The organism is Shouchella xiaoxiensis (genome assembly GCF_016907895.1).
GTDB classification, from domain to species: domain Bacteria; phylum Bacillota; class Bacilli; order Bacillales; family Bacillaceae_D; genus Shouchella; species Shouchella xiaoxiensis.
This window is the reverse complement of record NZ_JAFBCV010000013.1, coordinates 1-56,351: the sequence shown is the minus strand read 5'-3', so window position 1 is coordinate 56,351 and position 56,351 is coordinate 1. Positions and strand designations below refer to the sequence as shown.

Annotated in this window: 63 protein-coding genes, 2 tRNA genes and 1 riboswitch (1 of these 66 running past the window's edge); of the genes, 51 read left to right on the top strand and 14 right to left on the bottom strand. The window is 39.3% G+C overall.

What is annotated here, in order from left to right; genetic code table 11:
* Positions 1 to 519: the 5' portion of an MBL fold metallo-hydrolase gene (locus JOC54_RS17510; RefSeq protein WP_204467881.1), read on the bottom strand. It extends 114 nt beyond the left edge of the window; only the first 519 of its 633 coding nucleotides appear in the window; its start codon is at positions 517 to 519; the stop codon falls past the left edge of the window.
* Between the two features lie 125 nt (positions 520 to 644).
* On the opposite strand from JOC54_RS17510, the gene JOC54_RS17505 reads away from it, so the two are divergent.
* Positions 645 to 836 (top strand): DUF2759 family protein, encoded by a 192-nt coding sequence (locus tag JOC54_RS17505; protein ID WP_321174586.1) that lies wholly within the window; start codon positions 645 to 647, stop codon positions 834 to 836.
* Positions 837 to 866: 30 nt separating this feature from the next.
* Here the strand turns inward: JOC54_RS17505 and JOC54_RS17500 are convergent, their stop codons facing one another.
* Positions 867 to 1,667, bottom strand: a complete 801-nt coding sequence (locus JOC54_RS17500; RefSeq protein ID WP_204467879.1) for a YqhG family protein — start codon at positions 1,665 to 1,667, stop codon at positions 867 to 869.
* Positions 1,654 to 3,330: a DEAD/DEAH box helicase gene (locus tag JOC54_RS17495; protein WP_204467877.1), complete on the bottom strand. Its 1,677-nt coding sequence runs from the start codon at positions 3,328 to 3,330 to the stop codon at positions 1,654 to 1,656. The genes JOC54_RS17500 and JOC54_RS17495 overlap by 14 nt, the downstream gene beginning before the upstream one ends.
* 160 nt (positions 3,331 to 3,490) lie before the next feature.
* A riboswitch (glycine riboswitch) is annotated at positions 3,491 to 3,586 on the top strand.
* Between the two features lie 145 nt (positions 3,587 to 3,731).
* Here JOC54_RS17495 and gcvT point away from each other — a divergent pair.
* The 3 genes from gcvT to gcvPB are packed head-to-tail and all read left to right on the top strand — an operon-like array spanning position 3,732 to position 7,665.
* On the top strand, positions 3,732 to 4,823 hold the full coding sequence (gene gcvT / locus JOC54_RS17490) for a glycine cleavage system aminomethyltransferase GcvT (RefSeq protein ID WP_204467874.1): 1,092 nt from the start codon (positions 3,732 to 3,734) through the stop codon (positions 4,821 to 4,823).
* Positions 4,824 to 4,837: 14 nt separating this feature from the next.
* The gene (gcvPA, locus tag JOC54_RS17485) at positions 4,838 to 6,184 is read left to right on the top strand and encodes an aminomethyl-transferring glycine dehydrogenase subunit GcvPA (protein ID WP_035420105.1); all 1,347 of its coding nucleotides are present in this window, start codon (positions 4,838 to 4,840) and stop codon (positions 6,182 to 6,184) included.
* A complete protein-coding gene (gene gcvPB, locus JOC54_RS17480) occupies positions 6,181 to 7,665 on the top strand; it encodes an aminomethyl-transferring glycine dehydrogenase subunit GcvPB (protein WP_035440588.1) in 1,485 nt (494 codons plus the stop codon). The genes gcvPA and gcvPB overlap by 4 nt, the downstream gene beginning before the upstream one ends.
* A gap of 52 nt (positions 7,666 to 7,717) precedes the next feature.
* Here gcvPB and JOC54_RS17475 read toward each other — a convergent pair whose 3' ends face one another.
* Entirely contained in the window at positions 7,718 to 8,101 is a 384-nt protein-coding gene (locus JOC54_RS17475; protein ID WP_035420106.1) for a rhodanese-like domain-containing protein, read from the bottom strand.
* Positions 8,102 to 8,262: 161 nt separating this feature from the next.
* Here JOC54_RS17475 and JOC54_RS17470 point away from each other — a divergent pair, with 161 nt between their 5' ends.
* Both JOC54_RS17470 and helD read left to right on the top strand, forming a co-directional pair.
* A complete protein-coding gene (locus JOC54_RS17470) occupies positions 8,263 to 9,096 on the top strand; it encodes a lipoate--protein ligase family protein (protein WP_204467871.1) in 834 nt (277 codons plus the stop codon).
* Positions 9,097 to 9,174: 78 nt separating this feature from the next.
* Complete coding sequence (gene helD, locus JOC54_RS17465) at positions 9,175 to 11,475, top strand: RNA polymerase recycling motor HelD (RefSeq protein ID WP_204467868.1); 2,301 nt, start codon at positions 9,175 to 9,177, stop codon at positions 11,473 to 11,475.
* Here the strand turns inward: helD and dat are convergent.
* The gene (gene dat / locus JOC54_RS17460) at positions 11,472 to 12,326 is read right to left on the bottom strand and encodes a D-amino-acid transaminase (protein WP_204467865.1); all 855 of its coding nucleotides are present in this window, start codon (positions 12,324 to 12,326) and stop codon (positions 11,472 to 11,474) included. The two genes, helD and dat, sit on opposite strands and share 4 nt — an antisense overlap.
* A 136-nt stretch (positions 12,327 to 12,462) precedes the next feature.
* Here dat and splB point away from each other — a divergent pair, with 136 nt between their 5' ends.
* The 3 genes from splB (at position 12,463) to JOC54_RS17445 (ending at position 14,978) form a co-directional block, all read left to right on the top strand.
* Positions 12,463 to 13,488, top strand: a complete 1,026-nt coding sequence (gene splB, locus JOC54_RS17455) for a spore photoproduct lyase (RefSeq protein ID WP_204467862.1) — start codon at positions 12,463 to 12,465, stop codon at positions 13,486 to 13,488.
* A 76-nt stretch (positions 13,489 to 13,564) separates the two neighbouring features.
* Positions 13,565 to 13,996 (top strand): transcriptional regulator MntR, encoded by a 432-nt coding sequence (mntR, locus tag JOC54_RS17450; protein WP_204467859.1) that lies wholly within the window; start codon positions 13,565 to 13,567, stop codon positions 13,994 to 13,996.
* Between the two features lie 85 nt (positions 13,997 to 14,081).
* Positions 14,082 to 14,978: a patatin-like phospholipase family protein gene (locus JOC54_RS17445; protein ID WP_035420111.1), complete on the top strand. Its 897-nt coding sequence runs from the start codon at positions 14,082 to 14,084 to the stop codon at positions 14,976 to 14,978.
* 29 nt (positions 14,979 to 15,007) lie between these two features.
* Here the strand turns inward: JOC54_RS17445 and JOC54_RS17440 are convergent, their stop codons facing one another.
* A complete protein-coding gene (locus JOC54_RS17440; protein ID WP_035420114.1) occupies positions 15,008 to 15,415 on the bottom strand; it encodes a hypothetical protein in 408 nt (135 codons plus the stop codon).
* A gap of 197 nt (positions 15,416 to 15,612) precedes the next feature.
* Here JOC54_RS17440 and JOC54_RS17435 point away from each other — a divergent pair, with 197 nt between their 5' ends.
* The 3 genes from JOC54_RS17435 to efp all read left to right on the top strand — a co-directional run bounded on the left by JOC54_RS17435 (position 15,613) and on the right by efp (position 17,882).
* Positions 15,613 to 16,116, top strand: a complete 504-nt coding sequence (locus JOC54_RS17435) for a YqhR family membrane protein (RefSeq protein ID WP_239586806.1) — start codon at positions 15,613 to 15,615, stop codon at positions 16,114 to 16,116.
* 56 nt (positions 16,117 to 16,172) lie between these two features.
* Complete coding sequence (locus JOC54_RS17430) at positions 16,173 to 17,243, top strand: M24 family metallopeptidase (RefSeq protein ID WP_204467856.1); 1,071 nt, start codon at positions 16,173 to 16,175, stop codon at positions 17,241 to 17,243.
* A gap of 81 nt (positions 17,244 to 17,324) precedes the next feature.
* Entirely contained in the window at positions 17,325 to 17,882 is a 558-nt protein-coding gene (gene efp / locus JOC54_RS17425; RefSeq protein WP_035420117.1) for an elongation factor P, read from the top strand.
* Between the two features lie 49 nt (positions 17,883 to 17,931).
* Here efp and JOC54_RS17420 read toward each other — a convergent pair whose 3' ends face one another.
* Positions 17,932 to 18,480 (bottom strand): shikimate kinase, encoded by a 549-nt coding sequence (locus JOC54_RS17420; RefSeq protein WP_035420119.1) that lies wholly within the window; start codon positions 18,478 to 18,480, stop codon positions 17,932 to 17,934.
* Between the two features lie 174 nt (positions 18,481 to 18,654).
* On the opposite strand from JOC54_RS17420, the gene JOC54_RS17415 reads away from it, so the two are divergent.
* From JOC54_RS17415 to JOC54_RS17295, 25 genes are all read left to right on the top strand, one after another.
* The gene (locus tag JOC54_RS17415) at positions 18,655 to 19,107 is read left to right on the top strand and encodes a hypothetical protein (RefSeq protein WP_204467854.1); all 453 of its coding nucleotides are present in this window, start codon (positions 18,655 to 18,657) and stop codon (positions 19,105 to 19,107) included.
* Positions 19,108 to 19,393: 286 nt separating this feature from the next.
* Positions 19,394 to 20,302 carry a stage III sporulation protein AA gene (spoIIIAA, locus tag JOC54_RS17410; protein ID WP_204467851.1) on the top strand — a complete coding sequence of 303 codons (909 nt, stop codon included), beginning with the start codon at positions 19,394 to 19,396 and terminating at the stop codon, positions 20,300 to 20,302.
* Positions 20,299 to 20,811: a stage III sporulation protein SpoIIIAB gene (gene spoIIIAB, locus JOC54_RS17405; RefSeq protein WP_035420121.1), complete on the top strand. Its 513-nt coding sequence runs from the start codon at positions 20,299 to 20,301 to the stop codon at positions 20,809 to 20,811. Before spoIIIAA ends, spoIIIAB begins: the two co-directional genes overlap by 4 nt.
* A gap of 30 nt (positions 20,812 to 20,841) precedes the next feature.
* The gene (gene spoIIIAC / locus JOC54_RS17400) at positions 20,842 to 21,048 is read left to right on the top strand and encodes a stage III sporulation protein AC (RefSeq protein WP_035420124.1); all 207 of its coding nucleotides are present in this window, start codon (positions 20,842 to 20,844) and stop codon (positions 21,046 to 21,048) included.
* Between the two features lie 16 nt (positions 21,049 to 21,064).
* Positions 21,065 to 21,454: a stage III sporulation protein AD gene (gene spoIIIAD, locus JOC54_RS17395; protein ID WP_235194591.1), complete on the top strand. Its 390-nt coding sequence runs from the start codon at positions 21,065 to 21,067 to the stop codon at positions 21,452 to 21,454.
* A gap of 11 nt (positions 21,455 to 21,465) precedes the next feature.
* A complete protein-coding gene (gene spoIIIAE / locus JOC54_RS17390) occupies positions 21,466 to 22,653 on the top strand; it encodes a stage III sporulation protein AE (protein ID WP_204467849.1) in 1,188 nt (395 codons plus the stop codon).
* A gap of 18 nt (positions 22,654 to 22,671) precedes the next feature.
* Entirely contained in the window at positions 22,672 to 23,277 is a 606-nt protein-coding gene (gene spoIIIAF / locus JOC54_RS17385) for a stage III sporulation protein AF (RefSeq protein WP_204467846.1), read from the top strand.
* Positions 23,277 to 23,921, top strand: a complete 645-nt coding sequence (spoIIIAG, locus tag JOC54_RS17380) for a stage III sporulation protein AG (protein WP_204467843.1) — start codon at positions 23,277 to 23,279, stop codon at positions 23,919 to 23,921. The genes spoIIIAF and spoIIIAG overlap by 1 nt, the downstream gene beginning before the upstream one ends.
* Positions 23,922 to 23,924: 3 nt before the next feature.
* On the top strand, positions 23,925 to 24,476 hold the full coding sequence (locus JOC54_RS17375) for a SpoIIIAH-like family protein (protein ID WP_035420128.1): 552 nt from the start codon (positions 23,925 to 23,927) through the stop codon (positions 24,474 to 24,476).
* Between the two features lie 114 nt (positions 24,477 to 24,590).
* Positions 24,591 to 24,941, top strand: coding sequence for a hypothetical protein (locus tag JOC54_RS17370; RefSeq protein WP_035420129.1), 351 nt, complete (start codon positions 24,591 to 24,593; stop codon positions 24,939 to 24,941).
* 151 nt (positions 24,942 to 25,092) lie between these two features.
* Positions 25,093 to 25,566, top strand: coding sequence for an acetyl-CoA carboxylase biotin carboxyl carrier protein (gene accB / locus JOC54_RS17365; protein WP_035420132.1), 474 nt, complete (start codon positions 25,093 to 25,095; stop codon positions 25,564 to 25,566).
* A 16-nt stretch (positions 25,567 to 25,582) separates the two neighbouring features.
* The gene (gene accC / locus JOC54_RS17360) at positions 25,583 to 26,944 is read left to right on the top strand and encodes an acetyl-CoA carboxylase biotin carboxylase subunit (protein WP_054793091.1); all 1,362 of its coding nucleotides are present in this window, start codon (positions 25,583 to 25,585) and stop codon (positions 26,942 to 26,944) included.
* 16 nt (positions 26,945 to 26,960) lie between these two features.
* Positions 26,961 to 27,371 (top strand): Asp23/Gls24 family envelope stress response protein, encoded by a 411-nt coding sequence (locus JOC54_RS17355; protein ID WP_035420136.1) that lies wholly within the window; start codon positions 26,961 to 26,963, stop codon positions 27,369 to 27,371.
* Between the two features lie 108 nt (positions 27,372 to 27,479).
* Positions 27,480 to 27,887: a transcription antitermination factor NusB gene (gene nusB / locus JOC54_RS17350; RefSeq protein ID WP_035420138.1), complete on the top strand. Its 408-nt coding sequence runs from the start codon at positions 27,480 to 27,482 to the stop codon at positions 27,885 to 27,887.
* A gap of 40 nt (positions 27,888 to 27,927) precedes the next feature.
* Complete coding sequence (gene xseA, locus JOC54_RS17345) at positions 27,928 to 29,295, top strand: exodeoxyribonuclease VII large subunit (protein ID WP_204467841.1); 1,368 nt, start codon at positions 27,928 to 27,930, stop codon at positions 29,293 to 29,295.
* On the top strand, positions 29,279 to 29,530 hold the full coding sequence (xseB, locus tag JOC54_RS17340; protein ID WP_035420140.1) for an exodeoxyribonuclease VII small subunit: 252 nt from the start codon (positions 29,279 to 29,281) through the stop codon (positions 29,528 to 29,530). Before xseA ends, xseB begins: the two co-directional genes overlap by 17 nt.
* A complete protein-coding gene (locus JOC54_RS17335; protein WP_035420141.1) occupies positions 29,527 to 30,411 on the top strand; it encodes a polyprenyl synthetase family protein in 885 nt (294 codons plus the stop codon). The genes xseB and JOC54_RS17335 overlap by 4 nt, the downstream gene beginning before the upstream one ends.
* Before the next feature lie 165 nt (positions 30,412 to 30,576).
* Positions 30,577 to 32,463: a 1-deoxy-D-xylulose-5-phosphate synthase gene (gene dxs, locus JOC54_RS17330; RefSeq protein ID WP_204467838.1), complete on the top strand. Its 1,887-nt coding sequence runs from the start codon at positions 30,577 to 30,579 to the stop codon at positions 32,461 to 32,463.
* A gap of 4 nt (positions 32,464 to 32,467) precedes the next feature.
* Positions 32,468 to 33,280, top strand: coding sequence for a TlyA family RNA methyltransferase (locus JOC54_RS17325; RefSeq protein ID WP_204467836.1), 813 nt, complete (start codon positions 32,468 to 32,470; stop codon positions 33,278 to 33,280).
* A 128-nt stretch (positions 33,281 to 33,408) separates the two neighbouring features.
* Complete coding sequence (gene ahrC / locus JOC54_RS17320; protein WP_035440578.1) at positions 33,409 to 33,858, top strand: transcriptional regulator AhrC/ArgR; 450 nt, start codon at positions 33,409 to 33,411, stop codon at positions 33,856 to 33,858.
* Between the two features lie 16 nt (positions 33,859 to 33,874).
* Complete coding sequence (recN, locus tag JOC54_RS17315; protein WP_204467833.1) at positions 33,875 to 35,560, top strand: DNA repair protein RecN; 1,686 nt, start codon at positions 33,875 to 33,877, stop codon at positions 35,558 to 35,560.
* A gap of 120 nt (positions 35,561 to 35,680) precedes the next feature.
* Positions 35,681 to 36,970, top strand: coding sequence for a SpoIVB peptidase (gene spoIVB, locus JOC54_RS17310; RefSeq protein WP_035420143.1), 1,290 nt, complete (start codon positions 35,681 to 35,683; stop codon positions 36,968 to 36,970).
* A 251-nt stretch (positions 36,971 to 37,221) separates the two neighbouring features.
* Positions 37,222 to 38,010: a sporulation transcription factor Spo0A gene (gene spo0A / locus JOC54_RS17305; RefSeq protein ID WP_035420145.1), complete on the top strand. Its 789-nt coding sequence runs from the start codon at positions 37,222 to 37,224 to the stop codon at positions 38,008 to 38,010.
* Positions 38,011 to 38,113: 103 nt separating this feature from the next.
* Positions 38,114 to 38,542 (top strand): hypothetical protein, encoded by a 429-nt coding sequence (locus JOC54_RS17300; protein WP_204467831.1) that lies wholly within the window; start codon positions 38,114 to 38,116, stop codon positions 38,540 to 38,542.
* A complete protein-coding gene (locus JOC54_RS17295) occupies positions 38,530 to 39,291 on the top strand; it encodes a hypothetical protein (protein WP_204467828.1) in 762 nt (253 codons plus the stop codon). Before JOC54_RS17300 ends, JOC54_RS17295 begins: the two co-directional genes overlap by 13 nt.
* A 32-nt stretch (positions 39,292 to 39,323) precedes the next feature.
* Here JOC54_RS17295 and JOC54_RS17290 read toward each other — a convergent pair whose 3' ends face one another.
* Positions 39,324 to 39,566: a DUF2627 domain-containing protein gene (locus JOC54_RS17290; RefSeq protein WP_204467826.1), complete on the bottom strand. Its 243-nt coding sequence runs from the start codon at positions 39,564 to 39,566 to the stop codon at positions 39,324 to 39,326.
* Positions 39,567 to 39,723: 157 nt separating this feature from the next.
* Here JOC54_RS17290 and JOC54_RS17285 point away from each other — a divergent pair, with 157 nt between their 5' ends.
* The 9 genes from JOC54_RS17285 to JOC54_RS17245 all read left to right on the top strand — a co-directional run bounded on the left by JOC54_RS17285 (position 39,724) and on the right by JOC54_RS17245 (position 48,916).
* Positions 39,724 to 41,694, top strand: coding sequence for a sigma-54 interaction domain-containing protein (locus tag JOC54_RS17285; protein ID WP_239586805.1), 1,971 nt, complete (start codon positions 39,724 to 39,726; stop codon positions 41,692 to 41,694).
* 156 nt (positions 41,695 to 41,850) lie between these two features.
* Entirely contained in the window at positions 41,851 to 42,948 is a 1,098-nt protein-coding gene (locus JOC54_RS17280) for a Glu/Leu/Phe/Val family dehydrogenase (protein ID WP_204467823.1), read from the top strand.
* Between the two features lie 20 nt (positions 42,949 to 42,968).
* Positions 42,969 to 44,390, top strand: a complete 1,422-nt coding sequence (lpdA, locus tag JOC54_RS17275; RefSeq protein WP_204467820.1) for a dihydrolipoyl dehydrogenase — start codon at positions 42,969 to 42,971, stop codon at positions 44,388 to 44,390.
* 12 nt (positions 44,391 to 44,402) lie between these two features.
* On the top strand, positions 44,403 to 45,404 hold the full coding sequence (locus JOC54_RS17270) for a thiamine pyrophosphate-dependent dehydrogenase E1 component subunit alpha (protein ID WP_204467818.1): 1,002 nt from the start codon (positions 44,403 to 44,405) through the stop codon (positions 45,402 to 45,404).
* A complete protein-coding gene (locus tag JOC54_RS17265) occupies positions 45,405 to 46,388 on the top strand; it encodes an alpha-ketoacid dehydrogenase subunit beta (protein WP_204467816.1) in 984 nt (327 codons plus the stop codon).
* 14 nt (positions 46,389 to 46,402) lie between these two features.
* Positions 46,403 to 47,698, top strand: a complete 1,296-nt coding sequence (locus tag JOC54_RS17260; protein ID WP_204467813.1) for a dihydrolipoamide acetyltransferase family protein — start codon at positions 46,403 to 46,405, stop codon at positions 47,696 to 47,698.
* Positions 47,699 to 47,816: 118 nt separating this feature from the next.
* Positions 47,817 to 48,245, top strand: a complete 429-nt coding sequence (locus tag JOC54_RS17255) for a BrxA/BrxB family bacilliredoxin (protein WP_035422436.1) — start codon at positions 47,817 to 47,819, stop codon at positions 48,243 to 48,245.
* A 168-nt stretch (positions 48,246 to 48,413) separates the two neighbouring features.
* On the top strand, positions 48,414 to 48,779 hold the full coding sequence (locus tag JOC54_RS17250) for a hypothetical protein (protein ID WP_204467811.1): 366 nt from the start codon (positions 48,414 to 48,416) through the stop codon (positions 48,777 to 48,779).
* A 64-nt stretch (positions 48,780 to 48,843) separates the two neighbouring features.
* Positions 48,844 to 48,916 (top strand) — tRNA-Arg (locus JOC54_RS17245).
* 81 nt (positions 48,917 to 48,997) lie between these two features.
* On the opposite strand, the gene JOC54_RS17240 is transcribed toward JOC54_RS17245, so the two are convergent.
* The gene (locus JOC54_RS17240; protein WP_204467810.1) at positions 48,998 to 49,486 is read right to left on the bottom strand and encodes a hypothetical protein; all 489 of its coding nucleotides are present in this window, start codon (positions 49,484 to 49,486) and stop codon (positions 48,998 to 49,000) included.
* A 197-nt stretch (positions 49,487 to 49,683) separates the two neighbouring features.
* Entirely contained in the window at positions 49,684 to 50,463 is a 780-nt protein-coding gene (locus tag JOC54_RS17235) for a Cof-type HAD-IIB family hydrolase (protein WP_035440567.1), read from the bottom strand.
* A 159-nt stretch (positions 50,464 to 50,622) separates the two neighbouring features.
* Here JOC54_RS17235 and JOC54_RS17230 point away from each other — a divergent pair, with 159 nt between their 5' ends.
* From JOC54_RS17230 to copZ, 3 genes are all read left to right on the top strand, one after another.
* A complete protein-coding gene (locus JOC54_RS17230) occupies positions 50,623 to 50,817 on the top strand; it encodes a hypothetical protein (RefSeq protein WP_035421123.1) in 195 nt (64 codons plus the stop codon).
* A gap of 61 nt (positions 50,818 to 50,878) precedes the next feature.
* Positions 50,879 to 51,184, top strand: coding sequence for a metal-sensing transcriptional repressor (locus tag JOC54_RS17225; protein WP_437183570.1), 306 nt, complete (start codon positions 50,879 to 50,881; stop codon positions 51,182 to 51,184).
* Between the two features lie 84 nt (positions 51,185 to 51,268).
* Positions 51,269 to 51,478, top strand: coding sequence for a copper chaperone CopZ (gene copZ / locus JOC54_RS17220; RefSeq protein WP_035421122.1), 210 nt, complete (start codon positions 51,269 to 51,271; stop codon positions 51,476 to 51,478).
* A gap of 32 nt (positions 51,479 to 51,510) precedes the next feature.
* Here copZ and JOC54_RS17215 read toward each other — a convergent pair whose 3' ends face one another.
* Positions 51,511 to 52,050 (bottom strand): GNAT family N-acetyltransferase, encoded by a 540-nt coding sequence (locus JOC54_RS17215; RefSeq protein ID WP_035421121.1) that lies wholly within the window; start codon positions 52,048 to 52,050, stop codon positions 51,511 to 51,513.
* A gap of 155 nt (positions 52,051 to 52,205) precedes the next feature.
* Here JOC54_RS17215 and JOC54_RS17210 point away from each other — a divergent pair.
* A tRNA-Val gene (locus JOC54_RS17210) sits at positions 52,206 to 52,278 on the top strand.
* Positions 52,279 to 52,384: 106 nt separating this feature from the next.
* Here JOC54_RS17210 and JOC54_RS17205 read toward each other — a convergent pair.
* Positions 52,385 to 53,410: an NADH:flavin oxidoreductase/NADH oxidase gene (locus JOC54_RS17205; protein WP_204467809.1), complete on the bottom strand. Its 1,026-nt coding sequence runs from the start codon at positions 53,408 to 53,410 to the stop codon at positions 52,385 to 52,387.
* A 143-nt stretch (positions 53,411 to 53,553) separates the two neighbouring features.
* Here JOC54_RS17205 and JOC54_RS17200 point away from each other — a divergent pair, with 143 nt between their 5' ends.
* Entirely contained in the window at positions 53,554 to 54,201 is a 648-nt protein-coding gene (locus JOC54_RS17200) for an SDR family oxidoreductase (RefSeq protein ID WP_204467808.1), read from the top strand.
* Between the two features lie 53 nt (positions 54,202 to 54,254).
* Here the strand turns inward: JOC54_RS17200 and JOC54_RS17195 are convergent, their stop codons facing one another.
* Both JOC54_RS17195 and ytvI read right to left on the bottom strand, forming a co-directional pair.
* Positions 54,255 to 54,572, bottom strand: coding sequence for a hypothetical protein (locus tag JOC54_RS17195; protein WP_204467807.1), 318 nt, complete (start codon positions 54,570 to 54,572; stop codon positions 54,255 to 54,257).
* A 333-nt stretch (positions 54,573 to 54,905) separates the two neighbouring features.
* Positions 54,906 to 56,003, bottom strand: a complete 1,098-nt coding sequence (gene ytvI, locus JOC54_RS17190) for a sporulation integral membrane protein YtvI (RefSeq protein WP_204467806.1) — start codon at positions 56,001 to 56,003, stop codon at positions 54,906 to 54,908.
* Positions 56,004 to 56,351: the final 348 nt, after the last annotated feature.

Below are 56,351 nucleotides of genomic sequence, written 5' to 3'. Positions count from 1 at the left end.
GCTTTGGAGCAATACGTCTTGATTTCCACCGATTAAGTCTGTGCGACCAATTCCTTGTTGAAAGAGAACGTCGCCAGAAAAAATAACGTCTTCTTCCTTGTAGTAGTACGTTATGCTTCCGGGGGAATGCCCAGGTGTATGATAAAGAGAAAAAGTAAAATCTCCAAGCGTTAAGGTTTTTTGCTCACCTAACAAGTGGTCTGCTGCTCTTGCCGTCGTAAGCGTACGACCTGTTAGCCGGCTAGATCCATTTAATGCGGGATCTAGGAGCCATTCTGCTTCTTTTTCATGAAGGTATACTGGGCAATGAAAGGCATCTCTTACTTCATCAACTGCACCGATGTGATCAAAATGAGCATGGGTCAACAAGATCGCAATTGGTTTTAGTGTTTCTTTGTTTAGCCATTGAACAAGAGCTTGTCCTTCTGCACCTGGATCAAATACAATCGCTTCCTTCTTTTCGTTGTATAGCACATACGCATTCGTCTGTATTGGACCTAATGGGATTTGTTTAAACATGAATAGCCTCCTTATTCAGTACAATAAAAGTGTAGCATAGGTCCTCTGTTTCAGAAAGAAGGAAGCTCGACAAATGCAATGAAAACGAGTACAATAATAACAAATACATACTGGAGGAAATGCTCATGTTAGTTTTGCTCTTACCGATACTGTTTCTTCTTATTGCAATTGCTTCTTTGCTGGGAGGCATCTCAAGCTTAAAACAAAGAAACTTTTTTGCAGTAGGCTTTAGTGGTGTCTCAGTGTTGGTGTTTGGATTTTTCTCAATTGCAACGTTCTGGTCTTATTTCGTACATGACCAAGGAATTCCAATTTAAATAAAAGCAAGCTGCAGACGCAGCTTGCTTTTATTTTTGGAAAACTTGCTGATGTAGATAAAAAATTCCCCCGTTAACGAGTGATACGTCGACATGTGGTTCGTAAAGCTCCTTTAATGCTTGTTTCTCGGCAAGATAGCTCTCAGGTTTTTCTTCTACTTGCTCATAAAAAGACTCCAGTAACTCTTCATCGTACATCCAGCGCTTCATGGCGGCATCTGCCCAATCAGAAGGTTCTTTTTCAATAAAAGTTTGAATGACTTTTTGTAAACGTGTAATTCCAGATTCTACTTTAATCAGCGGTGAGAGTGTAAAACAGTAATCGGGAATTTTCGGTGTTAACGAAAGCGATTGAAGCCGTTCAAAGAAATGAGGCACAATCTGTCCGTGAATGAGATTTAAGCCAAGAGAGAGTAGAACATCTTTTTTTCGATCACATTGAAAAGAAACATTTGCGTTTAAAGCTAGCCATGGATGCAACGGATGCGAGCCAGGTGTGGCATTTTGTTTTAGTTCATACATGCGACTAAATGCACCTAGCTCTTTGGCAGAATGAAAGATTTGAGCGAGTCGCGGTGAGCCAAAATGAATCTGTTCTCCTTGTAAATCTTCAGGGCTGCGAAGGTGGTCGGTAATAAGTGTAAGTGTCATCGGGTTTGGTGTGCCGCCTGTTTTTTCTAGATAGTGCCAATAAAAAGGACGATTCATTAATTCTTTATCGAGTTTAACAGATAGTTGAACAGTTAAATGTGCGGGTGATTCTTCGATAATGGTGCTTTCATTAGCTGTAAAATATCTTCTTAAATACCGATGAATGTCAGGCTGTTTCATGATCACCCTCCTGTTCTTTCTCCATTTTTATTTCGTCCTGGGCCTCATTCATTAGAGCAACTAAATGATCAAACTTAATCTTCATCTCTCCATCTGAACCAGAAGATTCTATAATGGTTTTCACATGTTCTTCAATATCGGGTAGCTCCATTTTTGCAAGGATATCATCCAATTCGCCAATAACAGACTCAAACAAATGAATCTTTTCATAAAGGAGTTCCAATATTTTTTGCTCAATCGTTTCTTGCACGGCAAAGTTGTAGATTTGTACATCATGTTCTTGTCCTAAGCGGTGCAGCCGCCCAATTCGTTGCTCAATCCTCATCGGATTCCAAGGCAAATCATAGTTAATAATGTGATGACAGAACTGGAGGTTGATTCCTTCCCCGCCAGCTTCTGTTGCAATGAGCACTTGCGCATGGTTTTTAAAGAGTTCCCTCATCCAGTCTTTTTTTCCACGTTTAAACCCACCACGAAATGGAACTGAAGTGATATGATGTTGTTTTAAAAACCATTGTAAGTACATTTGTGTTGCTCGGTATTCTGTAAATATAATCACTTTTCCATCGATTTGTTGGATAAGCTCCAATGCTTTCTCAGCTTTCGCATGACCTTCGATTGTGGCCGCCTCATTCAATAGGCTAACGGCAAAGGATGGATCTCGCCCCTCTTTTTGCGCTTTTTCAATCGTATTCTTTAATGTCATGAAAACCGCTTCTCTACTGGAACATAGCTCTCTTTTTAAGGTGAGCAATGTAAAATGGTTTAAATCACCTCTAAGGGATTCAAGCTTTTCGTAGTAAAGGCGCTCGCTCTCGCTGAACTGAATGGGAATTGTTTGGACAACTCGTTTTGTCCATTCAATCCCCGTTTCTTCACGTCGGTTTCTTACCATTACCTTTTGAACTAAGGAACGCAGCTGCTCATCATTTTTTGCAGAGCGACCACCCGATTTGAATTCTTTATCGAATGACTCCATATTGCCTAAATGACCAGGTTTTAATAGAGAAACGAGGTTAAAAATTTCTTCTAATTTATTTTGTACTGGCGTTGCTGTTAACAATAAACAATATTTTTTCTTCAATAAGCGGATGAATTCATAGTTTTTGGTTTTAGGGTTCTTTAATTTATGTGCTTCATCAATAATGACCATATCGTAAGGTTGATTTAAAACAATATCACGATGTGGCGCTCGTTTTGCGGTATCAATTGAAGCAACAACGACATCGCATTGTTCCCAAACGTACGCTTTTTTTTGCGGAATGGCTGGGATGTAAAATTTACTCGTTAATTCAGATGCCCATTGAGAAACCAGGGAAGCTGGAACAAGAATTAATGCTTTTTTTACGAGTCCCCGAATCATGTATTCTTTTAGTACAAGTCCTGCTTCAATGGTTTTTCCTAGACCAACTTCATCAGCTAAGATCGCTTTACCATTCATTTGCTCAATGACCGTTTGTGCAGCTTCGAGCTGATGTTGAAAAGGTTTTAACGCAGGTAAATAACTTGGGGCAAGCAAGCCATGGAAGTCTGGAATTTGTAAATGTTTTTGTGCTTCGTAAGCCAGTTTAAAGGTTTCAAAGTCTGACCAAGGACCATCTTGAGCAAGTCTTTCTAAAAAACGAACATTCCAGTCGTTGTTGAAGTTAATGTTAATATCCAACGGATTCACATCCTTTTTTACACGTAATTTTATCTTGAAATCACAAAATTTCTGTTGCGCAATTTGCTGTCCGTTGGTAGGATAAGAAGTGTTAACAGACTTTTCTAGTATGGACCTTTTTAGTTGTTTTAAAACGAAATGAAATGAAGTGAATAGGCGGATGATGGTAAAGGGAGAGACTACGTTGTTTCGTAACGTAGCGCCGAAGGAGCAAACAATTGTGAATCTCTCAGGCAAAGCAGACTTTTACTTGACGCAACTCTGGAGAGCGCTTTTTATAAAAAGCCACCTACGAAGACAATTCGGGAAAACCGAGGGAAACTTTCTGGTTCAAGGACAGGGCAAACACATTGTGTGTTTGCCCTGTCTTTTTTTTCAGGTAAGCAAAAGGGAGGATAAAAATGACGTTAAAACGAACGCCGTTGTTTACTACATATGAAAAAACGGCTAAAACAGTAGATTTTGGTGGCTGGGAAATGCCTGTTTCATTTTCCAGTATAAAAGAAGAACATCATGCGGTCCGAGAACACGCAGGAATGTTCGATGTATCCCATATGGGTGAACTGAGAGTAGAAGGACCAGATGCGCTTTCAAATTTACAGAAATTATTGACCAATGATTTGTCTAAATTGGTCGATAATCAAGCGCAATATAATGCAATGTGTACAGAAGAAGGTGGAACAGTTGATGATTTAATTGTGTATCGTTGCTCAAGCACATCGTATCTTCTTGTTTTAAACGCTGCAAATATTGAATCTGATATTGCCTGGATCGAGCAACATTTAGTAGGCGATATTCAATTGACAAATGAATCAACTGAAACCGCATTGATTGCTGTACAAGGTCCACAAGCACTTCCAATCTTACAAACGATATCCGAAACAAGCTTAGAGGACATTCGACCGTTTCGTTTTAAAGAGAACGTGAGCATTGGATCAATACCAGTGTTTGCTTCCCGTACGGGTTATACCGGGGAAGATGGATTTGAGCTCTATGTGGAAGCGAGCAATGCGGCTAAGCTATGGGAGGCTATATTGGAAGCTGGTCGTCCATTTCATTTACTTCCATGTGGTTTAGGCGCTCGTGATACGCTCCGATTTGAGGCAAAGCTAGCCCTTTACGGCCAAGAATTAACACGTGAAATTACCCCAATTGAGGCAGGCATCGGTTTTGCTGTTAAGACTGATAAAGAATCAGCGTTTATTGGACAGGAAGTCTTAAAGAAGCAAAAAGAAGAAGGTGCGCCACGAAAACTTGTCGGCATCGAAATGATCGGTCGTGGGATTCCTCGTTCTGGTTATGCTGTGTTTCACGGAGATGAGAAAATCGGATTTGTGACTACAGGAACGCAGTCACCGACGCTAAAGAAAAATGTCGGATTAATTTTAATTGATAAAGCGTTTAGTGCACTTGGCACAGAATTAGAAGTTGATATTCGCGGGAAGCGTGTTTTAGCTAAAGTCGTAAAAACACCGTTTTATAAAAGGGCATAACTGGAGGGGAAAAGATGAACCAACACCGTTATTTACCAATGACAGAGGAAGATAAACAAGAAATGCTAGCGACTATCGGCGTGGCATCAATTGAAGAGCTACTAACGGATATTCCAGAAAAGACACGGTTTAATCGGACGCTCGCAATTGAAGAAGCTTTAAAAGAACCGGAACTCGTTTCGTTTTTTGAAGGATTAGCAAAAGAGAACCGTTCGATAAAGGACTACCCTTCTTATTTAGGCGCTGGTGTTTACGAACACTATATTCCATCAATTGTCGATCATGTTATTTCTAGATCTGAATTTTACACAGCCTATACACCGTATCAACCAGAGATTTCTCAAGGGGAGCTTCAGGCCATCTTTGAATTCCAAACGATGATTTGTGAACTTACAGGAATGGATTTAGCTAATTCATCGATGTATGATGGTCAAACATCGCTTGCTGAAGCGGCTATGCTTGCTGCAGGTCACACAAAAAAGAAAACCATTCTTGTATCGAAAGCGGTTCATCCAGAAGCACGCGCAGTTTTGCAAACAAATGCTTATGGTCAACATCTTGAAGTTATTGAAATTGAAACAAAAGATGGCGTAACAGATCTCGAACAGTTGAGAGCACATTACAGTGATGAAGTGGCATGTGTAATTGTTCAGCATCCTAACTTTTTCGGAAGTCTTGAGCCGCTTGCAGAGATCGAGCAGGTCACACATTCTGAAAAAGCGCAATTTATTGTTTCCAGTAATCCACTTGCTTTAGGTTTATTAAAGCCACCAGGTGCGTTTGGTGCAGATATTGTTGTTGGTGATGCTCAGCCTTTTGGTATTCCGACTCAATTTGGTGGGCCTCATTGTGGCTATTTTGCAGCAACTAAAAAGTTAATGCGCAAAGTCCCAGGCAGATTAGTAGGGCAAACCGTTGATGACCAAGGTCAAAGAGGATTTGTTTTAACACTTCAAGCACGTGAACAACATATTCGTCGTGATAAAGCGACATCTAACATTTGTTCAAATCAGGCCTTAAATGCCCTTGCTGCTTCTGTTGCGATGACTGCAATCGGTAAGCAAGGAATAAAAGAAATGGCGACGCAAAACGTTCAAAAAGCAAACTACTTAAAGAATCAATTAAAAAAAGCCGGAGTCACTCTCCTTTACCATGGAGCGACATTTAATGAATTTGTTGTTGATCTTGGTAAACCTGTTTCAGAAATTAATAAACAACTATTTGATAAAGGCATCATTGGTGGTTATGATCTTGCAGAAATGGATTCGTCACGTGCAGGACAGATGCTACTATGTGTAACAGAACTAAGAACAAAGCAAGAATTGGATGAGTTTGCGAAAGAACTGGGGGCGATCTTATGACAGCACAAAAAGATGTAGCACTCATTTTTGAAATGAGTAAAGAAGGTAGAGTTGGACATAGTTTACCTGCCTTAGATATCGAGGATCAAGACGTTTCTGCCTTTATTCCTGACGAATTTCTGCGGGAAGAAGCACCTGAGTTGCCGGAGGTGTCGGAACTACAGATTATGAGACACTATACGGGCCTTTCAAAGCGGAATCATGGTGTTGATTCAGGTTTTTATCCATTAGGTTCTTGTACTATGAAATACAATCCAAAAATCAATGAAGACATTGCCCGATTGCCTGGGCTCGCTCATGTGCATCCATATCAACCTGCTTATCAAGTTCAAGGCTCTATGAAAATGCTCTTTCACCTGCAGACTGCATTAGCTGAAATTACTGGAATGGACGAAGTGACACTTCAGCCAGCAGCAGGTGCCCACGGCGAATGGACGGGTCTTATGATGATTCGAGCCTATCATGAAGCAAGAGGCGACCATAAACGAACGAAAGTGATTGTACCTGACTCGGCCCATGGCACAAACCCCGCTTCGGCAACCGTAGCAGGATTCGATTCTGTAACGGTACGAACGAATGAGCATGGTCTTGTTGATTTAGATCATTTAAAAGAAGTTGTAAATGACGAGACGGCTGCACTTATGCTAACAAACCCAAATACGCTCGGGTTGTTTGAAGCGGATATCGTCGAGATGGCAGAAATTATTCACAATGCAGGTGGAAAACTTTATTACGATGGTGCCAACTCAAACGCAATTCTAGGTATAACTAGACCAGGGGACATGGGTTTTGATGTTGTTCATTTAAATTTACACAAAACATTTACAGGTCCTCATGGAGGTGGCGGACCAGGTTCTGGTCCAGTTGGTGTGAAGAAGGACTTAATTCCTTATTTGCCAAAACCACTGCTTGTTCAGGGAAATGACGGTCAATACATGTTTGACTATAACCGCCCTGATTCAATTGGTAGAGTGAAGCCATTTTACGGGAATTATGGCATTAATTTAAGAGCATATACGTACATTCGGACAATGGGACCAGAAGGTTTAAAACTTGTATCTGAATATGCGGTATTAAACGCGAACTATATGATGCGTAGGCTCGAACCTTATTTTGACCTTCCATACAAGCAGCATTGTAAACATGAATTTGTGCTGTCAGGAAGACGTCAAAAAAAATTAGGTGTTCGAACACTTGATATTGCCAAGCGTCTGCTTGACTTCGGTTATCATCCACCAACGATTTATTTTCCACTTAATGTTGAGGAATGTATGATGATTGAACCAACAGAAACAGAATCTAAAGAAACGCTCGATGAATTCATTGAAGCAATGATTCAAATTGCCAAAGAAACGGAAGAGACACCTGAAGTCGTTCAAGAAGCGCCTCATCACACGGTTATCGGACGCTTGGATGAAACACTTGCTGCTAGAAAACCTGTTCTACGATTCGAACAAGAAAAGAATCGTGTTCATGCTTAATGTTTATAAACAAAGAACCGCTTCGATTAGAAGCGGTTCTTTGTTACCTGATTTATTTTTTCTTTACTTTTCCAGTCCACTTACGAAAGCCACCTTTTAAGTGGGAAATATTCTCCACTCCACGTTTTTTTCGAAGGGTTTTAGCCGCTTGTCGGCTTCTTGCACCAGATTGACAGTACAAATAAACAGGTTGATCTTTTCGGATCTCGTTTTGGCGCTGTTTTAATTGTGACATTGGTATATTACGTGCACCTAATATATGTCCTCCATCAAATTCACGTGTTTCTCGAACATCAATTAGTTGTGCTTTGCGATACCCTTTAATAAACTCTTCTTGATTTAACGTTTTTAAGTATTTCGGCGTGTAGAGACGAGTAGCAATAAAAACGACAAGCAAGATGGTAAGGGCAATAAGAATAATAGTTTGTGCTTGCATAATTCGGACAGACTCCCCTTTAGTCATTCATCTGTTTATATTATATCGGTAGCTTGTCACTTTTTCAATCACAACCGTTCTGAAACGGGTGACAGTGTGATTTGCCTCCCTTATAATTAAAGAGTAAGAATGACATTTATGAATAGAAAGAAGCGATATGGATGACAGAAGTATGGCGTTTTATTGATTCTGGTAAGCAGAATCCAGCTTACAATATGGCACTGGATGAAGCTTTGTTAAATTGGCATAGTGAAGGGTTAATTCCCCCAACAATTCGCTTTTATGGATGGAACCCTGCTACCCTTTCAATCGGTTATTTTCAACAAGTTGAAAAAGAAATAAAGATGGAAATTGTCCGGGAAAAAGGCTTAGGCTTTGTACGTAGACCTACAGGGGGAAGAGGTGTCCTCCATGAACACGAACTAACGTATAGCGTTATTGTCTCCGAAGAGCACCCTAATATGCCTAGCTCTGTAACGGAAGCCTACAGACTCCTATCGAATGGTTTGCTAGAAGGTTTTAAGCAGCTAGGGTTAGACGCTTACTTTTCCATCCCTGAAACGGAAAAGGAACGTGAAGCATTAAAAAATCCACGGTCATCCGTTTGTTTTGATGCCCCGTCATGGTATGAATTGGTTGTAGAAGGCAGAAAAGTAGCGGGCAGTGCTCAAACGAGGCAAAAAGGAGTCATTCTACAACACGGCTCAATCTTATTGGATTTGGATGCTGACAAATTATTTGACCTTTTTCATTATCGATCCGACCGCTTGAAGCAGCGAATGCAGCAGCGGTTTGCCAATAAAGCTGTCGCAATTAACGAACTGCGTTCTGACTCTGTTTCCATGGGAGAGGCAAGTAGAGCATTTAAACTCGGTTTTGAGAAAGGGTTACATATTAAGCTAGAGGCGTATGAATTAACGCCACAGGAAGAAGAAGCTGTGCATAAAATTGCCCAATCAAGGTATGAAACGGATGAATGGAATTTTCGGCGTTAGTTTCTTGAATCGTCTTTTTTAAATATGGTACGATGTTTGATACTGATCAAACAGAGCATAGGGAAAGGACGTGAATTCTTGCAGTACGAATACGAACGAGCTGCTTATATTCATGCATTTATTCGCACTAAGCAAGCAATGCTTAAGGACCAACTTGAAGGTGTCAGTGGCGATGAAATGGAGTTGAAAGAAACGTTCTGGGAAAATGTAACGATGAACTTTTCAAATTCCGAAGATGCACAGGAAACCATTTCAAGTATTCGACAACAAGCAGAACTTTTAAATGAACGTGAACGCAGCGGCGAGCTCATGAAAAAACAAATGAGGACGCTGAGACGGTTAGCTCATTCACCTTATTTTGGACGGATTGATCTAAAGGAAGAAGGAGAAATACATTCTGAGCCACTGTATATTGGGCTAGCTTCTTTAATGAACGAAACAGAAAGTGAGTTTCTCATCTATGACTGGCGAGCTCCGATTTCAAGTGTTTACTACGATTGGGAAGTTGGCCCAATTTCATATGAGGCTCCCGCGGGTACAATAAAAGGCGAGTTAAATGGAAAGCGGCAGTATCTGTTCAAAAGAGGCGAGTTACAAGCGCTGTTTGACACCTCATTAGCAATTGGTGACGATCGGTTAAAAGAAGCGTTAAGTCATGAGGCTTCTACGCAAATGAAAACGATTGTTTCAACGATTCAGAAAGAGCAAAATCAAGCTATTCGCGATGAGAAAAACCGTTTTCTTGTCGTTCAAGGTGTGGCAGGTAGCGGGAAAACATCAGTGGCGATGCAGCGAGCCGCCTACCTCCTTTTTCGTCATAGGGATCAACTAGAAGCTAATCAACTCATTTTGTTTTCACCTAATCAATTATTCTCAAGTTACGTAGCGACTGTCCTACCAGAGCTTGGGGAAGAAAATATGACTCAGCTCACTTTCAGAGGTTATTTATATAAGCGACTAAGCAATCGTTATGAGGTAGAGGATGGTTTCCATCAATTAGAATACCTGTTAAGAGGGAAGAACGATCAACTTTATCGGACAAGAATGGTTAGTATTAAAACTAAATCGAGTCAGGTTTTTAAAGAAAGGCTAGATCAGTTTATTGCTGGACTTCAAGATAAAGGTATTCCTTTTAAAACGATTCGTTTTCGAGAACAAATCCTTCTAAAGCGTGAAGACATACAAACCTATTTCTATTGTTTAGATCATACTGTTTCTCTGCAGAATCGACTACGGCTCACAGCAGAATGGATACTCAAGGAGTTAGCAAAGCTTGAAGGAAAAGAACGCACAAGTGATTGGGTAGAGCAACAACGTGAATTAACTGATAAAGAAACTTTGCTTGAAATCCGAAAAATAATCGAAAAGAATCGAGAAAACGAAGATCTTTTTGAAGAAGAGGAACGGCAACAAGATTTATTATCAAGAAAAATTGTGCAAGAGGCATTTCAACCAGTAAAAAACCAAGTAAAGTCATTCTCATTTATTGATACAGAAAGCCTGTATGAACAATTTTTATTTGATGAAGTTCATCAGGTCGATAAAAGCTTTACTGCTGTTGCCCTATACACAATCAATGAGTTAAAAAATGGTCGTATGCCCTACGAAGATGCAACACCCTTCTTGTACTTGCAGGATCGCATTAAGGGAATAAAAGTAAACCGGTCAATAAAGCATGTCTTTATTGATGAAGCGCAAGATTACTCCTCTTTCCAACTTATTTATTTACAAATGCTCTATCCTGTTGCCAAATTTACAATAGTGGGCGATTATAGCCAGGCTCTTTATACACATTCATCTTCTAAGAATGTAATCGAAAAGGGCGTGTTACCCGATCAGGCAAAACAGATCATTTTTAGAAAAAGTTATCGTTCGACAAAACCAATTATGATGTTTGCACGTGAGCTATTACCTGATCCGGGAGCTGTTGAACCATTTGAGCGAGATGGTTTAAAGCCAACTGTTATTGAGGCAATGGATCGTTCGAGCACGATTGAACCGATGAAGAACCAAATTGAACAGATGTTGGATAAAGACCTTGCATCAATAGCCATTATTACAAAAACAGCTATAGAAGCGGCAGACGCTCATGCTCGTTTAAGTGAATGGATGAACATTCAGTTGGTTTCAGAGGACCATCATGAGTATAAAGAGGGTGTGGTAGTTTTGCCGGTGTATTTAGCCAAAGGAATTGAATTTGATTCGGTTATCGTTTACGATGCGTCCGACTCACAATATTCAACTGACCAAGAGCGGTACCATCTCTATACGGCCTGTACGAGGGCGATGCATGAACTGGTCTTGTTTTCGCAAGGGTCATTATCAAAGTGGTTAAAACCAATTCATACCCATTTATACAGCAAAGAAGCGCTCTCTTAAATAGAGGCGCTTCTTGTTTTTTGAACACGTTCTGTAAACGCTTGTTGCAATTTTTTCGTGAGTGGACCTACTTTCAAAGTGGCTTCCACATCTCCTTTGAAAGAGTGTACAGGCGTAATCTCGATTGAAGTGCTTGTAATAAAGGCTTCTTCTGCATGGGCAAGAACTTCTTTTGGAAACGGTTCTTCGACAACATCAATCCCTAATTCATGAGCAAGAGCAATGACCTCTCTTCGAGTAATACCGTTCAAAATATAGTTATCAGCCGGATGCGTATAAAGCGTTCCATTGTTAACTAAAAATAGATTCGAAGTGGACCCTTCAGTAACAGCTGTTTCGCGATACAAAATCGCCTCGCCACAATCGTGATCGGTTGCTTTGCGTTTTGCCATTACGTTACCGAGTAAGTTAATGCTCTTAATATCGCATCTTAGCCAGCGGACATCCGCAGTGACATAGGCAGCTATACCCACAGTAGAGGCATCAGTTGGTGGTCGGTCTGGAAGAACAAATCCTAACAGTACTGGCTCTTCTTCACGGGTATAAAGGTGATTTCGTTCAGCTTCTCCTCGTGTAATTTGGAGATAAATAGAGCCATTCTCAAGTTGCTCTTTAGTTTTGTACGCTTCTAAATTGGCTTTTAAATGTTCTTTTGAAAAAGGTAGAGACATGTCAATTTGGTTCGCGCTTTCATACAGACGATCAATATGTGGATCGAGTGTAAAAAATGCCCCTTCGTAAACGCGCACTACTTCATAAACACCATCGCCAAAATGATAGCCACGGTCTTTATATGAAATAGCAACATCTGATTCAGGGACGATCGAGTCATTCAATAATAGGTGGTTCATACGTGTGCCCCCGCTTCTTTTTCATTTTTTCAATACCATTTTCCGTAATCATTGCCTATTTGTCAATGGATAGGATGGATAATTCGATAAATAAAGATGCAGAATAAAGCCATATTCATAAGAAGGGACTGTCTAAATGAGACCGTTTTATCCACAATTAGTCTATATTGAACCGCGAGCGCTTGATTATCCGCTTGGAAAAAAATTATATGAGAAGTTTAAAGCTGAAGGAGTCGAGATTAGAGAAACCACTTCTCATAACCAAGTACGAAACATTCCTGGAAAAAACGACAATCAAAAGTACCGTAATGCTAAATCAACACTTGTTGTAGGCGTACGAAAAACGTTAAAGTTTGATACATCTAAGCCGTCAGCCGAATATGCAATTCCACTTGCTACGGGCTGTATGGGCCACTGTCATTATTGTTACTTACAAACAACACTTGGAGATAAACCATATATCCGCACATATGTAAACCTTGATGATATATATGAGTCTGCTGAAACGTATATGAAGGAGAGAGCACCTGAATTAACAAGATTTGAAGCGGCATGTACCTCTGACATTGTGGGAATTGATCATTTAACACATTCTTTAAAAGAGACAATTGAATTTATTGGGCAAAAAGACTATGGTCGCCTCCGATTTGTAACAAAATACCATCATGTCGATCATTTGCTTGATGCAAAGCATAATGGCAATACGCGCTTTCGTTTCAGTGTTAATGCTGCTCATGTTATTAAATATTTTGAACCAGGAACCTCAAGCTTTTTGGAACGAATAGAAGCTGCTGGAAAAGTAGCAAAAGCTGATTATCCTTTAGGATTTATCGTTGCTCCGATAATCTGGCATGAGGGTTGGGAAGAGGGCTATTTAGAGCTGTTTGAGCGCCTTGAGGCCATTTTACCACCTTACGCGAAAAAGGATCTTACATTTGAGATGATCCAACATCGATTTACTAAAACAGCCAAACGTATAATAGAAAAACGCTATCCTAAATCAAAGCTTGAAATGGAAGAAGAGGAAAGAAAATACAAGTGGGGCAGGTATGGACGCGGTAAGTATGTTTATCAAGATGATAAAGCAGGTGATCTTAAAAACACATTAACAGAATACATTGATCGCTTCTTTCCGCAAGCAAAAATCGAGTATTTTACTTAATACCGTGGTGATCCCCTTCAGTTTATAGTAAACTAAACAAGATGGTTGTTTTTTGTTTTTTGATTGGAGGGAGTCTATGCCTACACCAAGCATGGAGGATTATTTAGAACGGATTTATATGTTAATTGAAGAAAAAGGTTACGCACGTGTATCTGATATTGCTGAAGCGCTAGAAGTGCACCCTTCATCTGTTACAAAGATGGTACAAAAGCTTGATAAAAGTGAGTATCTTGTGTACGAGAGATATAGAGGACTTGTTTTAACTGCTAAAGGCAACAAAATTGGAAAACGCTTAGTCTATCGCCATGAACTACTTGAAGATTTTATGCAAATCATTGGGGTAGATGAATCACATATCTATCAAGACGTAGAGGGAATTGAGCATCACATAAGCTGGGATGCGATTGACCGAATTGGGGATCTCGTTCAATATTTTCAAGAAAAGAACGAGCGAATTTCAGATTTACGCGCTGTCCAGAAACGAAACGATGCGGATCAAGAAAAGTAGCTTCTTTACATAAGAAGCTGCTTTTTTATTATTCTCATAGAAAATCCTCTTCCCACATATATGTGGGAAGAGGAGGGCGATAGGAATGAAAGTCGATGGAGTCTTCGCTGGTGGTGGTGTAAAAGCATTTGCCTTTATTGGCGCAATTGAAACGACGGAGCGAAAAGGACTTGAGTTTGAGCGCATTGCAGGCACAAGTGCTGGGTCAATTGTCGGTGCTCTTTTAATGGCTGGTTATAAGGCGCATGAAATCAAACAATTGTTAGACGAATTAAATGTAGCTTCTTTAAAAGATGATCGAATGTCTCTGTTGCCATTTAAAGTAGCAAAATGGATTAACTTATACTTTAGAATGGGTCTTTATAAAGGGGATAAATTAGAGGCTTGGATTAAAACGTTCTTAAATCAGAAAGGAATAAATTCGTTTGGCGATCTTCCGCCAGGGGCACTTAAGGTTGTTGTATCCGACATTACTAAAGGTCAAATGGTTGTATTACCAGATGATTTGCCGAAGTACGGTATTAATCCAGAACGCTTTAGTGTGGCAAGAGCCATTCGGATGAGCTGCAGCATCCCGTTCTTTTTTGAGCCTGTCAAGCTTCATAATAAAGCGGTTGGAAGCCCTCCTTCATATATTGTCGATGGAGGCTTATTAAGTAATTTCCCGATGTGGCTTTTTAAAGATGGTCGAAATGGGACGTGGAAAAGGCCAGTGATTGGCTTTCAATTATCACCGCAAATTGATGAACGTCCAACTCATAAAGTAAAAAATGCTCTTGATTTATACAAAGCAATTTTTGAAACAATGATTAGTGCACACGATGTGCGCTATATTCGAGCGGAGCATGCAAAAAATATCGTATTTATACCAATGGAAGAAATTAAAGCAACGGATTTTTCGTTGACGGAAGCTGAAAAAGACCGAATGATTGCGCTTGGAGCAGCAAAAACAACTGAATTCTTAACTCAGTGGAGTGGATAAAGAGCACACCCATAAGGTGCGCTCGTTCTTTATGCTTTTTTCTTATTGGTTTTTGTTGTTGGTTTTCCGCCCTTGCCTTCAATTACTTTTAGATGAGGTGCAGATCGCCGCTTTGGTACTTTCTTTAATCCTCTTTGATTAAGTTCGGATTGGCGCTTATTCTTAGGGAAGTTTTGAGTCTTGCTCTTAGGAGCACTCTTGGCTGTGCTTGTGCGCTGCGCTTTTTTCATTTGCGCTCGTGATGGTCCATTTTTTGTTTTTGAAAACATAGGAACACGGTATCGTTTTGATAAATAGAATCGATAACCAAGGTAGAAAAGCAAGCCAATCGTAACGGTAATGCCGATAACGCTAAAGAACCCGCTTATGTTACTTAAAATGCCAATAACAGCAAGAATGAGAAAAAGCGGTAAGAGAATTTGAACCATCTTCCTCATAAGAAACGCCCCTTTCTAATTGACTTTATAAGTACTCGCCTCAGTTAAATTATAAATCTTTTCCAATGGAGCGAGCAAGTATAATAAAATATTTTCTTATTATTCATAGTATGCCATTTCAGTAGGATTCATATAAGCCAAATAGAATGTTCATTTATTTTTTTTAGCTGGGCATACTTGATACTGGAGGTGTTTTTATGGAAAGTCAAATGGATAAAAAAATTATTAAAGAAAAACAAATGGGATATACAATGAAAGTTGTTCTAATAGGGTTTTTTGGTGGCCTAATTTGGTCCGGAATTGGCTACTTCTCTTATTATTTTCATCTAACAGAAGTAGGCCCCTCATTTGTGTTGCTTCCTTGGGCACTAGGAGATTGGAAAACTGGACACTGGGGTCAGGTAATTGGAATAGCTGTAATCGCTTTTCTATCAGTTGGTATAGCATTTATTTACAAGTGGTGCTTACAAAAAGTAAATAGCATGTGGCCGGGGATTGGATTTGGTGCCTTGCTATGGGTTCTAACTTTTTATTTTTTAAATCCTTTCATTGATCAGCTTAAACCGATTCAAAGCTATACATTTAATACAATTATTACAACGCTTTGTCTGTTTTTACTTTACGGATTGTTTATTGGCTATTCCATTGCGTATGAGTATTCTGAACAAAACTATGCAGCTAACAATGAGAAGTCCGTTTAAAGAGCTGCTGAATTGTGCTACAATTTCCTTATCACATAGAGGGATGAGGGATTTTTATGTCAATTGTTCAATCGTTACAAGGTATGCTAGCAAAAAATGAAATTGACGGGCTGTTAATTTCTAGTGGGATAAACAGACGTTACGTAACTGGTTTTACTGGTACTGCTGGTGCCGTGCTTCTAACTGAGAAGGAAGCTTTATTTATTACAGATTTCCGCTATACAGATCAGGCGGAAGAGCAAGTCAAAGCTTGCGAAATCGTTAAACAGTCAGGCACATTAGCACAAGAAATTGCAAATCAGGCAAAACGATTAAACATTAAACGATTAGGTTTTGAAAAGAACAAATTAACCTATGGAGAATTTGAGCAGTTCAATAGTTTATTGTCAGACTGTACGTTAATACCGGTTGCTCAACTTGTTGAGTCTCTTCGATTGATTAAATCAGAAGAAGAGCTATCAATAATGAAATCAGCAGCGAAAATAGCTGACGATGCGTTTACATATATTCAAGGTGTTATTAAACCTGGTATAACAGAACTTGATGTTTCAAATGAACTTGAATTTTTTATGAGAAAACAAGGAGCCATTTCATCGTCTTTTGATATTATTGTTGCGTCTGGATACCGTTCAGCCTTGCCACATGGTGTAGCATCAGCTAAAAAAATTGAGTCGGGTGAACTCGTTACCCTTGACTACGGTGCTTATTTCAACGGGTATTGCTCGGACTTAACCAGAACATTAGCTGTCGGAGAGATATCTGATGAGCTTAAAACGATTTATGAAACGGTGCGGGTAGCGCAACAGTTAGGAATGGAAGGCATTAAGCCTGGCTTAACAGGAAGAGAAGCAGATGCTCTTACGCGTGATTATATTGAGGCAAAAGGTTATGGGGAGAATTTTGGACACTCCACAGGGCATGGGCTTGGCATGGAAGTCCATGAAGGTCCAGGGCTTGCTAAAACTTCTGAAGTTATTTTACAACCGGGTATGGTTGTGACGGTTGAACCGGGAATTTATGTACCTGGTGTAGGTGGTACACGAATTGAGGATGATATTGTTATTACAAAAGACGGGAACCAGACGCTCACCTATTCATCCAAAGAATTAATCTATGTCGGTAACTAATATTCTATAGGAATATAAGACAGTTGTAGAAAGCTATGGTATAGTTAATACGGCAAAAAGAGTGTAGATGGAGGAATAAATATGATTTCAGTTAACGATTTAAAAACGGGATTAACAATTGAAGTGGAAAATGGCATCTGGCAAGTTATGGATTTTCAACATGTTAAACCAGGTAAAGGTGCAGCGTTTGTCCGGACGAAGTTGCGCAATCTTCGAACAGGTGCAATTCAAGAAAAAACGTTTCGTGCAGGAGAGAAAGTAGGCAAGGCTCATATTGAGAATAGACGCATGCAGTATTTATATGCGAGTGGTGACACACATACGTTTATGGACAACGAGTCTTATGAGCAACTTGAGCTCCAAGCCAATCAAATTGAATACGAATTGAAATTTTTAAAAGAAAATATGGAAGTTCATATCATAACGTATCAAAGTGAAACGCTTGGTGTTGAAGTGCCAAATACGGTTACGCTTGAAGTTGTTGAAACAGAGCCTGGTATTAAAGGCGATACAGCTTCTGGTGGAACAAAGCCGGCGACTGTTGAAACAGGCTTAACCGTTCAAGTGCCTTTCTTTGTTAACCAAGGAGATAAATTAATTATCGATACAAGAAATGCTTCTTACGTTTCAAGAGGCTAAACCGAACATAAAAACCACGCTTAGTCTATTAACTAAGCGTGGTTTTTTACTATGTTTCCATTTCGTAAGCAAGCTGGAGTGATTCTTTTAAATAGTCGGCAGCATCATCGACACTAAATGAGTCGGTTAAAAAACGAGAGTGATGACGTGCATAGGCATCTTTTCTTTCATAATAAAGATGCTCAAGTTCATTTATTGTTTTTCCTTGTAAGATAGGGCGGCTATCCACGAGTAGATGGACTCGGTCTTTCCACGATTGAAACCCTATATCCAAATAGATAACAAGACCGTCAGCTAGGCAGCGGTTTTTAATCGACTCCTGTGTAAACGCACCACCACCAAGAGAAATGATCTTTAGTTTTTGTTCACAGGTAGATAGCACAATCTCTTCTTCGAGCTTTCGAAAATAATGCTCTCCTTTCGTTTTGAATATATCAGAAATAGACATCTTTTCTTGGTCTTCGATCTCTTGATCCACATCTACAAAATCGCGATACATCTTCTGGGCCAACTTCTTACCAATGCTTGTTTTTCCAACGCCCATAAAACCTACTAAAATGATGTTTCGCTCAATTAAAGGTCGCTCTTGTTTAGTCACAATAGACACTCACTTTACCTAAGTTATTTTGTACAGTATAGCAATAATTCGTTAGGTGTGTGTTGATTTTTCTTATTCTTATTGAAAAAGCTGTTGCAGAAAGCTAAAACTTACAGTAAACTAATTTTAATTCCGATAATAATTATGTGTTTTGTAGGAGAGGTGAGAAGAGTAATGAAAACGGTTTTAATTGTGGGTGATTCAAAGCAAGCTTTTGGCGTTGCAAAAGCAATTAAACGCCATATTTCAACAACCTACGCGGAAATAAATGTGGAGGATTACACAAGCTTTAAGACGATTCAATCGGCTAAGACACTTATATTTGTTCTTCCTGCATATAAAGAGCCATACCAGCATTTTAGAAAATTGGTATTAAATTTAAAAGAGCAAGGATTAAATCATAAAGAAATTGTTTTTATTAGCACGAACGGTTCTGCAGTACACCATGGCATTATGCAAATGTGGGTACGAGAAATTGGATGCTTACGAGCAAGTGCTTCGTTTCCAGATAATAATTTATGTTTAAAACCAAATGGTGAACTACTTATGACTGAAAAAATTCGCAAAAAATTGTTACCTGTTGTGCATCAGCTGCAAAAGAATAACCAAGCAAAAATTATTTCTTAGTTAGTGAATAAGTATAAGAAAGAACGCTATACAAGGACGATTAAGAACAAGTGAAACAAAGGGATTTACTCTTAAAATGATATCCTTTAGTTGATTAATAACAGCCACTTCCAATTGGAGGTGGCTTATTTGCGTATGAAACACGGTTCTGAACTTGTCTTACCTAACATAAGGTGTACAAAGTTACTTTTTATGATTTGTGACGAATTGGACTGAGAAATACAAGTATAAAAACGAGCAATGGTTTGAATTTCCTGGAACTTATTAAAACAGGAGGCTGTTTGACATGCTTAACTCAATTACTGAACTTTTACCGCCACATGTTTCTGACTTTGTTCAAACGTTTCCTACCGTAGACATAGAAAAACTAGAGGAAGTACGGATGAGAATTGGACAACCGATTGAATGTCTTTTTTCATCAAAGCCAATTTATTCAAGTGCACTCTTCTCTGAAGAAGACTCTGTGTATTTTTTAAATCAGTTAAGCCAGTATTCCATGTATGCCTTTGAGGAAGAACTTCAAAAAGGATATATCACAATCCAAGGTGGGCATCGTGTAGGTCTAGCCGGGAAAACCATTCTAGAAAATGGAGTGGTTAAGACGATAAGACCTGTTAGTTCATTTAATATTCGCGTTGCCCGCCAGAAAATCGGTGTTGGTGAAAAACTTGCGACTGAACTCTATGATCAACGAATGGGTTGGAGAAATGCCCTCCTAATAGGACCGCCTCAAACTGGAAAAACAACAGTGTTAAGGGATTTAGCAAGGATTGTGAGCCAAGGTACTAAAAAAATACCGTCAAATAAGGTGGCAATTGTCGACGAACGATCTGAAATTGCTGGAAGTATTAATGGAATTCCGCAGCATGAGCTAGGCACAAGAATTGATGTGTTAGACGGTTGCCCAAAGGCAGAGGGCATGATGATGATGATTCGCTCCATGTCCCCGCATGTCTTAATCGTTGATGAGATCGGAAGAGAACAAGATGCACAAGCCATTCTAGAAGCAAGGCATGCAGGGGTAGTTGTGATGGCCTCAGCTCATGGGCGAACGTATGAGGAAATTGCTAAAAGGCCCGTTTTTAAACGGTTGCTTGAACTAAATGCATTTGATCGCGTCATTGAATTAGGCAGAGTGCCTTATCCAGGCTATGTCAAACGAGTCCGATTGGCAAATCAGGTCGCAACAGGATGAAGTGGTTAGGTGCACTTATTATTATTTGTTGTACCACTCTCTATGGGTTTTATCGCGCTAATGCATTAAAAGAACGACCGAAACAAATTAGGCAATTACGCTCAGCTCTGCAGTCACTTGAAGCAGAGATGCTGTATGGGCAAACGCCGCTCGCGAAAGCATCTTTGAACATATCACAGCAGTTTTCTGGTCCCGTTTCTCATTTCTTTCAGCAGTTTGCCCGGAAATTAAATGAAAAAGAAACAACTGCAAAGAAAGCGTGGGAAGAATCAATTCAGCTAGTTTGGGAGGAGTTGTCTTTAAAAACGAATGAAAGAGAAGTGTTGTTTCAATTCGGTGCAACACTTGGGACAATGAGCCGAGAACAGCAGCAGAAGCAATTGAAGCTGACACAAACCCATCTTGAGCGGGATGAATTAGAGGCCAAAGATCTACAAATGAAATATGAAAAAATGATAAAAACATTAGGTTTCTTGGCAGGCTTATTAATTGTCATTTTAATGATTTAGCGATTGATTCAGACAGGAGTGAGTTCATAGATGTCTTATGATGTAAATACCATTTTCCAAATTGCCGGTATTGGTATTATTGTCGCGATGCTGCATACCGTTTTGAAACAAATGGGAAAAGAAGATTGGGCCCATTGGGTAACATTAATTGGTTTTGTTGTTGTTCTCTACATGGTTGCAACGATTGTGGATGATTTATTTCAAAAAATAAGAAGCGTCTTCTTGTTTCAAGCATAAATGGAGGTGAGCGACAATTGAAATCGTTCAGCTAGTCGGTCTTGGATTAATCGCTACTTTTTTAGCTTTAATTTTAAAAGAACAAAAACCAGCATTTGCCTTCTTGTTGACGATGTTTGTTGGTGCGTTCATTTTCCTTTTTTTAATTGATGAGATTGCGCAAATGATTGCGCTCATAAGCGAGCTTGCAGAGAACGCCAATATCCATATTGTCTATCTCCAAACCATTTTAAAGATTATCGGAATAGCTTATATTGCTGAATTTGGCGCGCAAATCGCAAAAGATGCTGGTCAAGGGGCGATTGCTTCAAAAATTGAACTTGCAGGGAAAATATTCATTCTTGTGTTGGCTATTCCCATTATTAAAGCAGTGATTGAAATGATTATCGCATTGCTTCCATCGTAAGGAGGACAAGCATGCAAGTAAAACAGATCCTACCGTACGTTCTAATAGTGCTGTTCTTCTTTGTTTTCAGTGGTGGTGTCCATGCACAGGAAGAAGAGTCGGATGAATCACTTGAACAATTGGTTGAAGAACAGCTTGGTATTTTAAAAATTGATGAGATTCAGGCTTATTGGGAAAAAATCTCTGACGATTACGGTGGTTTTTTACCTGAAAGTCAAAAGGGAAGCTTAACTGACTTTTTAACTGGAGACAAGCAGTTTAGCATCAAAGAGTGGTCACTTGGTCTTGTTAAATATTTACTCCATGAATTTATCGTTAATGGAAAATTACTTGGGATGCTGTTATTGCTTACCATTTTTTCGTATATTCTTCAATCTTTTCAAAATGCCTTTGAGCATCAGACTGTTAGTAAAACGGCTTATGCCATAACATTATTGGTTTTATGCATGATCGCGATGAACGGATTTCATACAGCAATCACCTATGCAACAGATGCAATTAATGCAATGGTTCATTTTTCAATAGCGCTCTTACCGATGCTACTGGCGATGATGGCTTCTCTTGGAGGGATATCAAGTTCCGCTTTGTTTCATCCAGTCATTATCTTTCTTGTTCACACAAGTGGATTATTAGTGAATACATTTGTCCTTCCTATGCTTTTTATCTCAGCTGTACTTGGTATTGTCAGTACGCTAAGTGAAAACTACAAAGTAACGAGACTGGCAAATTTATTTCGCACAGGAGCAATTGGTCTTTTAGGGGTTTTTATGACGATCTTTCTTGGAGTTGTTTCTGTCCAAGGAACTACGACAGCAGCTGCAGATGGATTAACGCTTCGTGCAGCGAAATTTATTGCCGGTAATTTTGTACCTGTTGTTGGAAGGATGTTCACAGATGCTACGGATACGGTCATGAGTGCATCCTTGCTATTGAAGAACACAATTGGAATGAGTGGTCTGGTCATCCTTTTGGCAATATGTGCATTTCCAGCAATGAAAGTGCTGTCGATCGCTTTAATTTTCCAACTTTCAGCTGCGGCACTTCAGCCTTTAGGCAACGGGGCCATAATTGATTGTTTAGGTATTATTGGTAAATCAATTTTATATGTTTTTGCCGCAATGGCCTTGATCGGCTTTATGTTTTTCTTGGCGATTACGTTAATGGTTGCGGCGAGCAATATTGCGTTCATGATGAGGTAAAGGAGGTTTCTAATCTAAGTGGGGTTCATTAATGAATGGATTACATCTATCGTGCTGCTCATTTTACTTGCTGTTGTGTTAGAGATGCTCCTCCCAAATTCACAGCTCAAAAATTATGTCAAGTTGACGGTTAGTTTAATGCTCTTGCTTTTTTTACTACAGCCGATCCTTTCTTTGTTTCACGAAGATCCTGATGAATGGCTCTATTCGTTAATTGAAGAGAGCTCAACAACTGAATACTCTGTTGAAGAAAAAATAAATTCTCAAAAAAAAGAAATAGATAAGTTCTTTGATGCATATACATCTGAACAAGTGGCTGTCCAACTAAAAGACCAAGCTAAATCGGTCCTAGCAGAATCCTATCAGATGGAAATTACTCACATTGCTTTAAACGAAAACACACAAGGGGAAATGCTAGGTATTCACGTCTTGCTCGCTCCAATGACTGAATCATCTGGGGAGAATGAAGCGACTGAGCGAATAAAGCCTGTGTCGATTGTCATTGGTGATGATGTGGAGCCGGAAGAGCTTTCTAAGCAGGATGAAGAGTTGATCTCTTTACTTGCTGAGATTTGGGAAGTGCCTGAGACAGTCATTACGCTTGAAGAGGAGGGGGATGGGTGATGGACAATGAAGTAAAAGAAGATGATTGGTTTAAAAAATGGCTGCCGAAACAACCAGATAAAAAAAAACGCTCAATTTCGCCCAAATATATTTTACTCCTAGGCGGTTTAGGCATCGCATTAATGATTGGAAGTCAATTTTTTCAACCTGATTCAAACGATATGCCCGTAACGTCGTCGGAAGAGGATATTGAAGCAACACCGACATTTGCACGAGAAGCAGAGAAAGATTCAATGGCAGATTATGAAATCCGCTATGAAAATCAGCTTCGAGAAACATTAGAAGAAATCATTGGTGTAAACGATGTTTCCGTTAGTGTGAACCTTGCTGAATCAGAAAAAAACATTTATGAAAAAAATGTCCGTTCAGGGAACCAAACGACATCTGAAACCGATCGAGAAGGTGGTACGAGAAAAGTTGAGGATTTTCAGGATGAAGAAAATGTCGTTATTGTACGACGAGGTGATCAAGAAGAAGCGTTGGTCATATCGAAGGAAAAACCAGCGGTAGCAGGTGTCCTTGTAGTTGCTGAAGGTGTGGATAATGTACAGGTAAGAGCTTGGGTAGTAGAGGCCGTTAGTCGCTTATTAGACGTCGCTCCTCATCGTGTATCCGTCTTACCTAAGAAATTAGAGGAGGAATAAGCAATGGTCTTGAAAAAACAAACGGTATGGTTATTAACAATGCTAAGTCTAATGCTTGTGCTCGGAATTTATTATGTCAATATGAGTTCACAAGAGCGCGCGGAAAGTCCTGAAACAGAAGAGGTTGTGGATTTACCTGATATGAATGAAGAAGCAGAAGACGAAGCCGAACAAATTACGGCAATGTCTGGTAATGAGTCTATGACAGAAGCGAGATTAAAGCGAGATGAAGAACGTTCAAGAGAGTCTGAGGAATACAGTAAAGAAGCCGCTAATGAAGACAATTCAGCAGAAGAAAAAGTGGAGGCGAATGATCGTGCGCTAGAAGTTTTAGCGATTACTCAAGTAGAAAGAGAGTTGGAAACAACACTTATTGCTGAAGGATACGAGGATGTTTTCGTTCATACAGATGAACAAAGCAATCAAATTCGAATTACGGTACAATCAAGTTCAGATGAGAGCTCTAGAACGGAGGCTTTAACAATTATGTCAATGGCGCGAGAAAAGCTAGAGCTCGGTCCAGAATCTGAAATATTAGTTAAATTTGAAAAATAATACGTTTGGCTAAGCGGCTTGAATCATTTCAAGCCGCTTTTATATTGAACATGCAATCCCTACTTACACATGATATAATACACCAATGTAGAATGAATTAAGGAGAGATTGCAGATGGAATGGTCCGATTTAACAGAAGGAGCCAAGGCTGTCCTTGAACAAACGAGAAATGTAAAAAATGACCATATTCAAATTGTTGAGTTTGAAATTGGCTTTTCAGAAGAAGTAGAAGATATGGATGGCGATAAGGTTAGCGTATCCATTCAAGAAGAGGATTACAAAAACTTAAAGCTTTATACGCAAGAAAATGAATATGGGGAAAAATACCATATGGCAAAAAATAAAAATATCGTAAAAATAATTTTATTAGAGAATGGTAAAATACCAGATAATCTTTCTGAGTTCCCGGTGTTTCGACAGTATAAAAAAGAAGTTGTTTCTGCTGCTGAAGATCAAGCAGAATAAAAATAATTGACCCTGGACCCTGATGTTACCAGGGTTAATTGCTACATATTATAAAGGGATTTTTTTGTGACTTGGCGAATAAAGCTAGTGTGATGTATTTTAAAACTACAATACAAACGAATGATTGAATGCAAAAAGGAGTTGCTTTTAAATGTTAAAAGTTGATGAAATTAAGAGTTTAATAGATGCCTTACATGCCTCAAGTGTAGATGAGTTAAACCTTGAGCAAAATGAAATGAAATTATCACTTAAGAAAAATACTACGGTTGTTCAAGAAGCAGTCAAACCTAGTGTGCCTGCTGTTGAAACACAGCCATCACTTCCACCGCAAGTTAAAACTGAGGCAATTCAAGTCCAAGAAGAAGGACCGCAAGATGATCGTAATTTATTTACAGTAACTTCCCCAATGGTAGGGACGTTTTATGCAGCGCCATCTCCTGATGCTAGTCCTTATGTAAAAGAAGGGGATTCGGTTGATGAAGAGTCTGTTGTTTGTATTGTTGAAGCAATGAAGTTAATGAATCCAATCGTTGCAGATGCGAAAGGGAAGATCGTCGAAATCGTAGCCGAAAACGGTGAATTAGTGGAATACGGACAACCTTTAATGGTTGTAGAACGTACCTAAGTAGGAGCGAGAGCCAATGATTAAACGTATTTTAATTGCAAATCGTGGGGAGATTGCTGTACGAATTATTCGTGCGTGCAAAGAATTAGGGATTGAAACAGTGGCTGTTTTCTCAGAAGCTGATGCTGAAGCCTTACATGTTCAGCTCGCTGATGAATCGTTTTGTATCGGACCAACTGCTTCTAGTAAAAGCTATTTAAACTTTACAAACTTAATGAGCGTTGCGACTCTAACTGAAACAGATGCGATTCATCCAGGATACGGTTTCTTGTCGGAGAATGCGGACTTCGCAGAGATCTGTGCTGACTGCAACATTACATTTATTGGACCAAGCCCAACAGCAATCAATCGCATGGGAACCAAAGATGTGGCGCGAGAGACGATGAAAGCGGCAGGAGTTCCAATTGTACCTGGGTCTGAGGGGATTGTAGAATCAATTGACGATGCGAAACAAATCGCCAACGAAATTGGTTACCCTGTGATTATTAAAGCAACAGCTGGTGGTGGCGGAAAAGGAATTCGAGTCGCTAGAAATGAAGCTGACCTAGAGTCAGGCATAGCCATTACCCAGCAAGAAGCACAGACAGCTTTTGGTAATCCTGGTGTATACTTAGAGAAATACATTGAAGATTTTAGACATGTTGAAATTCAAGTGTTAGCTGATAACTTTGGCAATACGATTCATCTAGGTGAAAGAGATTGTTCCATTCAAAGACGTTTACAGAAGCTTGTGGAAGAAACCCCTTCACCAGCTATTACTCCAGAAAAACGAAAAGAAATGGGAGAAGCAGCGGTTGCAGCAGCTAAAGCAGTAGAATATTCAGGCGCTGGCACAGTTGAATTTATTTTCGATCATCATTCAGGTGAGTATTATTTCATGGAAATGAATACGCGAATTCAAGTGGAACACCCTGTTACAGAAATGGTGACCGGTATTGACTTGGTAAAAGAGCAAATTCGAGTGGCGAATAATGAACCGCTTTCTGTAAAACAAGAAGAGGTTACATTCACAGGTTGGTCGATTGAGTGTAGAATTAATGCTGAGAACCCTGCAAAGAACTTCATGCCTTCACCAGGTAAAATCGTTGATTACTTAGCACCAGGTGGATTTGGGGTTCGGGTAGATTCAGCTGTGTATCCTGGGTACACGATCTCACCGTTTTATGATTCAATGATTGCAAAAGTTATCGTTCATGGAGCTACGAGAGAAGAAGCAATTGCTCGTATGAAACGTGCACTTCAAGAATTTGAAATTGAAGGTGTCGATACAACAATTCCATTCCACTTGAATTTATTTGATCATGAAGTGTTTGTTTCCGGAGATTTTAATACAAAGTTTGTTGAAACGTACGATGTAATGCCGGTAAAAAATAAGTAAAGGAGGTTTTACTGTCATGGAAGATCATCAATTATTAGAACTTGATGAACAGAAAAGCGGATTAGGTAAGGTGGAAATTTCGCCGGAAGTCATTGAGGTAATTGCAGGTATTGCTACTCAGGAAGTTGAAGGTGTAGCAGCTCTACGAGGGAATTTTGCCACTGATGTAGCAGAGCGATTAGGAAGAAAGAATCATGGTAAAGGTGTGAAGGTTGAACTAGATGAAGACGGAATTGTCGTTGATGTATCAATTATTATCACATATGGAGCTGCTGTTCCTGAAGTAGCTAACCTAATCCAGTTAAATATTCAACAAGCATTGGAAACGATGACTGCGATTCAGCTTAATGAAATTAACGTGCATGTTGTAGGTGTTTATTTCGAATCGGCAGAGACAAATGTTGAGAACGAAATGGAACAAGCGTAAATTCAAGAAGCGGATGAGAGAGAACCGACTTAAGTCGGTTCTCTTCTGTTTTTACGAACAATTGATTTTACGCTATACTAATAAAGATAAAAGAAAAAGGAGTTTATTATGAATCGACGTGTTGCAAGACTTCGTGCTGTTCAAACGTTGTACCAATTGAGTTTAGTGGCTTCGATTGAAGTTGAACAAGCGATTGAAAATACATTAAGCAATGAAGAAGAACCAAATGAATTTTACCATGCACTTGTGTACGGAACATTAGAAAAGCGTGATGAAATCGATGGCTACTTAAGTGGTCATTTAAAGGGCTATACGATTGATCGTTTAGGTCATGTAGACCGTGCAATAGCAAGAATGTCTTTATATGAAATGCTTTATATTGAGGATATTGAGATGAACATTTCTTTAAATGAAGCAATTGAACTTGCTAAAGCTTTTGGTGGTCAAGATGCGGGGCGTTTCATGAATGGTGTCTTATCGAATGCATATGATGGGGCATTAAAGAATAAAAAGTAATCCCTTGTCTTATCTAATGGGAGTTGAGAGGAGGATGGGAATGAACATGGCATGGTCTGTAAGTGAAGCCACTTCTTACATTAAAGGACTGCTTGAAGAGGATCCACAGTTAATGGAAGTGTGGATAAGAGGAGAACTATCTAATTTTAAGCAACATACACGTGGCCATATGTATTTTACTGTAAAAGACGATGGGTCTCGTTTGCAATCAGTGATGTTTGCTGGACATAATAGTTATTTACGGTTTAAACCTGAAAATGGTATGAATGTTCTTATGCGTGGCGAGATTAACGTGTACGAGCCTTATGGGCAATATCAATTTTATGTGAAGGAAATGCAGCCTGATGGAATAGGGAGCTTACACGTTGCTTTTGAACGCTTAAAGAAAGAACTAGAAGAAGAAGGATTATTTGATCAAGCGATTAAAAAACCGCTTCCCCAATATCCAGCACATATTGCCGTTATTACGTCTCAAACTGGTGCGGCAATAAAAGATATTATGACGACGCTCAAACGGAGAATGCCGCGAATTCGCGTAACGTTATTACCAGTTCTCGTTCAAGGTGATGCTGCACCAAGCTCGATTGCGCATGCAGTTGAACAAGCAAGCATAGCTTCTATATTTGACTTAATTATTATGGGTAGAGGTGGCGGTTCCATTGAAGAGCTCTGGGCGTTTAATGAAGAGATTGTAGCTAGAGCAATCGCTTCAGCTACAGTTCCCATTATATCTGCGGTTGGGCATGAGACTGATTTTACAATCAGTGATTTTGTTGCCGATCTACGTGCGCCTACCCCAACTGCAGCAGCTGAAATGGCCGTCCCAGACTACCGAGAAGTGCTAAATCAACTGGAAGCAATGAAGCATAGGTCCATTCGTTCGATCAGTGAGAAGTTGCGAACAGAACAAAAGCGATTGGAGACTTTGAATAAGTCGTATGCGTTTCGATACCCGAGGCAATTAGTTGAGCAAAAAGAACAACAGCTAGATTATTTGATGGAACGATTGTCACGTAGTATTAAGAAAGAGTTGGATGTAAAAAGACAAGCGCTTACTCGCTCCAATCAAGCGCTATTGAGGAACCATCCTCACAATCATGTAACGCAGCTTAAATCAGAGTCTCATTACTTAAAAAAACGTTTAGTGAAGGCGATGGAGATTGAAATGGATCGCAAGAAAAGAGAAATGGGATCGGTTTTATCTAAGCTGCAGCTATTAAGTCCATTAACAACAATGGAGCGAGGGTACTCCCTTGCATATAAAGAAGAGAAGTTAATAAAAACGATAAGTGATGTAGAAGTTGATGATGAAATTTCTGTTACGATGCAAGACGGACGAATTTACACGAAAGTTACTGGAAAGGCTATAAATACTAGTGGAGGTGGATGGAATGGATCAAAGTCTTAAAAAAGAGGAAAACCTTCCATTTGAAGAAGCAATGAACAAGCTAGAAGATCTTGTGAGCAAGCTTGAGGAGGGTGATGTTCCGTTGGAGCAGGCAATATCAATGTTTCAAGAGGGAATGACGCTATCTAAAAACTGCCATGATAAATTAACGAAAGTAGAAGCGCAACTTGATCAAATTATGAATGACGATGGTGAGATCATTGAAGTAGATTTGCAAAAGGAGGCAGCTGAGTGAGCTCCAAATTTGAATCCTTTTTGCAAGAAACGAAGCAGTTAATTGATCGAGAACTGCCAGAATTTATAAATCGTTTAGATGCTGAGCATCGTTTGAAAGAAGCGATGCTCTATTCCCTTGAGGCAGGAGGAAAGCGTGTAAGGCCAGTTCTTTTAATGGCTGTATTGGACGCATATGGGCAACCGATTTCAGATGGTCTGGAAGTTGCCTGTGCCCTCGAAATGGTTCATACGTATTCATTGATTCATGATGATTTACCGGCAATGGATGACGATGATTTAAGACGTGGTCAACCAACAAACCACAAAGTCTTCGGTGAAGCAACAGCAATCTTAGCTGGAGATGCACTATTAACTCATAGTTTCTCGATGATTTCTAATGCTCCACATTTAAATGATGATGTAAAAGTAAAGCTCATCTCTATATTTAGCGAAGCCGCTGGCGCATCTGGGATGGTTGGAGGACAACTGGCAGACATGCTAGGTGAAGGAAAACAATTAGACGTTGACCAATTAGCATCAATCCATCACCGTAAGACTGGAGAATTACTAGCGTTTGCCGTTAAAGCAGGGGCTTTAATTGCAGGTGCAACAATGACTGACGCAGTAAAGTTAAGTGAATATGGCAAAGAAGTTGGTCTCTTGTTTCAGATAAAAGATGACATACTTGATCTTGAGGGAGATGCACAATTAATAGGCAAACCTGTTGGAAGTGATCTTTCAAACAACAAAAGTACGTATCCGGGTTTACTTGGAATGGATGGAGCGAAGGAGATGTTGGCAACTCATCATCAAAAAGCATTAGATCCATTAAAAGAAATTGGATTAGCTGGAACATTACTGGAGGATCTTGCCAACTATATTGTTCAACGCAATCATTAAAACCAGCACTGACGCTGGTTTTTTTCGTCAATTAGGCGATCTATAGACTTGAACGGTTATTGCTGTTCTTTCTCTGCTTGTTTTTGTTATAATTGGGGTACATATTAGATATGAGTAAATTCCTTTAAAAAGGAATTAATGAGATTAAAAATGGGGGTTTCATCGATGAACCTTGAAGAAATCCAGAACCCGAGTTTCTTAAAGAACTATTCGAATAAACAGCTTGAGGAATTAGCAGTAGATATTCGACAATTCTTGATTGAAAAGCTTTCGGTTAATGGTGGTCACATCGGACCAAATTTAGGCGTAGTAGAGTTAACATTAGTTTTGCATCAATTGTTTGACAGTCCAAAAGATAAATTTCTCTGGGACGTAGGGCACCAAGCATATGTTCATAAGATTCTTACGGGTAGAGCGGACAAGTTCGACACAATTCGTCAGTATAAAGGACTCTGTGGTTTTCCTAAGCGGAATGAAAGCGAGCATGATGTGTGGGAAACGGGACATAGTTCCACTTCATTGTCTGGTGCAATGGGAATGGCAACAGCTAGAGATTTGAAAGGTACAGATGAGAGTGTAGTTGCCATTATTGGCGACGGTGCCTTAACAGGTGGAATGGCATTAGAAGCATTGAATCACATTGGTCATGAACAAAGAGATTTAATTGTTATTTTAAATGATAATGAAATGTCAATTGCCCCAAATGTAGGTGCACTTCACCATATACTAGGACGTTTAAGAACGGCTGGTAAGTACCAAAAAGCGAAAGATGATATGGAACAGTTAATCCGAAAAATTCCAGCCTTTGGTGGGAAGCTCGCGGATACGGCTGAACGTTTAAAAGATAGTTTAAAATACATGGTTGTCTCAGGCATGTTTTTTGAAGAAATGGGCTTTACCTACTTAGGTCCAGTAGATGGACATGATCTTGAAGAATTAAAGCATAATATTAGTTACGCCAAAAAAGTGAGCGGTCCTGTATTAATTCATGTTCTTACGAAAAAAGGAAAAGGCTATAAACCTGCTGAAGATGACGCAACAGGTGCATGGCATGGTACCGGTCCTTATAAGATTGAAAACGGAGAAATGGTCAAGAAAGCTGGCCCTCCAAGTTACCCAAGCGTATTTGCAAATACGTTAAAAACAATTGCACGAGAAGATGAGCGCTTAGTAGCGGTTACACCAGCAATGCCTGGTGGATCAAAACTTGACTTGTTTGCCGAAGAGTTTCCTGATCGTATGATAGATGTTGGAATTGCGGAGCAACATGCAGCAACAATGTCAGCAGGTTTAGCTACTCAAGGATTAAAACCTGTTTATGCTGTGTATTCAACTTTCTTACAAAGAGGATACGATCAAGTTGTTCATGATATCTGCCGTCAAAACTTAAATGTGTTGATTGCGATTGATCGGGCTGGTTTAGTTGGAGCTGACGGAGAAACTCATCAAGGGGTCTTTGATATTTCATTCCTACGCGCATTACCAAACATGGTTATCTTAAACCCGCGTAATGAAAATGAGCTACAGCACATGCTTTATACGGCTATTCAATATGATGATGGTCCAATAGCGGTCCGTTACCCTCGTGGAAATGGAACTGGCGTCAAAATGGATCAACAACTTAAGCGGCTGCCAATTGGAAAATGGGAAACCATTCAAGAAGGAGCAGATGCGGTCATTTTAACGTTTGGAACAATGATACCAGTTGCTGAAAAAGCAATTGAGCGCTTAAGTCAGAATGGTTTAAATGTACGCTTAGTGAATGCGAACTCAGTTAAACCGCTCGATGAAGAAATGCTATCTAATATCGCGAAAGAGGATATTCCAGTTCTGACCATTGAAGAAGCTGTTTTGCAAGGTGGTTTTGGAAGCGCCGTATTGGAATTCTTTAACGAAAATGAACTACATGTTCAAGTAAAGCGCTTAGGAATTCCAGATTGGTTTATTGAACATGGCAGTGTCGGAGAACTTTGTGAAGAGATCGGCTTAACGCCTGAAAATATAGCCGACACGTTAGCTAGCATGATTCCTCGACAACAGAAAAGAGCTTAACTGAATGGCGAAAAAAGAACGCCTAGATGTTCTGCTTGTAGAAAGAGGACTGGCCGAAACAAGAGAAAAAGCAAAAAGAAGCATTATGGCTGGAGTCATTTATAGTGAAAATGAACGTTTAGATAAACCAGGGATGAAAGTAGAAGTTGATATCTCCCTTCGTATTAAAGGAGATACGTTGAAATACGTAAGTCGAGGTGGCCTTAAGCTTGAAAAAGCGCTTGATGTGTTTGCTTTTCGTGTAGACCATAAAGTGGGGCTTGACATTGGTGCCTCGACTGGCGGTTTTACGGACTGTGCTTTACAGAACGGTGCCAAAAAAATGTACGCCGTTGATGTGGGATACAATCAATTAGCTTGGAAAATAAGACAAGATGAACGAGTCGTCGTAATGGAACGAATGAACTTTCGTCATGCAACGAAAGATGATTTCAAAGAGGCAGAACCGGAATTTGCCTCCATTGATGTTTCGTTTATCTCACTAAGACTAATTTTGCCGGCGCTCTCTAACATTTTAGCCGACTCAGGTGATGTAATGGCATTGATTAAACCACAGTTTGAGGCTGGTAAAGACCAAGTTGGTAAAAAAGGGATTGTACGTGAGCCGAACATTCATAAACAAGTTATAACAGACATCGTTCAGTTTGCTGGTTCGATCGGTTTTACCCCATTGCAAATTGATTATTCTCCCATAACGGGGGGAGAAGGTAATGTTGAATTTTTGCTTCATTTAAGAAAAGGGGCCGGAAATTCACTTATTACTGAAGAGAATATTGATACGGTCGTGCAAGATTCCCAGCGTTTAAAAAACAAGTAGAGAAGGCTCTTGCCTTCTTTTTTTGTGTCAATTAAGTTGAATCAATCTTGCCGAATAAGGGTAAACAGTAGATAATAAGGCTAGAGCGCACGTACTGATAAACAAAATAGATAAGGTAAGGTGATGGCATGAATAAAGGGCAGCGCCATATCAAAATAAGAGAAATTATTACAAATAATGAAATCGAAACACAGGATGATTTAGTTGATACCCTCAAAAATGATGGATACAATGTGACGCAAGCTACTGTTTCAAGAGATATTAAAGAGCTTCATTTGGTAAAAGTCCCTCTTCAAGACGGTCGTTATAAGTACAGCTTGCCAGCCGATCAAAAATTTAATCCCCAGCAAAAATTAAAGCGGATGCTAACAGATAGTTTTATTAGTATTGATCAAGCTGGTAATTTGGTCGTGATGAAAGCAATGCCTGGGAACGCCAATGCGATTGCAGTCTTAATTGATAATTTAGATTGGACTGAATTAATGGGAACAATTTGTGGTGATGATACAATATTAATTATCTGTCGGACCGAGAATGATGGACAAACTGTTTCAGAACGATTTTTGAATATGCTTTAAAGGCGGTGAGTGCTTCATGTTGATGGAACTCTCCATTAAAAATTTTGCAATTATCTCTTCGTTGACCATACCATTTGAAAAAGGTCTAACCGTTTTAACAGGAGAGACAGGTGCTGGAAAATCAATCATCATAGACGCGATCGGGTTGTTATTAGGCGGCAGAGGTTCTACTGAATTTGTGCGCTATGGAGAAAAAAGAGCTGAAATTGAAGGGTTATTTTCACTTGAAGACAATCATCCTGTTCTGGCTAAACTCGAATCGCTAGGAATTGATGTTGAAGAGGGCATGCTTGTTCTAAGGCGTGATATGACGGACACAGGTAAAAGCATTTGCCGAATGAACGGGAAACTAATGACAATCGGTTCGCTACGGGAAGTTGGTCAAACGCTTATCGATGTTCATGGCCAACATGAACACCAGTCTTTAATGCGAACGGAGGAACATCTTGAATTACTGGACAGCTTTGGAGATGCTAGTCTAAAAAAAGCGTTAAGCGAGTATGGCAAACTGTTTAAGCAATTAACGATCATTAACAGGCGAATTGCAGAGCTTGACCGAAACGCTCAAGATATTGCTCAAAAAACAGATTTATATACGTATCAACTTGGTGAAATTACACAAGCAAATTTAATTCCAAACGAAGATGTTCAGCTCCTTGCTGATCGAAAGAAATTGGCGAATGGAGAAAAATTAGCTGAATCCTTAACGAGAAGCTATGAACACTTGTATGGAGAAAATAAAGGACTTGATTACTTAAATGGTATGTTATCTCATTTAGAAGCGGCAACGTCACTAGATGAGGACTTAAAACCATTGTATGAGCAAGTCTCCTCTAGTTACTATTTATTTGAAGAAGCATCTTATTCAATACGAGAAGCATTAGATCAAGTTGAATTCAACCCAACTGCCTTAGAGCAAATAGAGTTGCGCTTGTCAGAAATTGATAAATTGAAGCGTAAATACGGACAAACCGTTGAAGAGATCGTTGACTATGCGCAGAAATTGGAAGATGAACTTGAAGTGATGGAAAATATAGATGAGCGTGTCAATGAGCTAAAGGTAGAGCAACGTGCTTTGCTGGAAGACTTAGACATTGAAGCAAATGCAATTTCCAACATGAGAAGAAGCGTGGCTTCTCAGCTTGAAAAAGCAATTAAGAAGCAGCTTCAAAGTCTATATATGGAAAAAACTTCGTTTCAAGTGCAAATAAGTCAACTAAGTGAGCTTCATAAGAATGGTCAAGATCAAATTGAATTTCTGTTATCTACAAATCCAGGAGAACCACTAAAACCACTTGCCAAAGTAGCTTCTGGTGGCGAAATCTCTAGAATTATGCTAGCTCTAAAATCGATTTTTTCGACAAAGCAAGGAATTACATCCGTTATATTTGATGAAGTCGACACTGGAGTAAGCGGTCGGGTTGCCCAAGCGATTGCTGAAAAAATTCAAGGAATAGCTAAAGGTTCGCAAGTTCTTTGTATCACGCATTTGCCACAGGTTGCGGCAATGGCTGACAATCATTTATTTATTTTGAAAGAAGAAAATAAAGAACGAGTAAAAACGAAAGTAATGCCATTGTCTGATGACCAAAAAGTAGAGGAAGTAGCACGTATGCTATCAGGCGTTGAGGTTACTGAAATAACGCTTGAAAATGCGAAAGAATTACTCAATATGGCAAAAAAGAAGAAGCACGTTCATTAGAAATGCTACCCAATTTGGGTGGCTTTTTCTTATTTAATCAGTTATAAATCCTTACTTCAAAGGCAACATTAATAGTACAGCCAGCATGGAGGTGTGGGTTGGGAGTGAGGAGTGAAAGGGTTGAAAAAAGAGGGTGCACGATATGTAATTGGGGTATTGCTTTTTTTATGTGTATTAGGTTTAGGGTTTACGCAACAAGCAAAGCAGTTTTTAAATATTCCCACATCGATCGTTTTATTTGAAGGAAACCAAGCAGTTATTGAAACGAGTAGTGTTGAAATAAAAAATAATCATGACACAGCATTCATTCAGAATAGCGGTAACCATTCACAGCTTCACGCTACAGAAATAGGGGAAACAGAAGCCGTTGTCAAGATGGGGAACTGGCCAATTAAAGCAATTGATGTAGCGGTCTTACCAGAAATAAAAGTTGTTCCAGGTGGTCAATCAATAGGTGTGAAATTAACGACTGAAGGCGTTCTTGTTGTTGGGCACCACTTAATTGATACGACAAAAGGGCAAAAATCTCCTGGTGAATTTGCTGGAATAGAAGTTGGTGACATGATCACAAAAATTAATGGAATAAAAATGCATTCAATGAATGAAGTATCAAAACTAGTTCAAGATGCTGGTGAAGGTGACAAAGAGTTAAACATTGAAGTCATTCGTGGCGAAAAAGCAATAAAGACCGTTTTAAAGCCAGAAAAAGCAAAAGGGGATCACTTGTATCGTTTAGGTTTATACATTCGAGACTCTGCCGCTGGGGTCGGCACGATGACCTTTTATGAGCCTATCAGTAAGAGATATGGGGCGTTAGGTCATGTTATCTCAGACGTTGATACAAGAAAACCGATTTCAGTTCATAATGGGCAATTATTACGGTCATCAGTTACATCAATATCTAGAGGGATACATGGTGAGCCGGGAGAAAAGCTCGCAAGTATTTCAAAAGATAAAGATGTGCTTGGTTCCATTCATAAAAATAGTTCTTTAGGAATTTATGGAGAGTTACTTGAAGGAAGTAAGATGGAAAATCAGCTATATGACAAAGCTTTACCCATTACAACTGCTTCAGAAGTTAAAGAAGGTCCAGCAACGATCTTAACCGTTATAAATGGTGAAGAAGTGGAAGAGTTTGATGTAGAAATTGTTTCAAATATTGTTCAAGAGGAACCTGGAACAAAGGGTTTAGTGATTAAAGTAACGGACCCAGTTCTATTAAAAGAAACAGGTGGCATTGTTCAAGGAATGAGCGGCAGTCCAATTATTCAAGATGGAAAAATCATTGGTGCAGTTACCCATGTCTTCGTAAATGATCCAACTTCTGGCTATGGATGTCATATTGGTTGGATGTTAGAAGAAGCAGGAATACACACCGGATTAATTCATAAAAAAGCTAAAGCGAGCTAATCGTTTTAGCTTTTTTTTGGTTTTTCCAACGCAAGTTAATCGAGTATGATATATTAAAGAAAATGAAAAAACGTTTACAGATTCAACTATTAATGGCTAATGAGAAATAGTGATTTATGTCGAAAAAAAGAGTATATACGAGAAAATGCTCTTTTTCTTTAAAATAACAAGAGAATCAAAATTATTTAAAGGATTGTCTGCATCTTTGTCGAATCGGTTACATACATCAAAAGGAACTGGGGGAACAAATAATGGGTAACGTAACAGTCTGTATTGCAGATGATAACAGAGAATTAGTAAACTTATTAAGTGAATATGTAGGTGCGCAACAAGATATGGAAGTGGTCGGCATTGCTTATAATGGTCAAGAGTGTTTAACGGTTGTTGAGGAAAAGATGCCTGATGTGTTATTGCTGGATATCATTATGCCGCATTTAGATGGTTTAGCTGTTTTAGAACGGTTAAGTCAACATTCCAAAAAACCACAAATTATCATGTTGACGGCTTTTGGACAAGAAGATGTGACGAAAAGAGCGGTTGATTTTGGTGCTGCTTATTATGTGTTAAAACCATTTGATATGGATGCTTTAATGGATAAGATTAGAGAAATTGGTGGAAAAGCTCAGGCAAGACCGAAATCTACATCTATGACTTTTTCAAGTCCGCCAAGGCAAGAAGGACGGAAAATAAATCTTGATGCAAGTATTACAAGTATCATTCATGAAATTGGTGTCCCTGCTCACATAAAAGGATACATGTACTTACGTGAAGCCATAACAATGGTCTATAAAGACATTGAATTACTTGGATCGATTACAAAGGTTCTTTATCCAGATATTGCGAAGAAGTTTAATACGACCGCTAGTCGAGTGGAGAGAGCAATTCGACATGCGATTGAAGTTGCTTGGAGCAGAGGGAACATTGACTCTATTTCAACCTTATTTGGCTACACAGTTAGTCATTCTAAAGCAAAGCCGACCAACTCTGAATTTATTGCAATGGTCGCGGACAAATTAAGAATCGAGCATAAGGTAAGCTAAAAGAAGTCTATCTGAAAAGTGTGCGCTGTCATTGCGCGCACTTTTTTTGTTGTATTAATTCAATTTCTCCACATACTAACAAAAACAAGCGGAGGAATGAACTGTGAAAAAGATTTCAGTTGTATTGATTGATTATCGAAATAAGAAAATCATTCGAAATGTACGTAAACAAATAAAACGATTACCATTTGAATTGGAAATTTTTATGGTTAACAACTCTGAAAGCAAGAGAGGAGCTACGACGTTAACCGAAAAAGTGAAGGAGTGCTGGAGGGCATCAACAGGGTCTTATATTATATCTCTTTCACAGGATACGAACGTTTCCCAATATGATTGTGGAAGGCTGTTATTCCCTTTAATAAACAAAGAAGTTGATTTGTGTGAGCATCACATCTCATATGAAAAAGTAAATCCGTATGCTTTTCATCGTAGTCATTTACGCTTTTTTTTAACTGTGTATAGTCACGGTACACCTCTACCATTAGGCAAGCTTCGATATAGACAGATTAGGGTAGCGCCATGTTTGTCTTAATTGCTCTGTTCTTAACGCTGCCAGTCATGGCCATTGCTCTAACGTATGGATTTGTGGACGCTGGATGGACGAGTCATATGAACGTGCGACAGCTCCCAGTTAGCCTTGGTGCTTTTATTCTGTATAGTTATGCTGTCCTTTGTTCTCATTTTTACAATGAACATTTATTTTTTTCTTATGTTTCCTTGACTTATATTACTTTAGTGTGGGGAATTGGATTTTATTATGATCTAAAAAAACGATCCATCTATTTGGATAAAAACTTAGTGAGGCACCCTGTTTTACTCATATTGCTACTAATTAATGCAGTATTTGTATGGTTTTCTTTAGCGGAAACGAGTTTTTATCACTTTCATTTTATTACGGCTTTATTAATGCTCAGCTTATTTCCGCTTGCATGTACCGTTACAAATCAAAAACCTTTAAGGCTTTGGAAGTTCTCTGTTTTGACAATTGTACTGGTTTGCTTTTTTATTGAAATACCGGACTTTACAGATGTTCTCTATGCTGTGACAGCACTTTATATTGCATACGTCCTTGAAGGTGAGAGGCAAGCAACATTCGGTGTTAGCGGATCATTTGTATTAGGTGGTTTATTAGCTTTTTGGATTTTAACGGTTGTAGAACAGCCCTATCAAATTTTTATTTTGGTCATTCCTTTGCTTGCATTGATTTTCTCTCTTCAACCAACTTTTTTTGAACAACTAACATTTTTGCGATGGATTGAACGGATTGGCTTAAGAGAATAAAAAAACATAGCCAGAAGGTCAGGTCCTCCGGTCTATGTTTTTTTGTTAAAAAAAGTAGAAGTGACTTTCCCTCTTTTTTTATCGCGGTGAAAAATAAAGCCCGCCATGAAAAACAATCCAAGTAAAAAGAAGATGAGACCTGCACTAAATTGAATCCATAAAGTAGGGTAAGGAGATAATTCAATAAAGAAAAAGGAATCTCTCATCAATTTAATTCCATATCCAGCTCCAATGATGGGGATAAGTAGAATGCAAAGTGCAATCAATCTGCCCATGAAAAATCACTCATTTCTTAATGGTTCTGCTTCTATTGTAGACTAGATTCTTGGTTTGAGACAAGTTGTTGTTGCATGATAGAACTAATTGTATGATACTAAAAGAAATGTTAGTAACATGTAGGACCAAGTACTAAATCATTTTAGAGGTGATGTTTTGAAAAGAGCGCTGTTTATTTGTGAGCAAGAAGATGGTATTCCGCTCTTAACATGTTTAAATCACATGAAGGTGTTTACCATAATCGGTGTACAAACGAATAATCTAAAATTGAAAGAACTAGCTGAGTCCTATCAATTTCCAGTTAATCAATTTCATTATGATGAGAAACATATTGATTTAATTATAAGCAATAATGTTGTCGATCGGCTAGCTATGGAACGAATGACATTGCCAGAAGCTTGGGCTCTTGTGATTGCCACAATTGATAAACAATTCCTTATGCAAAAGGCTGTAGCAGCACTTGATGACGGGCTAATTATTGTTCAAGCTGATTCAAAAGTTCAGTATATGAATGGTGCGGCAGCGCAAATGGCGGATGTTGATAGTCGAACAAGCTTTGGCGAGCCAATTCAGCAACTGCTGCCTTCTAGCGGATTGCCTCGTGTCATTAAAACGGAACAAGCGGAATACAACCAATTACAAACGTTTGCCAATGGTACGACCATTGTGACAACGAGAATACCATTGACGCATAATGGAACGTGCACAGGGGCAGTTGCTATTTTTAAAGACGTAACAGAAGCAACGCAGATGGCTGAACAAATCACCGACCTTAGAAGCATTCAAAAAATGTTGGAAGCGATCATTCATTCATCTAATGATGCGATTTCGGTCGTTGACGAATTAGGAACGGGTTTGTTAATTAATCCTGCTTACACAAAAATGACTGGATTACTCCCTGAAGAGATTGTTGGAAAACCGGCAACGACGGATATATCTGAAGGGGAAAGTATTCATATGCAAGTGTTGCAAACAAAAAGACCTGTTCGAGGAGCGCGATTAAAGCTTGGACCTAAGAAGCGTGATGTAATCGTAAATGTAGCGCCAATTATTGTTGATCACGCATTAAAAGGAAGCGTAGGTGTTATTCACGACGTCTCAGAATTAAATGACCTTTTAAGCCAATTAAGAAAAGCAAAAAAGAAGTTGGCTAGTCTGGAAGCAAGCTATTCCTTTAAAGACATCATTGGAGCGTCTGATGGTATCAAGCTTGCGATTGAACAAGCAAAGCTTGGGGCGAACACATCTCTTCCAATTTTATTACTTGGAGAAACTGGTACTGGTAAGGAATTGTTTGCACACGCAATACATAATGAAAGCACGCGTCGTAAAGAACCATTTGTACGTGTAAACTGTGCGGCCCTGACAGAAACGTTACTTGAGAGCGAACTATTTGGCTATGAGCAAGGGGCGTTCTCTGGTGCGTTAAGAACCGGTAAGAAGGGTCTTTTTGAAGAAGCGGGGAAAGGGAGTATTTTCCTCGATGAAGTTGGCGAGATGTCATTAAGTACGCAAGCTAAATTGCTGCGCGTTTTACAAGAACAAGAAATTGTTCGAGTTGGTGGGACAAAGCCAATACGAATTCAAGTACGGGTGATCGCTGCCACAAATGCAGATTTGCATCAATCCATTACGAACAAAACGTTTCGAGAAGATTTATATTATCGATTAAATAAACTTCCGATCCGTATTCCACCCTTAAGGGAACGACTCGACGATTTACCAAAACTAGCTTTAAACTTAGTCGAAAAAATCAATCAAGACTACGGTAGAAACATTCAAACGATTTCAAGTCTTGTTCTTGCTCAATTCCAAGAGTACGATTGGCCAGGTAATGTTAGAGAACTCGAAAATGTTTTAGCAAGAGCAATGATTTACATGACTTTAGGGGATACGGAGATTCAGGGAATTGATCTACCTGCCGAAAAACAAAAAAATACCGTTAAAAAAATTGAACTTGTAGAAAATGAACAACTTACATTAGATCATTACTTGGCATCGAAAGAAAAAGAACATATTCTTAAGACGCTAGCCCAAGTGAATGGAGTTAAAACAGACGCTGCTAAGCGACTTGGAATATCCATTCGATCGCTTTATTACAAACTTGATAAACACCTTATTGAATAATATTGCCTGCAAATAATTGCGCGCGTGTGCAATTATTTGCAGGTGTGAAGAAGTTAGACCGTTATCCGTTCAGTTTTCTAAGTTGGCATCGTTTTTGCATCTAATGAAATGGAGCTTTATGATAAGATTGTTGATTATCGTTAAGGGGGAAGATTAATGAATTTATTTACAAAGATGGTAGAGCGAGACTATGAACAACTTGTTGTTTGTCAGGATAAGACATCGGGTTTAAAAGCAATAATAGCGATACATGACACAACGCTTGGGCCAGCCTTAGGTGGAACAAGAATGTGGAATTACGAGACAGAAGAAGAAGCGTTTGAAGACGTGCTTCGGTTATCAAGAGGAATGACTTACAAGAACGCTGCTGCCGGGTTAAATCTTGGTGGAGGAAAAGCTGTTATTATTGGTGATGCGAGAAAAGATAAAAATCAAGAGATGTTCCGTGCATTTGGTCGGTATATCCAAGGGTTAAACGGCCGTTATATTACTGCTGAAGATGTAGGAACAACGGTTGAAGACATGGACATTATTCATGATGAAACGGATTATGTTACAGGAATTTCCCCTGCATTTGGAGCTTCAGGTAATCCATCTCCAGTTACTGCTTATGGGGTCTACGTTGGCATGAAAGCTGCAGCAAAAGCAGGTCTTGGGTCAGAAGATTTAGCAGGCAAGACGATTGCCGTACAAGGTGTAGGTAATGTCGCATACCATTTATGCAAATACCTACATAAAGAAGGAGCAAGTTTAATTGTTACGGACATTTATAAACCTTCTGTTGATCGTGCGGTAACGGAGTTTGGGGCAAAAGCTGTTGCACCTGATGAGATTTACCAAGTGGACTGTGATATTTTTGCACCGTGCGCTTTAGGTGGAGTAATAAATGATGAGACGCTTACGCAGATAAAAGCGAAAGTCATTGCTGGGGCTGCAAATAATCAATTAAAAGAAGAAAAGCATGGTGAGAGATTACAAGAAATGGGTATTGCCTATGCCCCAGACTATGTCATTAACGCTGGTGGAGTCATTAACGTTGCTGACGAATTAAATGGCTACAATCGGGACCGTGCATTTAAAAAAGTGGAAGGCATTTATGAAAATGTTTCCCGTGTATTTGAAATTGCTAAAGCGCAAAACATACCTACCTTTTTAGCGGCTGATAAGATGGCCGAGGAGCGAATTGAAAGAATGCGTTATGCAAGAGGCACTTTCTTACAGAATGAACATCATATTCTGTCCCGTAAGAAATAAATAGAACGAGGTGACTTTAAATGGCTGAGAATTACGACCTTGTCATCGTTGGTGGAGGAACAGGCGGCTACGCAGCCGCCATCCGCGCCTCGCAGATGGGCAAAAAAACAGCGCTTGTTGAGCGTGATCTTCTAGGTGGAACCTGTCTTCATAGAGGGTGTATACCAAGCAAGGCGTTACTTAGAAGTGCAGAGGTCTTTAGAACCGCAAAAGAGGCAACGATGTTTGGTGTGAAAACAGGTGATGTTGAGCTTGATTTTTCAATCGTGCAAGAACGAAAGCAAGAAGTAGTCGATCGACTAGCGAATGGTGTACGTGCCTTAATGAAAAAAGGAAAAATTGATGTGTATCATGGGACGGGAAGAATGCTAGGACCGTCAATTTTTTCACCTGCGCCTGGGACGATTTCAGTTGATTTAGCGGATGGTGAAAATGTTATGCTCATAGGTTCAAACGTGATGTTGGCTACAGGGTCATCACCGCGTCCATTACCTCATACGCCATTTAATGAAAAAACGATTTTAAGCTCAGACCACGCCTTAACGTTAGAAGAACTTCCGGAATCCATGCTTATTGTAGGTGGGGGCGTAATTGGCATTGAATGGGCATCTATGCTAACTGATTTTGGTGTAAACGTCACAGTAGTTGAGTACGGAGAGCGCATTTTGCCAACTGCAGACGAAGATATTTCCAAGGAAATGATGACGCAGTTAAAAAAACGTGGCGTTGTTTTTCTTACGAATGCTGAACTAGATGAGGAATCAATTGAAACAACAGAAGATCGGCTTAAAGTCAATGTTAAGCAACAAGATCAAGTTCAATCACTAGAAGCGGATAAGATGCTTGTTTCCATAGGTAGGGTGGCAAATGCTGCTAATATCGGAATAGAAAATACAGACATTATTTTAGAAAACGGTTACATTTCAGTTAACGAGTATGGTCAAACAAAGGAATCGCATATTTACGCAATTGGGGACTGTATTGGCGGCTTACAGTTAGCGCATGTAGCTACACATGAGGGCTTGATAGCTGTGGCGCATATGAACAACGAAAAGCCTGAACCCATTGACCCGTTCAGTGTCGCTTCATGTATATACAGCTTTCCAGAGTCTGCTCAAGTAGGTATGACTGAAAAACAGGCGAAAGATGCCGGTATTAAAGTGAAAACGAGTAAATTTCCATTTGCAGCAGTAGGAAAAGCGCTTGTTCAAGGAGAGGAAGCAGGGTTTGTAAAAATGATTGTGAATGAAACGAATGATGATGTGGTAGGAATTCATATTATTGGTTCCCATGCCACAGATCTAATTTCTGAAGCGGCTTTGGCAAAAACGTTAGATGCAGCACATTTTGAGATTGGTGAAACGATCCATCCACATCCAACGATGTCTGAGGCAATTGGTGAAGCTGCATTAGCAATCAATAAACGTGCAATACATATGTAAGGGGGAGAAGAAATGACAAAGTCAAGACACGAACAGTTAGGCTTAACAAATGAAGATGCGATTGACATTTATAAAACGATGTTGCTCGCGAGACGTATTGATGAACGGATGTGGCTTTTAAACCGAGCTGGCAAAATTCCGTTTGTTATTTCATGCCAAGGGCAAGAGGCTTCCCAAGTTGGAGCAGCTTTTGCTTTAGATCGGTCAAATGATTATGTATTACCTTATTATCGTGATATGGGTGTAGTTCTCGCATTTGGAATGACGGCAAAAGAATTAATGCTATCGGGCTTTGCGAAACAAGAAGACCCAAATTCTGGTGGTCGTCAAATGCCAGGCCACTTCGGACAAAAGAAAAATCGAATTGTTACAGGTTCTTCGCCTGTTACGACGCAAGTGCCTCATGCTGTGGGGATTGCGCTAGCAGGTCGTCTTGAAAAAAAAGAGTTTGTGACCTTCACGACATTTGGAGAGGGGTCATCAAACCAAGGTGATTTTCATGAAGGAGCGAATTTTGCCGGAGTGCATAAGCTACCTGTCATTTTTATGTGTGAAAATAACAAATACGCAATAAGTGTTCCGATAGAGAAACAGCTCGCATGCGAGAGCGTTGCTGATCGCGCTGTTGGGTATGGAATGCCGGGAGTGACCGTGGATGGAAACGATCCTCTTGCTGTTTATGAAGCTGTCAAAGAGGCAGCAGAAAGAGGGCGTAATGGAGAAGGTCCTTCTTTGATTGAAACGATCTCTTATCGATTAACGCCACATTCAAGTGATGATGACGATCGTGCATATCGTTCACGTGAAGAAGTTGCAGAGGCAAAGGCAAAAGACCCGATCCATACCTTCGCAAACTACTTGCTTGAGAATAAAGCGATTAGTGAGGAAGACCTCGAACAAATCAATGAGGAAACGATGACCATCGTAAATGAGGCGACCGAGTACGCTGAACAAGCAGCTTATGCTGATGCGAGCACTGTCTATTCGCATGTTTATAGTGAGGAGGGGAATTAAATGGCGATCATCTCTTATATTGAAGCCGTGACGCAAGCACTAACTGAGGAAATGCATCGGGATGAACGTGTGTTTGTTCTTGGTGAAGATGTTGGAAAACGCGGCGGGGTATTCCGAGCAACTGCGGGGTTGTATGATACGTTTGGGGAAGCGCGCGTTATTGATACACCGTTAGCAGAGTCAGCCATTGCTGGAGTCGGAATTGGAGCTGCGATGTATGGTATGAGACCTGTTGCGGAAATGCAATTTGCTGATTTTATTATGCCTGCTGTTAACCAGATTGTGTCGGAAGCGGCAAAGATTCGTTATCGCTCTAATAATGACTGGACTTGTCCAATTACGATTCGAGCGCCATACGGTGGTGGAATTCATGGTGCGCTTTACCACTCGCAAAGCGTGGAAGCGATGTTTGCTAATACACCTGGGCTAAAAATTGTTATGCCATCAACACCTTATGATGTAAAAGGATTGTTGAAAGCTTCAATCCGTTCTGAAGACCCAATTCTCTTTTTTGAACATAAACGTGCGTATCGCTTAATTAAAGGTGATGTTCCTGAAGAAGAGTACACGCTGCCGATTGGTAAAGCTGATGTAAAACGTGAAGGGAATGACGTGACTGTTATTACATACGGTTTAGCTGTTCATTTTGCTTTACAAGCAGCTGAGCGCTTAGAAAAAGAGGGAATAAACACCCATATCTTAGATTTACGAACGGTCTATCCACTTGACCAAGAAGCGATCATTGAGGCAGCTAAGAAAACCGGCAAAGTGTTACTTATAACGGAAGATAATAAAGAGGGAAGTATTATTAGTGAAGTAGCAGCTATTGTTGCAGAAAACTGTATGTTTGATCTTGACGCACCGATTCAACGTTTGGCTGGACCGGATATTCCAGCAATGGCTTATGCTCCGACGTTAGAGAAAGAATTTATGATTAATCCAGATAAAGTAGAACGAGCCATTCGTGATCTAGCTGAGTTTTAAAAGGAGGAGAAACAATGGCAACAAAAATGACGATGCCGCAATTGGGCGAAAGTGTAACTGAAGGAACGATTAGCAAGTGGCTAGTTGCTCCGGGAGATAAAGTAACAAAATATGAACCGATTGCTGAAGTACTGACGGATAAAGTGAGTGCGGAAATTCCTTCTTCTTATACGGGAACAATAAAAGAACTACTAGTTGGTGAGGACGACACGGTATCAGTAGGAACTGAAATTTGTTCAATTGATGAAGAGGGTGTATCTCCAGCTCCGGAAGAGCAACCAGCAAAGTCTACCGAGGTTACTACTGCAAATCAAGCGCAAGTTGAAGAACCTGATCAGTCTCAAAAAACACGTTATTCTCCAGCTGTTATGCGAATGGCGCAGGAAAATAATATTGATTTACAGTCTTTAACAGGTAGCGGTAAAGGTGGACGAATTACCCGTAAAGATGTGGAGGCTTATCTAACGTCTGGGGCGGCAATAAAGGCTCAACAAAATTCTGATAAACCACCTGAGCAGGTGCAGAATAAACAAGAAGCCCCGTCTTCCATCACTCCTGTATCAGAGGCGAAGAATGTAGCTATGCCATCGTCAGCTCAAGGGGATAAGGAAATTCCTGTATCTGGTGTACGAAAAGCAATTGCTTCGAATATGGTAAAAAGCAAGACCGAGGCGCCGCATGCCTGGACGATGATTGAAGTGGATGTAACGAACTTAGTGAAGCTTAGAGAAAGTAAGAAAAAAGGTTTCAAAGAGCAAGAGGGCTATAATTTAACATACTTGCCTTTCTTTATGAAAGCCTGTGTAGAAGCATTAAAAGAATTTCCGCAAATAAACTCACAATGGGCTGGAGATAAGATTATCCAGAAAAAAGACATTCATTTATCAATGGCTGCAGCAACGGACGAAGCGTTGTTTGTTCCTGTAATTAAGCATGCCGATGAATTAACAATAAAAGGTTTAGCGAGACAAACAAATGAACTTGCTAGCAAAGTGCGCACAGGAAAGTTAAGTGGTGCCGATATGGCTGGAGGGACCTTTACAATAAACAACACGGGTTCATTTGGCTCAATTATGTCTCAACCAATTATTAATGCACCTCAAGCGGCGATTTTATCAATTGAATCGATTGTAAAACGACCGGTTGTACTTGAAACAGAACAAGGCGATGTAATTGCTGTTCGTCATATGGTTAACTTGTGTTTATCGCTCGATCATCGCGTATTAGACGGGTTAGTATGTGGTCGCTTCTTAAGCGCAATGAAAAAGCGTCTAGAAACAATGAACGAAGAGAATACAACAATCTATTAAAAGAGGCTGCATAAGCCTCTTTTTTCCTTGGTTGAATTATAAGCATATGTAGAATACTTGTGGAATCAAGTGAATCGTTTTACAATAGGGACATGAATGAAAAGGAGTGTGACGAGGAATGCAACAATTTAACTTTTTTATGAATGACGTCGTTCAAGACGCTCGTAATGATATGATTCAAGCAGGCTATAAGCAGCTACAATCGGTTGAGGAAGTTGAGAGTGCATTTAGTCAAAAAGGAACAACACTTGTCATGATTAACTCTGTTTGTGGGTGTGCGGGAGGTATTGCTAGACCGGCAGCTGCATACATGACAAATTACGAACATACACCCGATCAGTTTGTAACGGTCTTCGCTGGACAAGACAAAGAAGCGACTGCTCGAGCGAGAGAACAATTTTCAGGCTATGGTCCTTCTTCCCCTTCCTTTGCGTTGTTAAAAGATGGCGAAATTCAAATGATGGTGGAACGTCATGAAATTGAAGGGCATGAACCAATCCAAGTCGTGCAAAAGCTCGAGCAAGCATTTGATACGTATTGTAAATAACTAGATCGGTAAAAACGTCAAATGACAGTTATTTGGCGTTTTTGTTTTGGTGAATTGTCTGATTGATAGATGATGAGGTTAAATATTAAATCGAGAGGAATCATACGTAGACAATAGCATGGCAAAGAGGCTTATGCTATAATAACAAGGAAAAAAGGGGGACATATGATGCAAGCTCAATACGAGAAAATCCAGACTTATTTAAATATGGAAGAAGATATTACATTTAATGAATTTCAAACCTTTTACAAAGAAGTAGTCGCGGAGCTAAGCTCAATTCATCAAGGAATGGATGAAGAAACGCTCTGGAAAGCATTGTTTGTAGTTGAAAATGTAATTTCAAATGCAGATGGACGAGCTGAAGAAACAAAAGGCAGTGAGTCAAAAAAATATAGTAAAATGTCGCAACGTCTTAAATTATATGCAAAAAACTTTGGTGTACGCTTAGGCGAAGCGGGTTACACAGAAGAAGATATTAACCAGCGCTTTCAAGAAATGTTCGTTGAAGGTGAAAAAGAGTATAAATCTTCATAATGATTGGAGGGAGTTATTCATTGACAACTCCCTCTTAATCAAGTATATTTAGATGTGTCGTTATGCGCCTATGGTGAAAGGGGATATCACACGAGATTCCGATTCTCGCGTTGTGGGTTCAAATCCTGCTAGGCGCGTCAGTATATCATACATAATAAAACCCGCCTTCTTTTATAAAAGAAGGCGGGTTTTTTAGTAATAGTCCGGTTTTTATTTGTTTATTCTTCCTCTAACTCAATGTTGTTTTCATCAGCAAGAGTCTCTATTTCGCTAGCATAACGATCAATAAGAGCTCTTCCCTCTGCTAGTAGTTCATTCCCTTCCTCAATAATAGCAAAATCACTTGCTTCAAGACCGTCTTTAAGTACAAAAAAACCTTCTAATTGATAGCCCGCTGCTTCGATGTAAATATCATGAACTTCTTGAACATCTGTCGTGCTAATGTCAAACTCCTCTAAGGCAGAATAAAACTCTTCATAAGGGGCAATAACGTTTTCGTCTAAGAAGCTAGCTGCCTGGGAATCCTCCATTGTAGAAGTTGCTATTGTATCATAATCATCAATAATCTCACGCTCCATTTGAGCTAATTCTTCCATTTCATCCCCGTTTAAATAATTTAAAAGATCATCTTGAACTTCACTTGTGCATGCTGCTAAAAAAAGAATAGAAGTACTTATAGCGCTAATCATAAAAAACGACTTTATCATTTCATCCCCTCCTAAGTGTAAGGTTAATCACGACAAATGGAGGTAATTTGTCATACAATTCTTATAAATAAAGTGCTATTTTAAAATCGTGACTATTTAATCATTACCCTAGGATGAGTTGTAGGTAAACCTGTTTGTCAGAATTACTTAAATAATTAAACGGAAGCACACTCACCAAGAAGCAAGTGTGCTTTCGTTTAATTATTTAGAAGACCAACAAGAGCTAAACCATGCTTAATGCCGTCTTCATTCACGTGCTTCGTAATATAACGGGCTTGGTTCTGAACAGCAATAGGAGCATTTCCCATCGCAACGCCGTGTTCAACATAGGAAAGCATTTCTAAGTCATTCAGTTGATCACCAAAAGCGTATACATTCTTCAGATCGATGCCTGCGTGAGCAATAAACTTTGAAATGCCCATTGCTTTAGATCCATCTTTAGGTAAAACATCAACCGAATATGGGTGCCAACGAACAAATCGGAAATCTTGGAATCGGTTTTGGTACTGTTCAAGTTCACCCTCTTTACAGAATAAAAGGGCTTGATGCAGATTAGTTTGCTCATGATAATTTGGGTTGTAGTCTGGTAGATCAATTTTTAGTGAGCCAATACTTTCAATAACATCAGGGTGCTCAGAGTGGTTTGTAGTAAAAGCTTCAGCAGACATAAAGACAAGTGGATGTTCTAATGACGAAGCAAAACGTTCAAGCTGAGTAAAGCTAGTAGCATTTAATGTGTGTTTATAAATGACTTCTCCTTTATAAACGACAAATTGTCCATTAAAGCAAATATACGAGTCAATTTGCAGCTCTTCTCTTAACTCTTTAAAAAAATAAGGCGCACGCCCAGTAGCGATTGCAACTTCGTGACCTTGTTTTTGTAATTGAAAGATCGCGTCCTTCGTTGATTGAGGAAGTTGTTTTTGTTCATCTAATAATGTTCCATCAATATCAAAAAAGATCATTGCTTTCTCCATTGTTCCACTCCCAATTCATTTTTTCTATTGTTGTTTAAAACCTACTAGAATCAATCAAACTTTAACGTATCTTTTATGTAACTGTCAAATGTCTGATGTGATTCAAATCCAGCAAATTGGGTATCGTAATATTAACAAGTTAAAAAAGGAGAGATTGGGATGTCTGCTTATAACCTAATTATTAATTATAGTGATGGAACAACAGAAGAATGGACGTTTGATCATAACCCCAATACAGAAGTGAATGAGTGGATCAAGCAAGATACCGGCTGGGTGAACATTCAAGGGATCCTCATTAATTTAAACAACGTTAAGAGAATGGAAACAAAAGAAATTGATGGTGGAACGGATTAATCTATTTTTACAACAGTTCTCTGTCCGTGTATACTAGAAAAAAAAGCACGGGGTGAAATTGGTGACAAATAAAGAAATAGAGCATGACCGCGTGACGCATAGGCATCTACCGGAAAAAACACAGTTGCAAAATCGTTTAAAGCGAATTGAAGGACAAGTTCGGGGAATACAGAAGATGATTGAAGAAGATCGTTATTGTGTAGATGTCTTGATCCAGTTATCTGCCATTCAAGTAGCGTTAAAGAAAGTAAGCATGACAATGCTTGAAGATCATTCAAAACATTGTGTAGCAGACGCCATGAAAAATGGAAATGGTGATGAGGCCATTGCTGAACTAATGGATGTGATTAGTCGATTTTCGAAATAAAGAGTCACTTGCTTACCCTTTTATATACCATTGTGGGGTATGTGTGGTAAAATGATCGAAACAGACTAAGAGGGAGTGTATGATGTGGAACAAGCAACTATTGCAGTAACAGGTATGTCATGTGGTCATTGCGTAGCATCAATTGAAAAGGCTCTTACAAATCTTTCAGGTGTTGATCAGGTATCGGTTTCATTAGAAAAAAGCGAAGTTGACGTGTCTTATAATCAAGAACTAATTACTATTAATGAAATAAAAGAAGAAATCGAAGACCAAGGTTATGACGCAAAGGATTAACTAAAGCAACGGGGCGAGCTCCGTTGCTTTTTTTAGTCCATCTCTTCCCGCAGTATGGAAAATATAAGTTGATCAACAAATCGATCTCCCTTACGAACTACATCCCGTAGTCTTCCTTCTTGCATAAATCCTAATTTATGTAAGGCGTGGATGGAACGATCATTTTCTGGCTCAATACGAGCTTCTACACGGTGGAGGTTTTTATTTTGAAAGCCATCAGATATAATCGTTCGTAAAGCTTCAGATGCAAACCCTTTTCCCCAATAAGATTTTCCTAACTCATAGCTAATCTTAGCACTTTGATGTTCTGGGTAAAACTTCTCAAAACCGCATGTACCAATAATTTGATTTGTCTCTTTTAAAAGGATGACAAACCGCGTTGCGGCTTGTTTTTTAATTTCATTATGTAAAAAGTAAATACGATCTTTGGTTTCCTGTAAACTTGTTAGAGTGTTCATTTTCATATACCTTGTAACGCGAATATCTGACCAAATGGGAAATAAAGCTTCTGCATCATCAACTAAAAGTTCTCGAAGAATTAATCTAGAAGTAGTAAAACTTTCACTGTCCAACAGCGTTCACCATCTCTCAGTATAGTAGTTGTATTTTAGCATGAATAAATCGCTTTTGCACAAAATTCGTCAAGAAATTTAACAGTTGACTTTAATTCTTCATTTCGTTATATTAATAGATGTCGAGATACCTACATACCTTCTGTTAATAAAGAGATCCGTTAGCTCAGCTGGGAGAGCGCCACCTTGACAGGGTGGAGGTCACTGGTTCGAACCCAGTACGGGTCATCACTTGAAACCTTTCATATAGAAGGGTTTTTTATTTATGAATAAAAAAACAGCAAGCCGTCTAATGATGGCTTGCTGTTCTTCTGTTTGATCGTGCCATGTATTGTTAGAACTGGGCTTGTTGATATTGTTTTGGTACATCTTTTTCAAGCTTAAGTGTTTCGGCAGCGGATAACGTCCAATATGGATTTGATAATAGTCCACGACCAATAGCAATTAGGTCTGCATCGCCATTCTGCAAAACGCTATTGGCTAGTACAGGGTTATCTAACATTCCGACAGCGATAACGGGGATGTTTAGCGCCTCTTTTAACTTACGGGCTAGGGGGACTTGGTAACCTCCAAAGGTTCCAGGAAATCTACCAGGATCTGGCTTGCCCTCTCCGCCAGAGCTTACGTCAAGCACATCGACGCCTGCCTGTACCAATTCTCGTGAAAATGCAATCGCTTCTTCAACGGTATAGCCCTCTTCTACATATTCAGTCGCTGAAATTCTCATAATTAACGGCATTTCTTTAGGTATTACGGTTTTTACAGCATGAATAATTTCTTTAGCGAACAACGTGCGATCTTCACCATACCGGTCGGTTCGTTTATTTGAAAAGGGAGATAAGAACTGATGAATAAGGTAACCATGCGCTCCATGAAGTTCTATTGTGTCAAAGCCAGCTTCCACTGCCCGTTTAGCTGCTTGTTTATATTGATCAACTAAAGTAGTAATTTCAGTTTCAGATAGTTCTTTTGGTTCTTTATAAGCAGAGCTAAATGCGACTGCAGAACTGGAAACTGGATTTGCTGCATCTTCAGCTTTACGTCCAGCATGAGCAATTTGTATGCCTATCTTTGCGCCGTGCTGATGTGCTTGTTCAACAATTGGTATTAACGCATCACGCTGTTCATCAGACCACAATCCTAAACAAAAATCACTGATTCGGCCATCTGGATCAACATTAGTCATCTCCATTAATATAAGTCCTACACCACCAATTGCTCGGCTTGTGTAATGATGAAGATGCCAATCTGTAACAATTCCGTCTTTTCCTGCAGCAGAATATTGACACATTGGAGACATAACAACTCGGTTTTTTAACCGGAGCTGGTTTAATTGTATCGGTTCCATTAAATTTGCCATACTGTTCCTCCTGATAAATCGAGATGACCTAAGTTAATACTAAAAGTCATTATCATTCAAGTGATTTGCATTATGTGTTTTTAGATCAGTTTACTTGGGTAATAAAGAGAGTAGATAACGAAATGGAAAGAGGGTAATGGAAAATGAATGTACTTGTAATCGGAGCAAATGGACAAATCGGAAAACATCTTGTGCAAAAGTTAGAACAGCATACGTCACATCATGTGCGGGCAATGGTTCGGAAACAGGAACAGAAGGAGTACTTAGATGATTTAGGGATTGAAGGTGTCCTGGGCGATTTAGAAGGTTCCATAGACGATTTAACAACGGTTGTAAAAGGGTCGGATGCCATCGTTTTTACAGCTGGTTCAGGTGGACATACTGGCGCCGATAAAACCGTTATGATTGATTTGGACGGGGCAATTAAAGCAATGGAAGCGGCTAAACGAGCAAATGTTGATCGCTTTATTATTGTTAGCGCAATCGGCGTTCATAAACGTGAGAATTGGATGCCTAAAGCACCCTATTATAGCGCAGCTAAATACTACGCTGATGAATGGCTGAAAGCAAGTGGGCTAGATTATACAATAATTCGACCGGGTGGTCTAACGAACGATGAAGGCTCAGGGAAAGTAAAGATTGCCGAAGAATTGGAGCGAGGCGATATCCCAAGAGAAGATGTAGCCAATGTTATTCTTGCTTCTCTTGAGAATGAGAAAACAATTGGCAAGTCGTTTGATTTGATAAGTGGAGAAAGCAGTGTTCTGGAAGCGGTAAATTCAATAAGATAGTGAGCAGTAAAGAAACTCCGGTTGAACAGTACCGGAGTTTCTTTATAATTATGTTACATTGGACAAGGTGCATTGACACAAGTGACTGTGCCACTAAAATGATATCTCCATTGATAAGTATTACTTGTATAAGTAAAATGTGTGTAATTAAGAGTCCCTACCCAGCCGTTACGGTTATAACGATACGTACTTGGTATGTTACCTGAAGGACCAACATAACTATGAGTTATTCGCATCGTGTTTTGAATTTCTACGTCTTGTTTAGTCATTTCATTGGGATGAGGTAAACTAGTTGCTAAAGATGAATTTGGAGCGATTGTTAGTGATAACATTAGAACAGACAGTAATAGGAAAAGAGATTTTTTAATCATAAATTCCTCCAATAGGGTTTTTTAGTTTTCTTTAAAACGGTTCATTTTGAGTACTAAACTAGACGAATTCTTAAACAAAATTGTTAAGATTGCTTCTAATCACTCCTTTTATCTGAATTAGTGTAATTATACATAAACTATAATTAAAAGAGTGATATATTTGAAATTTCCCAATGTTTGTCGAACGAAACATGTCATTATTTTGTAATTAAGGGGGTATAGATGATAGGTTTTTATGTAATTTGCGATGATTTGACTGTAAATCTTGTTTGTAGAGAAAATTATTTCCCAACAATAAACAGCCTGTAGAACGACAGGCTGTTTTACTTGAACTTACTTCGGTTTACCAGGTTGACTGGTAAGTGGGGATTTTTCAGCAGTTAATTGAAAGAGCCCTGCTTCTTTTGCTGAGCGAATCGCAATGTATACGAATGGTCCAAGAATTAAACCCATTACACCAAAGAAAACAAAACCGAAGTACATAGATAAAACGGTAGGCAATGCGTTTAGTCCAATTGAATCGCCAAGAACTTTTGGTTCAATGATGCGACGTATAATCAATAAAACAAGTGCAAGAACCATTAATTGAATCCCCGTAGCTGTATTTCCTAGAATGATAACAAACAGTCCCCAAGGAACTAATATTAAGGCTGGTCCAACATATAGAGGAATGATATCGACAACCCAAATGAGGATTGACATGATTAATGCAGGTCCAGGTGCAATAAATAAAAGACTAATGTAACAAACGACAAAAACCCCAATGCTTAGAATAAATTGTGCTTTCCAATAGCCTAAGAAAACCTTTCCCATTCGTTTAAAAACAAAGCGCAGTTTCTCCGATGTTTCATCTTTAAATAGGTTAAAGGTATTGTTTAACAATCTCGGCAGGTCGAGGCTGAAGAGAAAAAGCGTAATGATATAAATAAGTAAGACAAAAAGCATGTTGGGTATTGACTGTAACCATGAACCAATAGTGGTAATGACGGCAGCAGTAAACGTAAGTGCTGCATCAACCATTGTGGCAGATAGTCGTTCTAGTTCAGCAATAACCCCTGCACCTTGTGGAATGGTATCCAATGTGTTTTGAGCATTTTGGATTAAGTTGTCTAAGAACTGTTGAATTTCAAGAGCGTATTGGGGTACTTGAAGGGTCCAACCGTAAATGGATTCAACTAGATAGCGAACGGATATGTATAGTAAAACACTAGAGATAATAAGAAAGGAAAGAAATACAATCGTTACTGGCCATAAGCGGCGTGTGCTATTCGTTTTTCTTTTTGTAAACTTAACAAAGGGTTCAAAAATCATTGCTGTTAATAAGGCGAGAAGCACAGGCATAAATGCTGATAAATTAAAATACACAAATAGCGCTGCAGCAATTGCAACTAGCAAGATCAGTATTTTTTTTACGAGTGAACGGTTAAACATGAGTTAAAGACAACCTCCTTCTTACACAATACATTACGTGATTAATTGGCACCTTACTTTTAGCGAGGGGGCTATCTATTTACTCACATGGGTCTTGTGTTTGGATCATACTCTCATTATAGCTTAATCTGTTGATTCTCAAAACGAAAACACCTAAAAAGTAGGTAATATTTTTAAAGATTTCTAGTCAAAAGCTTCAAATAGAGAAGAGTGCGTTTACAAAGTATAAAAAAAGAAGGAGAGTCATGCGCGATAAAGTGTACCCTTTGTAAAGGACATTTTAAAAAAGTCTAAGCTACAGCTAAAAGATGATCACTGTATTGAACAGGGGTCATCTTTTTTCTGTTC

Coding starts and splice junctions, on each gene's coding strand:
- JOC54_RS17505 (WP_321174586.1), top strand. CDS start 645: ATGTTAGTTTTGCTCTTACCGATACTGTTTCTTCTTATTGCAATTGCT.
- JOC54_RS17500 (WP_204467879.1), bottom strand. CDS start 1,667: ATGAAACAGCCTGACATTCATCGGTATTTAAGAAGATATTTTACAGCT.
- gcvT (WP_204467874.1), top strand. CDS start 3,732: ATGACGTTAAAACGAACGCCGTTGTTTACTACATATGAAAAAACGGCT.
- gcvPA (WP_035420105.1), top strand. CDS start 4,838: ATGAACCAACACCGTTATTTACCAATGACAGAGGAAGATAAACAAGAA.
- gcvPB (WP_035440588.1), top strand. CDS start 6,181: ATGACAGCACAAAAAGATGTAGCACTCATTTTTGAAATGAGTAAAGAA.
- JOC54_RS17475 (WP_035420106.1), bottom strand. CDS start 8,101: ATGCAAGCACAAACTATTATTCTTATTGCCCTTACCATCTTGCTTGTC.
- JOC54_RS17470 (WP_204467871.1), top strand. CDS start 8,263: ATGACAGAAGTATGGCGTTTTATTGATTCTGGTAAGCAGAATCCAGCT.
- dat (WP_204467865.1), bottom strand. CDS start 12,326: ATGAACCACCTATTATTGAATGACTCGATCGTCCCTGAATCAGATGTT.
- splB (WP_204467862.1), top strand. CDS start 12,463: ATGAGACCGTTTTATCCACAATTAGTCTATATTGAACCGCGAGCGCTT.
- mntR (WP_204467859.1), top strand. CDS start 13,565: ATGCCTACACCAAGCATGGAGGATTATTTAGAACGGATTTATATGTTA.
- JOC54_RS17445 (WP_035420111.1), top strand. CDS start 14,082: ATGAAAGTCGATGGAGTCTTCGCTGGTGGTGGTGTAAAAGCATTTGCC.
- JOC54_RS17440 (WP_035420114.1), bottom strand. CDS start 15,415: ATGAGGAAGATGGTTCAAATTCTCTTACCGCTTTTTCTCATTCTTGCT.
- JOC54_RS17435 (WP_239586806.1), top strand. CDS start 15,613: ATGGAAAGTCAAATGGATAAAAAAATTATTAAAGAAAAACAAATGGGA.
- JOC54_RS17430 (WP_204467856.1), top strand. CDS start 16,173: ATGTCAATTGTTCAATCGTTACAAGGTATGCTAGCAAAAAATGAAATT.
- efp (WP_035420117.1), top strand. CDS start 17,325: ATGATTTCAGTTAACGATTTAAAAACGGGATTAACAATTGAAGTGGAA.
- JOC54_RS17415 (WP_204467854.1), top strand. CDS start 18,655: ATGAAAACGGTTTTAATTGTGGGTGATTCAAAGCAAGCTTTTGGCGTT.
- spoIIIAA (WP_204467851.1), top strand. CDS start 19,394: ATGCTTAACTCAATTACTGAACTTTTACCGCCACATGTTTCTGACTTT.
- spoIIIAB (WP_035420121.1), top strand. CDS start 20,299: ATGAAGTGGTTAGGTGCACTTATTATTATTTGTTGTACCACTCTCTAT.
- spoIIIAC (WP_035420124.1), top strand. CDS start 20,842: ATGTCTTATGATGTAAATACCATTTTCCAAATTGCCGGTATTGGTATT.
- spoIIIAE (WP_204467849.1), top strand. CDS start 21,466: ATGCAAGTAAAACAGATCCTACCGTACGTTCTAATAGTGCTGTTCTTC.
- spoIIIAG (WP_204467843.1), top strand. CDS start 23,277: ATGGACAATGAAGTAAAAGAAGATGATTGGTTTAAAAAATGGCTGCCG.
- JOC54_RS17375 (WP_035420128.1), top strand. CDS start 23,925: ATGGTCTTGAAAAAACAAACGGTATGGTTATTAACAATGCTAAGTCTA.
- JOC54_RS17370 (WP_035420129.1), top strand. CDS start 24,591: ATGGAATGGTCCGATTTAACAGAAGGAGCCAAGGCTGTCCTTGAACAA.
- accB (WP_035420132.1), top strand. CDS start 25,093: ATGTTAAAAGTTGATGAAATTAAGAGTTTAATAGATGCCTTACATGCC.
- accC (WP_054793091.1), top strand. CDS start 25,583: ATGATTAAACGTATTTTAATTGCAAATCGTGGGGAGATTGCTGTACGA.
- JOC54_RS17355 (WP_035420136.1), top strand. CDS start 26,961: ATGGAAGATCATCAATTATTAGAACTTGATGAACAGAAAAGCGGATTA.
- nusB (WP_035420138.1), top strand. CDS start 27,480: ATGAATCGACGTGTTGCAAGACTTCGTGCTGTTCAAACGTTGTACCAA.
- xseA (WP_204467841.1), top strand. CDS start 27,928: ATGAACATGGCATGGTCTGTAAGTGAAGCCACTTCTTACATTAAAGGA.
- xseB (WP_035420140.1), top strand. CDS start 29,279: ATGGATCAAAGTCTTAAAAAAGAGGAAAACCTTCCATTTGAAGAAGCA.
- dxs (WP_204467838.1), top strand. CDS start 30,577: ATGAACCTTGAAGAAATCCAGAACCCGAGTTTCTTAAAGAACTATTCG.
- JOC54_RS17325 (WP_204467836.1), top strand. CDS start 32,468: ATGGCGAAAAAAGAACGCCTAGATGTTCTGCTTGTAGAAAGAGGACTG.
- ahrC (WP_035440578.1), top strand. CDS start 33,409: ATGAATAAAGGGCAGCGCCATATCAAAATAAGAGAAATTATTACAAAT.
- recN (WP_204467833.1), top strand. CDS start 33,875: ATGTTGATGGAACTCTCCATTAAAAATTTTGCAATTATCTCTTCGTTG.
- spo0A (WP_035420145.1), top strand. CDS start 37,222: ATGGGTAACGTAACAGTCTGTATTGCAGATGATAACAGAGAATTAGTA.
- JOC54_RS17295 (WP_204467828.1), top strand. CDS start 38,530: ATGTTTGTCTTAATTGCTCTGTTCTTAACGCTGCCAGTCATGGCCATT.
- JOC54_RS17290 (WP_204467826.1), bottom strand. CDS start 39,566: ATGGGCAGATTGATTGCACTTTGCATTCTACTTATCCCCATCATTGGA.
- JOC54_RS17280 (WP_204467823.1), top strand. CDS start 41,851: ATGAATTTATTTACAAAGATGGTAGAGCGAGACTATGAACAACTTGTT.
- lpdA (WP_204467820.1), top strand. CDS start 42,969: ATGGCTGAGAATTACGACCTTGTCATCGTTGGTGGAGGAACAGGCGGC.
- JOC54_RS17270 (WP_204467818.1), top strand. CDS start 44,403: ATGACAAAGTCAAGACACGAACAGTTAGGCTTAACAAATGAAGATGCG.
- JOC54_RS17265 (WP_204467816.1), top strand. CDS start 45,405: ATGGCGATCATCTCTTATATTGAAGCCGTGACGCAAGCACTAACTGAG.
- JOC54_RS17260 (WP_204467813.1), top strand. CDS start 46,403: ATGGCAACAAAAATGACGATGCCGCAATTGGGCGAAAGTGTAACTGAA.
- JOC54_RS17255 (WP_035422436.1), top strand. CDS start 47,817: ATGCAACAATTTAACTTTTTTATGAATGACGTCGTTCAAGACGCTCGT.
- JOC54_RS17250 (WP_204467811.1), top strand. CDS start 48,414: ATGCAAGCTCAATACGAGAAAATCCAGACTTATTTAAATATGGAAGAA.
- JOC54_RS17240 (WP_204467810.1), bottom strand. CDS start 49,486: ATGATAAAGTCGTTTTTTATGATTAGCGCTATAAGTACTTCTATTCTT.
- JOC54_RS17235 (WP_035440567.1), bottom strand. CDS start 50,463: ATGGAGAAAGCAATGATCTTTTTTGATATTGATGGAACATTATTAGAT.
- JOC54_RS17230 (WP_035421123.1), top strand. CDS start 50,623: ATGTCTGCTTATAACCTAATTATTAATTATAGTGATGGAACAACAGAA.
- JOC54_RS17205 (WP_204467809.1), bottom strand. CDS start 53,410: ATGGCAAATTTAATGGAACCGATACAATTAAACCAGCTCCGGTTAAAA.
- JOC54_RS17200 (WP_204467808.1), top strand. CDS start 53,554: ATGAATGTACTTGTAATCGGAGCAAATGGACAAATCGGAAAACATCTT.
- JOC54_RS17195 (WP_204467807.1), bottom strand. CDS start 54,572: ATGATTAAAAAATCTCTTTTCCTATTACTGTCTGTTCTAATGTTATCA.
- ytvI (WP_204467806.1), bottom strand. CDS start 56,003: ATGTTTAACCGTTCACTCGTAAAAAAAATACTGATCTTGCTAGTTGCA.